Below are 55,998 nucleotides of genomic sequence, written 5' to 3'. Positions count from 1 at the left end.
TGGGGTCGTTCACCGCTTCGCCGCCACGCAGGTTGTTGATGGCGTTTTCCAGGGCCTTTTTGCTCACGCCCTGGCCCAGCAACAACTTGCCGAGCTTGCTGTTGTCGTCCATGGCGGCGAGCAACACCAATTCACTGGAGATGAACTGGTCACCTTTCTGCTGGGCCAGGCGGTCGGCCTGGTTGAGCAGGCGCGCCAGATCCTGGGACATATTCACGTCCCCGGTGGGATTCTGGATTTTCGGCAGTTGGTCGAGCTCTTTGCTCAACTCCTTGCGCAGGCTGTTGACGTCAAAGCCCACCTGCATCAGCAAGGGTTTGATAGAACCACCTTGCTGTTCCAGGAGTGCCTGCATCAAGTGCGCAGGCTCAATGGCCGGGTGGTCGAGGCCCACCGCCAAGGATTGAGAGTCGGACAATGCCAACTGTAATTTGCTGGTTAAACGATCAATACGCATTAGTCACCTTCCTTTTGAGCAGGCCGGAGCTATGAACAAACACATCCTGAATGAAGAAACCTGCCAGATACCCTTATAGATGGGGTGGATTCTGGGCGTTTCAAGCGGCAGACGGTTGATACAGGTCAGGACAGTCTAGCGTTCAAGCCAGATAAGGGAGGCGAATCGGCCCGTATGTGGGCTTCGGCGATAAGAAAAGAAACGCGGGTCGGTCACAGTGCACAAACCGCCCCCATACACAGCGCTAACACCGCGAGCGGCCAGACGTAGACGCGCCAGCTGGTAGATGTCGGCCATGTACTTACCAGGGTTGTGGCTGGGAACAAAGGCTTCAGCGGTGGCCGGCAGTTGCTGCATGAACACCTCACGCACTTCCGGGCCGACCTCAAAGGCTTGTGGGCCTATGGCAGGGCCGAGCCAGACCAGAACGTCTTCGGGTGCGCTATCCAGGCTTTCGAAAGCGGCCTCCAGCACGCCGGCCGCCAAACCACGCCAACCGGCATGGGCTGCGGCAACCCGGGTGCCCGCTCGATCACAGAACAGCGCAGGCAGGCAATCAGCGGTCATGGCTGTGCAGGCGATGCCAGCGGTGCTGGTCCAACTACCGTCAGCCTCGACAGTACGGCCCGGATCGGCCTCAACCACGCGAGTACCATGGACTTGACGCAACCAGGCAGGCTGGATATCGAAGGCCTCACTCAGGCGACGGCGATTCTCAAGGACGGCCTCGAGGCTGTCCTCGACATGATCACCCAGGTTGAGGCTGTCGAACGGCGCCAGGCTGACGCCGCCCGCACGGGTGGTGACGCAGGCTTTTACCCGAGCCGGCGCGGGCCAGTCAGGTATCAGCCAGTCACTCATCCGACAAACGCCTCGCGATCTTGCTTGAGCAGCGACAGCAGCCAGACCAGATCGTCTGGCAGTGGCGATTCCCAGCTCATGCGCTTACCGCTCGTCGGATGATCCAGTTCCAGGAAGCGTGCATGCAGTGCCTGGCGCGGGAACGTCTTGAGCGACTCAACCATGGTCTGGCTGGCCGCCGGCGGAATACGGAAGCGGCCACCGTAGGCCGGGTCGCCGACCAACGGGAAGTTGATGTGCGCCATGTGCACGCGAATCTGGTGGGTACGCCCGGTTTCCAGCTTGACCCGCACATGGGTGTGGGAACGGAAACGCTCCAGCACACGGTAGTGGCTGACGGCCTGCTTGCCACCTTCCATCACCGCCATACGCTGGCGCTGCTGGCCGTGACGACCAATGGGTGCGTTGATTTTGCCACCGGCCACAACGACGCCGATCACAATGCACTCATAGATGCGGCTGACGCTCCGGCTCTGCAATTGCGTAACCAGTTGCGTCTGCGCCTGAATGGTCTTGGCCACCACCATAAGGCCGGTGGTGTCCTTGTCCAGACGGTGAACAATGCCGCAGCGCGGCACATTGATGATGTCCGGCACGTGGTGCAACAGGGCATTGAGCAAGGTGCCATCAGCGTGCCCGGCGGCCGGGTGAACCACCAGGCCTGCGGGTTTGTTGATGACCAGGATGTCGTCGTCTTCATAGACGATATCCAGCTCGATGTCCTGAGCAACCCATTCTCCCTGGGCTTCCTGCTCGGCAGTCAGCTCAAGAATCGCACCGCCATGGACTATGTCTCGCGGGCGGATAACCGCTCCATCCACAGTCAGGCGGCCGTCTTTGATCCAGGCGGAAAGGCGCGAGCGCGAGTGCTCAGCGAATAATTGTGCGGCGACTTGATCGAGGCGTTGGCCGCCCAATTCGGACGGCACCTCTGCGCGAAGTTCAATTTTATCGGACATGCTCAGACTAGGCGTGGCGTAGCCTTTGGTTTCGGCTGCGCGCTTGTGGTTAAATACGGCGTCTTTTGCCCCGAGGCTTTCAACGGGGCGCTCATCATAACAGGACGGCCCCGCCCAAGACAGCGGCCGTCATAGGGACGCAAGCCGCCATGCAAGTGAAACACCTGCTGCTGATCGCCATCCTCGCCATGACTGCTGCTTGCTCGTCAACAAAGGACGTCGTCGACGAAAACCTGAGCGAAGTCGAGCTGTACCAGCAAGCTCAGACAGACTTGGACAATAATAGCTTCACCAGCGCCACAGCGAAGCTGAAGGCATTGGAGTCGCGTTACCCGTTCGGCCGCTATGCCGACCAGGCCCAGCTTGAGCTGATCTACGCCAACTACAAGAACGCCGAGCCGGAAGCTGCCAAGTCCGCTGCCGAGCGTTTCATCCGCCTGCACCCGCAGCACCCGAACGTGGACTACGCCTACTACATGAAGGGCCTGACCTCGTTCGACCAGGATGTTGGCCTGCTGGCGCGCTTCCTGCCGCTGGACATGACCAAGCGCGACCCGGGTGCTGCGCGCGACTCCTATAACGAGTTCGCCCAGCTGACCAGCCGCTACCCCAACAGCCGCTACGCGCCGGACGCCAAGCAGCGCATGATCTACTTGCGCAACCTGCTGGCTTCGTACGAGATCCACGTGGCCCACTACTACCTGACCCGTCAGGCTTATGTGGCCGCCGCCAACCGTGGCCGCTACGTGGTGGAAAACTTCCAGGAAACCCCGTCCGTGGGTGACGGCCTGGCCGTGATGACCGAGGCTTACCAGCGTCTGCACCTGGACACACTGGCGACGACCAGCCTGGAAACCCTGAAGCTCAACTACCCCGACCACCCTAGCCTGAAAGACGGCCAGTTCGTGCCTCAGGTTGCCGAAGCGGACAACCGTTCGTGGCTGAGCAAGTACACCCTGGGCCTGATCGAGTCCCGTCCACCACTGCCGCCGGGTGAAACTCGCGCCAACCAGGACGTGATCAAGATGTACCAGGACGCCAAGGACGCTATTCCTTCGGATCTCAAGCCGCACGACGAGAACGGTGACGTGATCGAAGAAGAAGAGCCGCAAGCCCTGGGCAACAACCAGGACCGCTCGTGGTTCAGCTACATGACCTTCGGTGTGTTCGACTGATTGTTCGACGCAACGCAAAAGGGAGCTCTGAAGGAGCTCCCTTTTTTATGAGCGAGTATTTATTGCCCTGTGCGCCCGTGACCACCTTGGCTAAACTGGCGCATTCCTTGTCGAGAAACTGCCCATCATGCTTCGTCTACTGTTCTGGATTGCCGTCATTGCTGCCGCGGTATGGTTCTGGCGCAAATTCAAAAAAAATGCCTCCCATCAGCAACGGCCTGCCGAACCGGATGCGGCCCTGATGGTGCGTTGCGCCCACTGTGGCGTGCACCTGCCGCAGGACCGCGCACTGAGTTCACGCCAGGAATGGTACTGCACCCAGGCGCATCTGGAACAAGGGCCAAAGTCTATTCAGCGTTGAGGCGACCTGCGGGGGCGTAAGGCGCTGGATCGATGATCGGAGCCCGCGCCAGCAGCAAGTCGGTGAACAACTGGCAAGATGCCGGTGCGAGTACCAGACCATTGCGGTAATGCCCGCAATTGAGCCACAACCCCTTGAAGCCAGGGACCTCACCGATAAACGGTATACCTTCGGGGGAGCCAGGCCGTAAACCGGCCCAATGCCCGACCACCTCGGCGTCCGCCAAGGCGGGAATCAGTTCCAGCGCAGACGCCTTGAGGCTTTCCAGCGCGGTGTCGGTTGGCGTCTTGTCGAATCCTTCATGCTCCAACGTGCTGCCGATCAGGATGTGCCCATCCCGCCGGGGAATCGCATAACGCCCCTTGGCCAGGACCATGCTGGATAAAAAGTCGGACGCGCATTTGTACAGGATCATTTGGCCTTTGACCGGCTCCACGGGTAGCCCCAAGCCCAGCGTACCCAACAATTGTCCGCTCCAGGCGCCGGCCGCGAGCACCACCTGATCCCCCAAAACCTGGCCCGTAGCGGTATTCACACCCACCACCCTGCCGTCGCCGAGCACAAAACCCGACACATCGCATTGCTCGCAAATCGTCACGTTCGGCAACGCCAGCAGGGCCGCCTTCAGTGATTTGACCAGGCGCGGGTTGCGTACGTTGGCCACATCGGCCATGTAGATCGCCTGAGAATAGCCACCCCCCAACACCGGCACCGCGTCATGGGCCGCAGATACGTCCACCTTGCTCAACGGTCTCCCTTCACGGGCAGCCCAGGCCAGTGCTTGCGCTTCGTCATCCAGGTCGAGCCAATACAACCCCGTGGTATGTACCTCTGGATCGACGCCGGTCGCTGCAAACAGCCGTTGCGCCAGTTGCGGGTAAAAATCCTGGGACCAATGGGCCAAGGCAGTGACCGCCTGGCTATAGCGCCACGGGTACAACGGCGAGACAATCCCACCGCCCGCCCAGGAAGACTCTTGCCCAAGCCCACCGCGCTCCAGCAGCGTGACCGCCTGGCCCTCACTGGCGAGGTTGTACGCCGTCAACAGCCCGATTACTCCGCCGCCGACAATCACCACTTGCTGTTGCTTAGCCATCATTTGATCCAGCCGATAAACAGGGAAAGGCGCGCCCGGCGCCCACGCTTCAAGTACGCTCATCCTTGCCCCCAGCAGACCTTGGGCGACATTTCAGGCCCTGCTCCCGGGTTGCCGCGCATACCGGTGCTGGTCAAGCTGAATGCTGCGCATGCGTCGTTCGCCATGACCGAGTCCGCAGCGGGAGTGGCGAGCAGGTCAAAATCCTGAGGGTTGAGGACGGCACTGATTCTATAATGATCATTGCCCGCGCTGACGTCGCCTGCATCAATAAAAGTGCCATTCCTCGTATAAGAACGCTCCAGGTGCTGGGCCTGTTCGCTCAACAACGCGACGATCTGCGCCCGATACACCTTCTTCACCTGGCTGAGGTACCCGGGATACGCAATCCCGGCCAGCAACGCGATGATCGCCACGACGATCAGTAACTCCATCAGGGTAAAACCCTGGCTCTCCTTGCCCATCCGATTGCTCCTTATTGAAGTTGCCGCCATAAGACCCGTCGAAACTTGACGCGGCCGCCCTCCTCCACCCGTGCATAGACCGTCTCCAGCACCGTGCGCGTTTGCCCCGCAAGCCCGACCGAGGTGACACGAAAAAGTGTGCCTACGGTTTGGGAGGGTAAATGAGCAAGCCCTGCACCTTCCCCAAGAGATTGAATGCCATAAAACCCATCCTTCAAGGCGAGCCAGGTGACCGCCGAGACCGGGTTCGTCCCGGCCGCCGTCAAGGAAGACGCCTCAGCAGGCGGCGCACAACGGATGATCGAGTGGCAGACAGGCATCGCCTGGCCAACCTTTTGCACGGTCGACTCCCCCAATCTCAGGCCGCTTTCGGCAGATTGAAGCGATTGATTGCGATGCCACAGGCTGCTCGCGACTTTTTGCTGGGAGACCGCAGCCTGTATTGATGACAGTCCCACCTGCGACAGCACCAACAGGAACACCAGACTGATCAGCAGCACCATCCCGGTCTGCCGTACATGAATGCCGCCATGCATGATCATTGCCCCTACCCCAGCCGATTTCGCAGTGCCGCCACGACACTATAGGTCTGGTCCTTCACCCGCCCAGCGGGGTCTTGAAGGGTCATGAGGATGCGCACGCTACGTATCAGCGACTCATCGGCGGGATGGCTGTCATAGCGCTCCACAACTGTTGATGCCGAGGTGGCTGCCATGCCGAAGCTGACGTCGAACGCCCTTACGTTATCCATCAATACCGCCCTGGCCGGCGCCGCCGGGGTACTGATCTTCAACTGGCCCGATTCGTAGGTGTAGGTAAGTTGGCGTATGCCAAAGCGAAGTTGGCCGGGCTCGGCGCCGGGTGGCGTGCCTGCATAAGCCCTGGCCGCCTCCTTGCAGTCGGACAACACTGTCCAGTCAGGCCTGCCGACGCCATCGCCGACATTCGCGGTCACCAGCGTCAGTGACTTCGCACTCCCTGCCGCTTCCCAGCTTATCGGCCGATCAAAGGCAACCGGAGCATTGTCGATAGCCGCCACGGCCAAACACCCCAGCATGCCCGCCTGGCGAATATCCTGGGTGATCTTGCTCAGCACAAAGCGCGCATCATCCTGCAGCACCATGGCGGCCTGCTGGCTGGCATGGGTCAATCGCGAGCTGATCAGTATCTGGCTTGCCCCCAGTATCATGACCAACCCGATGGCGAGCGCCAGCAACACTTCCACCAGGCTGAAACCTCGCCCAAGACGCTTCATTGCGACACTCCCTGTTCATTGCTGATGCGACTGGTCAGGGTGAAGGTTTCCCGCGCCCCAGGGCGATTTGCTGCCCGAGCATCCGCCCAACTGATGCTGATGGTGACCTCGTGCCCGTTCACCACCACTGATCCTTTGGCATCCTCGCCGGCAAAACCCATGATATTGGCTTCGAAATCGTGCAGGTCCAGGTCACGTACGCTGGCGGTGGCAATGCTGGGTGGCGCCAGCTCCGCCCGGCCCCATGTGTAATCGGCGCCAGCATTGCTGCGAATGCGGTCGAGCATGTCGTAGGCAATAAAACTGGCTTGGCTGGTCATCCTGGCGCTGTTGGTGTACTTGAGCGCGTTGAGTTGCAGCACCGCAGCGCCCATCAGGCCGATCGCCAAAATCAACAGCGCGACCAGCACCTCGACCAGTGTCATGCCGGATTGGCGCAAGTGAGCAACGCGCAGGAATCGGTTCTGGCAGGCAGGCATTTCCGTCGTCATCCATGTCGAAGGCCGGAGAAAAAAGCAGGCAAGGCCTGCTGTGCGACCCAAGACTAGCGTCGGTTTTCGAGCGGCGCTGCTCCCGGAACAAAGGGAAATACTTTGGACATAAAGGCCATCATCCAGCGCCAAGGACCAAGCGCTATACCTAGAAAACCCACTCGTGCCCATGGAGGGAACGCACATGAAACAAAAAGGATTCACCCTGATTGAAATGCTGCTGGGGCTGATCGTCACCAGTTTTCTCGCGCAACTGGCCGTACCCGGTTTCAAGGGCTTGCTTGAATCGCAACAACGACAAAACGCGGCCCAAGCACTCGCCTCCGGGCTGCGCTACGCACGCACCGAGGCCATCGCGCGCAACCGGGCGGTGGTCATTCATGCAAAGGACGAGGACTGGAGCCTGGGATGGCGCGTGATACTGGATGTGAGTGGGCGCGGCCACCTGGATGACGACAATCCAGTATTGCTGGAGCGCGAGGGCAATGGGCGCGTGTCGGTGGCCGGGAATGGCCCGGTTACGAGCCAGGTGCGCTTCAGCGGCCTGGGGGAGCCGGTGTTTGCCGGCGGGGGATTTCGTGCCGGCACCGTACATGTGTGTGACAAGGACCAGGCACAGAGCCTGTATCAGATCGTGCTGGCCCCCAGCGGGCGCATCAGCCTGCGCAGTGACAAGACCGAACAGGCATTATGCCGAGGCTATTCCAGCACCCTGGCCGTCAGAGCAGCGAGCGGACCCGCAGTTCCTTGGGCATGGAGAACGTGATGTTTTCTTCACGGCCCGCCAGCTCATCGGCGCCGGTGGCACCCCAGGCTTGCAACTGTTGGATCACACCGCGCACCAGTACTTCCGGAGCGGAGGCGCCCGCCGTGATGCCGATACGCTCGACACCGTCGAACCAGCTGCGCTGCATGTCTTCGGCGCCGTCGATCAGGTACGCCGGTGTGGCCATGCGCTCGGCCAGCTCGCGCAGGCGGTTGGAGTTGGAACTGTTAGGGCTGCCGACCACCAGCACTACATCGCATTCGTCCGCCAGTTGCTTGACCGCATCCTGGCGGTTTTGCGTGGCGTAGCAGATGTCATCCTTGCGGGGGCCGCCAATAGCAGGAAACCGCGTGCGCAGGGCGTCGATGACGCGGCTGGTATCGTCCATGGACAAGGTGGTCTGGGTGACGAAAGCCAGACGATCAGGGTTGTGTACCTGCAAGTTGGCAACGTCTTTTTCGTCTTCCACCAGGTAGATGGCGCCGCCGTTGCTGGCGTCGTACTGGCCCATGGTGCCTTCGACCTCCGGGTGACCGGCATGGCCGATCAGGATGCATTCGCGACCGTCGCGGCTATAACGGGCCACCTCGATGTGCACCTTGGTCACCAGCGGGCAGGTGGCATCGAACACTTTAAGGCCACGGCCAGCCGCTTCGGTACGCACGGCCTGGGACACGCCATGGGCACTGAAGATGACGATAACGTCGTCGGGTACCTGATCGAGTTCTTCGACAAAGATCGCACCGCGTGCGCGCAGGTCTTCGACCACGAACTTGTTATGCACGACTTCGTGGCGCACATAAATCGGCGGCCCGAAGACCTCCAGGGCGCGGTTGACGATTTCGATCGCCCGGTCCACGCCAGCGCAGAAGCCACGGGGGTTGGCGAGTTTGATTTGCATGCTGTGCCTCGTGCCTTGCAGGCCAAGAAATTGGATCAACTCAGCTCTATAGAATAAGCATCTGTGGGAGCGGGCTTGCCCGCGATGCAAACGACTCGATGTATCAGATACACCTAGGTGATGCTATCGCAGGCAAGCCAGCTCCCACACAAGCCAGCCCCACAGGAACCGGTTTCGTCAGTTAGAGCGCTTTAACGTCGATGATTTCAACATCAAACGTCAAGGTTTTACCGGCCAACGGATGGTTGAAATCGATGGTCACTTGCGCATCATCGAAGGCTTTAACCACACCGGGCAATTCGGTATTGGCCGCATCATTGAAGATCACCAGCAAACCTTCCGACAGGTCCATACCTTCGAACTGCGAACGCGGGATGATCTGCACGTTTTGCGGGTTGGGTTGGCCGAAAGCGTTTTCCGGCAGGATCTGCAGGTTGCGCTTGTCGCCCGCCTTGAACCCGAACAATGCCGCTTCAAAACCAGGCAGCAGGTTACCGTCGCCAACCTTGAAGGTCGCCGGGGCTTTGTCGAAGGTGCTGTCGACCGTGTCGCCATTTTCCAGGCGCAATGCGAAATGCAAAGTGACTTCCGTGTTCTGGCCGATGCGTTGCTCAGCCAATACCTGATCAGTCATTGACGGTTTCTCCGGTTTTCTTGCTCTTGAACATATCCAGCGCCAGCATGATTGCACCAACGGTGATGGCGCTGTCGGCAAAGTTGAACGCCGGGAAGTAGTGGCGGTTCTGCCAATGCACCAGGATGAAGTCGATCACATGGCCCAGGGCGATGCGGTCATACAGGTTACCCAGCGCGCCGCCCAACACCAGGGCCAGCGCGATAGCCAGCCAGGTGTCGTCGCGGCCCAGGCGCTTGAGCCACACCACCAGCACGGCACTGACCACCACGGCGATCAGCGCGAACAGCCAGCGCTGCCAGCCACCGCCATCAGCGAGGAAGCTGAAGGCGGCACCCGTGTTATAGGCCAGGGTCCAGCTGAAGTAATCCGGGATCACCACGATTTGCTGGAACATTTCCAGGGAGCCCTCGAAGTGAGCCTTGCTGACCTGGTCAATGACCAGCACCAGCAGGCTCAGTACGAGCCAGCCCAGACGTCCGAAACGACTGGCTGTATTAGGCATAGTGACGAACCTCGCCTTCACCGCTGATGTTGTCGACACAACGACCACAGATTTCCGGGTGCTCAGGGTTCACGCCGACATCTTCACGGCAGTGCCAGCAACGGGCGCATTTAGGGAAGGCCGACTTCACCACCTTGAGCTTCAGGCCCGGCACCTCGGTGACCACGGCATCTGCCGGGGCCTGGGCGAAAGGTGCCAGGCTCGCGGTGGAGGTGATCAGTACGAAGCGCAGTTCGTTGCTCAGCTTGGCCAGGTCGGCAGTCAGGCCGTCCTCGGCAAACAAGGTGACTTCGGCTTGCAGGTTGCCGCCCACGGCCTTGGCCGCACGCTGAACTTCCAGCTCCTTGTTCACCGCAACCTTGACGGCCATGACGCCTTCCCAGTACTCGCGGCCCAGTTCGAAGTCGGCCGGCAGTTCTGCCAGGCCTTCGTACCAGGTGTTGAGCATGACGGACTCGTTACGCTCGCCCGGCAGGTATTCCCACAGCTCGTCGGCAGTGAACGCCAGGATCGGCGCGATCCAGCGCACCAGCGCTTCGCTGATGTGGTACAGCGCGGTCTGCGCCGAACGGCGAGCCTTGCTGTTGGCGCCGGTGGTGTACTGGCGGTCCTTGATGATATCGAGGTAGAAACCGCCCAACTCCTGCACGCAGAAGTTGTGGATCTTGGAGTAGACGTTCCAGAAGCGGTATTCGCCGTAGTGTTCCTGCAACTCGCGCTGCAACAACAGGGTACGGTCCACGGCCCAACGGTCCAGCGCGAGCATGTCTTCGGCCGGCAGCAGGTCGGTGGCCGGGTTGAAACCGGTCAGGTTCGACAGCATGAAGCGCGCGGTATTGCGGATACGACGGTAGGCGTCGGCGCTGCGGGCCAGGATCTGGTCCGACACGGCGATTTCACCCGAATAATCGGTGGAAGCCACCCACAGACGCATGATGTCGGCGCCCAACGTATCGTTGATCTTTTTCGGCTCGATCACGTTCTTCAGCGATTTGGACATCTTGCGGCCCGTCTCGTCGACGGTGAAGCCGTGGGTCAGCAGCTCGCGGTACGGCGCGTGGTTGTCGATGGCGCAACCGGTCAGCAGCGACGAGTGGAACCAGCCACGGTGCTGGTCCGAACCTTCCAGGTACAGGTCGGCACGCGGGCCGGTCTCGTGGCCCATAGGGTGCGAACCGCGCAGCACGTGCCAGTGAGTGGTGCCCGAATCGAACCACACGTCGAGGGTGTCGCTGATCTTGTCGTACAGCGGCGCTTCATCGCCCAGCAACTCGGCGGCGTCCAGCTTGAACCAGGCTTCGATGCCTTCCTGTTCAACGCGCTGGGCCACGACTTCCATCAGCTCGACGGTGCGCGGGTGCAGCTCACCGCTTTCCTTATTCAGGAAAAACGGGATCGGCACGCCCCAGTTACGCTGGCGGGAGATGCACCAGTCAGGACGGTTGGCGATCATCGAGTGCAGGCGCGCCTGGCCCCAGGCCGGGACGAACTTGGTGTCTTCGATGGCTTTGAGCGAGCGTACACGCAGGGTGTCGCCGCTGGTCGGCTCTTTGTCCATGCCGATAAACCACTGCGCCGTAGCGCGGTAGATCAGCGGGGTCTTGTGACGCCAGCAATGCATGTAGCTGTGCTGGATGGTGGCGGTTTGCATCAACGCACCGACTTCACGCAGCTTTTCGATGATCGGCTGGTCAGCCTTGAAGATGAACTGGCCACCGAAGAACTCGAGCGAAGGCACGTAGACGCCATTGCTCTGCACCGGGTTGATGATGTCATCGTTGACCATGCCGTACTTCTTGCAGATCACGAAGTCGTCCACACCATAGGCAGGCGAGCAGTGGACAATGCCGGTACCCGAACCCAACTCGACGTAGTCAGCCAGGTACACCGGCGACAGACGGTCATAGAACGGGTGACGGAAGTTGATCAGCTCCAGCGCAGAACCAGTGGTGGTGGCGATCACCGAACCTTTTAGTTCGTAACGCGCCAGGCACGACTCGACCATTTCTTCGGCCAGCACCAGCAGGCGATCACCGACGTCCACCAGGGCGTAGGTGAATTCCGGGTGCACGTTCAGCGCCTGGTTGGCCGGGATGGTCCACGGGGTAGTGGTCCAGATCACGATGGCCGCTGGCTTGCTCAGGCTTGCCAGGCCAAAGGCCTCGGCCAGCTTGGCGTCGTCGGCGATCGGGAAGGCCACGTCGATGGTCGAGGACTTCTTGTCTTCGTACTCCACTTCCGCTTCGGCCAGGGCCGAACCGCAGTCGAAGCACCAGTTCACGGGCTTGAGGCCCTTGAACACGAAACCGCCCTTGACGATTTCAGCCAAGGCGCGGATTTCACCGGCCTCGTTCTTGAAGTTCATGGTCTTGTAGGGGTTGTCCCACTCGCCCAGCACGCCCAGGCGGATGAATTCGGACTTCTGGCCTTCGATCTGCTCAGTGGCGTAGGCACGGCACAGTTCGCGGGTCTTGTCCGCGCCCAGGTTCTTGCCGTAGGTCACTTCAACTTTATGCTCGATCGGCAGGCCATGGCAGTCCCAGCCCGGAACGTACGGCGCGTCAAAGCCCGACAGGGTTTTGGAGCGCAGGATCATGTCCTTGAGAATCTTGTTCAGCGCATGACCGATATGAATCGTGCCGTTGGCATAAGGAGGGCCGTCGTGCAGGACGAATTTCGGACGATCCTTGCCAATTTCGCGCAACTTTCCGTACAGGCCAATACTGTCCCAGCGCTGCAGGATCTGCGGTTCGCGCTGTGGCAGGCCGGCCTTCATTGGGAAGGCGGTGTCCGGAAGGTTTAGCGTGGCTTTATAGTCGGTCATTTAAGGCTCTTCGGTTAGCGATGGGCGCTAGGTGCGGCTAGTGCACGGGCGGCGGCGACATCCGCATTGATCGCCGTTTTCAACGCCTCCAGGGAGGCGAAACGCTGCTCTTCACGCAGCTTCTGGTGGAAAACCACCGTCAAACGCCGGTCGTATAAATCACCGGCAAAATCCAAAAGGTGAACTTCCAGGTGGGCCTTGCCATCACCTGCAACCGTGGGCCTGACGCCTATATTGGCGACTCCTGGCCACGATTGGCCGTCGATGTCGACGCTTACCAGGTAAACCCCGGTCAGCGGCACACGACGGCGCTTGAGTTGCACGTTGGCGGTTGGCGTGCCCAATTGGCGCGCCAGCTTCTGGCCGTGCAATACCCGTCCGGCAATGCGGAACGGGCGACCGAGCAAACGCTCGGCCAGGTCGAAGTCGGCGGCGGCCAGGGCGTTACGCACCTGGGTGCTGCTCACGCGCAGGCCGTCCAGTTCGACGGTTTGCGAGGCTTCGACAGTGAAACCCTGATTGACGCCGGCATGTTGCAGGAAATCGAAATCCCCGACCCGGTCACAACCGAAATGGAAGTCGTCGCCGACCTCCAGGTGCTGTACACCCAAGCCGTCCACCAGGATGCGGTCGACGAACTCGGCGGCGCTGAGGCTGCGCAAACGCTGGTTGAATGCCAGGCAGAGGACACGGTCCACGCCCTCCTCCGCCAACAGTTGCAGCTTGTCCCGCAAGCGCGCCAAGCGGGCCGGCGCGGTTTCGGGGGTAAAGAACTCCCGCGGTTGTGGCTCAAAAATCACCACGCAGCTGGGCACGCCCAACTCGACCGCACGCTCGCGCAGCCGAGCCAGGATAGCCTGGTGGCCACGGTGAACACCGTCAAAGTTGCCAATAGTGGCGACGCAGCCCCGATGCTCGGGGCGCAGGTTGTGGAGACCTCGAACCAGCTGCATAACGCGCTTCTTGCTCATAAAGTGGTCGATTATAACCACACCCAGCCCCGGACGACAGGCAACTGCGCAGGCCAAATGGGTCGAATCGATAAAACAACCGTTTTATCGCGGCAAAGTCTCTATCCCAACGACTTGCGATTGAAATCACGCAGGCGGAAACCCTGCAACAGCAACATCCCGAAGTACACCGCCACGCCCGCGACCACCAATACACCCAGGCGCATGAAGCGCTCCAGCATATTACCTTGGTCCCAGGCCGGCATGAGGTGCATCAGGGCAAAGAGCACAACCGACATCGCGGCGACCGCCACCAGCAGCTTGAGCGCAAACACGCCCCAGCCGGGCTGTGGTTGGTACATCTGCTGTTTACGCAATTGGTAAAACAGCAGGCCTGCGTTTATACATGCCCCCGCGCTGATCGCCAAAGCCAGGCCGGCGTGGGCCAGCGGGCCGATAAACACCAGGTTGAGCAGTTGCGTAACCACCAGGGTGAAAATCGCGATTTTCACCGGGGTACGGATGTTTTGCTGAGCGTAGAAGCCGGGCGCCAGCACTTTGATCACGATAATGCCGAGCAGACCGACGGAGTAGGCGACCAGCGCATGCTGGGTCATCAAGGCGTCATGGGCGTCGAACTGCCCGTATTGAAACAGCGAGACCGTCAACGGTTCGGCGAGGATGCCCAGGGCCAGGGCGCACGGCAACACCAGCAGAAAGCATAGGCGCAGGCCCCAATCGAGTATGCGTGAGTATTCCTGGCGATCCTTGCTGGCGTAGGTACGCGCCAGGGTCGGCAGCAGGATGGTGCCCAACGCCACGCCCAGCACACCGGATGGCAATTCCATCAGGCGGTCGGCGTAGTACATCCACGACACCGAGCCGGATACCAGCAACGAGGCGAACGCGGTGTTGATGATCAGGGAAATCTGACTGACCGACACCCCGAGGATCGCCGGCAGCATGTTGCGCATCACGCGCCAGACGCCGGAATCCTTGAGGTTCAAGCGCGGCAGTACAAGCATGCCGATTTTTTTCAGGTGCGGCAGCTGGTACAGCAACTGTGCCAGGCCGCCGGCCAGGACCGCCCAGCCCAGGGCCATGACGGGCGGATCGAAATACGGCGTAAGGAACAACGCAAAAATAATCATGCTGACGTTCAGCAAGGTCGGCACAAAGGCCGGTACCGAGAAACGATTCCAGGTATTGAGGATCGCCCCGGCGAGCGAAGACAGGGAAATCAGCAATATATAAGGAAAGGTCACCCGCAGCAGATCAGTGGTCAGCGCGAACTTTTCCGGCGTATTGGCAAAACCGGGCGCCGTGGCCCAGATCACCCAGGGCGCGGCGAGCATCCCGACGATGGTTACCAGCATCAGCACCAGCGTCAGCAAACCTGAGACGTAGGCGATAAACGTACGGGTCGCCTCCTCGCCATGCTGGGTCTTGTACTCGGCCAGAATCGGCACGAACGCCTGGGAAAACGCGCCTTCGGCAAAGATCCGCCGCAACAGGTTGGGCAGTTTAAAGGCAATAAAGAACGCATCCGTGGCCATGCTGGCGCCAAAGATGCGGGCCAGCAGGGTGTCACGCACGAACCCCAACACCCTGGAAATCATCGTGATAGAGCTGACGGCAGCCAACGATTTGAGCAGATTCATTGAAAGAGTTTGCGCCTATAGATAAAGAGCAGGCGAACTACGCGCCCACTTATGCGATACTGCGCGCCTGCAACAGCACAGAGCCAAAGCTCGCGAGTTTACAGGTCAAGCGCCGGAAATAAATCACCCGCCTCTTCAGATCGACCACTCAGCAGTTCGCATCAGCCGCCCTTGACAACCCGTCAAGTCATCGGCATGATTCGCGGCCTATTTTGTTTGCTATTTCCTAAAAAGTCTTTCGAGGAGCTCGACGGTGGCCAACACACCTTCCGCCAAAAAACGTGCAAAACAGGCTGAGAAGCGTCGCAGCCACAACGCCAGCCTGCGTTCCATGGTTCGCACCTACATCAAGAATGTAGTCAAAGCCATCGACACCAAAGACGCTGAAAAAGCTCAAGCAGCTTACGTTCTGGCTGTGCCTGTTATCGACCGTATGGCCGATAAAGGCATCATCCACAAGAACAAGGCCGCTCGCCATAAGAGCCGCCTGAATGGCCACATCAAGGCTCTGAGCGTTCCTGCTGCAGCCTAAGTGGTAACAACTGCCACGTAGCCCAGGTTGCGTAACAGTTAAGAAATGCCCCGTACCGAAAGGTCCGGGGCATTTTTGTTTGCCCCCTGAAAACTGTAGGAGCGAGCTTGCTCGCGAAGATCGTTAACGATGACGCGGGAAGCCTGGCGCCCGAGGGGTTCTCAGGTTTTTCGCGAGCAAGCTCGCTCCTACAGAAAGTTGACCGGGAATATTCTCAAGGCAAAAAAACGCCCCGAACCAGTCGGGGCGTTTTTGATACCGATTGATCAAACCACAATCAATGGTGATGACCGCCTTCACCGTGGACGTGGCCGTGAGCCACTTCTTCCTGGGAAGCGTCGCGGATGGCCACGATCTTCACTTGGAAGTTCAGGCGCTGGCCAGCCAGAGGGTGGTTGCCGTCAACGGTAACGTCGTCGCCGTCCAGGTCGCGGATGGTGACGATCTGCATTTGGCCGTCCGGCGCGGAAGCGTGGAACTGCATGCCCACTTCCAGCTCATCAACACCTTCGAACATGCTGCGGCTCAAGGTGCTGACCAGTTCGGCGGAGTATTCGCCGTAGGCATCTTCAGGTTCTACGGCGACGGTCAGTTCGTCACCGACGTTCTTGCCTTCCAGAGCCTTTTCCAGGCCCGGGATGATGTTACCTGCGCCTTGCAGGTAAACCAGCGGCGCGCCGCCGGCGGAGCTGTCGATGACCTCACCAGCGTCGTTGGTCAGGGTATAGTCGATGGAGACAGCCTTGTTAGCGGCGATCGTCATGGGGCGAGACCTTTTGCAAAAGAATGAAGAACGGACAAGTCTAAACAAGGATTTGCCCGAAAGCGAACGGAACCCGGACGGACGGGGCCGATCAACGGTCACGATCACAGGTTTTCATCAGGACGACGATGGCCACTGGGTGGCCGAGCTGTCCTGCGGCCACACCCAGCACCTGCGCCACCAACCGCCCTGGCAGTCGCGCCCCTGGGTGCTCGACCCCGCGCAACGCCTTGAAAAAATAGGCCAGGCCTTTGCGTGCGGCTGGTGTGCGCAAGGGCACGAATAACGATAACCTTGGCGCCTGATTCGCGGTAGGCACTCACCCATAGAGCGCCACCCAAGCCATGCACCTCCAGAGAATTCGCATGCAGACTTTTTTTATCGCGCCCACCGATTTTGGTGTGGGTCTGACCTCCATCAGCCTTGGGCTGGTGCGCACCCTGGAACGGGCCGGCCTGAAAGTCGGTTTTTTCAAACCCATCGCCCAGCCACACCCTGGCGATACCGGGCCGGAACGCTCCACCGAGCTGGTGGCGCGCACCCACGGCCTGAAACCGCCGCAGCCCCTGGGCCTGGCTCACGTGGAGCGCATGCTCGGCGACGGCCAGCTCGATGAGCTGCTCGAAGAGATCATCACCCTTTACCAACAGGCAGCCGTAGGCAAAGACGTGCTGATCGTCGAAGGCATGGTGCCGACCCGCAGCGCCAGCTACGCGGCACGGGTCAACCTGCACCTGGCCAAGAGCCTGGACGCCGAAGTGATCCTGGTCTCGGCGCCGGAAAATGAAGTGCTCACCGAGCTTTCCGGCCGTGTGGAATTGCAGGCCCAACTGTTTGGCGGTCCCAAAGACCCGAAAGTGCTGGGCGTAATCCTCAACAAGGTACGCACCGACGAAAGCATGGAAGCCTTCTCGGCGCGCCTCAAAGAGCATTCGCCGCTGTTGCGCAGCGGCGATTTCCGGCTGCTCGGCTGCATCCCCTACCAACCCGAGCTGAATGCCCCGCGCACCCGCGACGTGGCCGACCTGATGGGCGCGCAGATCCTCAACGCCGGCGACTACGAAAGCCGGCGCATGACCAAGATCATCATTTGCGCACGCACCATGCGTAACACTGTCGAGCTGCTCAAACCCGGCGTGTTGGTGGTGACCCCGGGAGATCGCGATGACATCATCCTCGCCGTCAGCCTGGCCGCCATCAATGGCGTGCCGCTGGCCGGGCTGCTGCTGACCAGCGACACCCTGCCCGACCCACGCATCATGGATCTGTGCCGGGGCGCCTTCCAGGCCGGGTTGCCGGTGTTGTCGGTGAGCACCGGCTCCTATGACACCGCCAACCAGCTCAATAGCCTCAACAAGGAAATCCCTATCGATGACCGCGAGCGTGCGGAAATCATCACCGACTTCGTCGCCAGCCACCTCGATGCGCGCTGGCTGCACCAGCGTTGCGGCACGCCGCGGGAGATGCGCCTGTCGCCGGCGGTGTTCCGTTACCAGTTGATCCAACGCGCCCAGGCCGCCAACAAACGCATCGTGTTGCCCGAAGGCAGCGAGCCGCTGACCGTACAGGCCGCCGCAATCTGCCAGGCCCGCGGCATTGCCCGTTGCGTGCTGCTGGCCAAGCCTGCGGATGTGGAGGCAGTCGCCCGCGCCCAGGGTATCGACCTGCCCGAAGGCCTGGAGATTCTCGACCCCGACCTGATTCGCCAACGCTACGTGGAGCCGATGGTCGCCTTGCGCAAGAGCAAAAGCCTCAACGCGCCCATGGCCGAGCAACAACTGGAAGACACCGTGGTGATCGCCACCATGATGCTCGCTCTCGACGAAGTGGATGGCCTGGTCTCCGGCGTTATTCACTCCACCGCCAATACCATTCGCCCTGCCCTGCAACTGATCAAGACCGCGCCGGGCTGCACCTTGGTGTCGTCGGTGTTCTTTATGCTGTTCCCCGAGCAGGTACTGGTGTACGGCGACTGCGTGATGAACCCGCACCCAAGCGCTGCGGAACTGGCGGAAATCGCCCTGCAAAGCGCCGACTCGGCGGCCGCGTTCGGCATCACGCCACGGGTGGCGATGATCAGCTATTCCAGCGGTGACTCGGCCAGCGGCGAGGAGGTGGAAAAAGTCCGCGAAGCCACCCTGCTCGCCCACGAACAACAAAGCTCGCTGCTGATCGACGGCCCGTTGCAATACGACGCTGCCGCCAACGAAAACGTCGCCCGACAACTGGCGCCCAACAGCCAGGTGGCAGGCAAGGCCACCGTCTTTGTATTCCCGGACCTGAACACCGGCAACACCACCCACAAAGCCGTACAACGCAGCGCCGATTGCGTGAGCCTGGGGCCGATGCTCCAGGGCCTGCGCAAACCGGTCAATGACCTGCCACGAGGCGCCCAGGTGGACGACATCGTGTACACCATCGCCCTGACGGCGATCCAAGCCGCCAACCGACCCATGGATATCTAAATGCTGGATTTTCTACCTGCCGCCGTGCGCGGGGTGATCGCTTCGCTGTTGCTGGCGCTGAACACGATCCTGCTGTGTTCGTTCCTGTTTATCGTGGCGCTGTTCAAGGCGCTGCCGTTCGCCACGCGCCTGAGCGAATGGCTGATGAACCACACCCATGAAGCCTGGGTCACCAACAACAAGGGTTGGATGAACCTGGTGCGCCGTACGCGCTGGCACCTGACTGGCCTTGAGGGCCTGGACTACCAGCACTCGTACCTGGTGACCAGCAACCATCAGAGCTGGGTCGACATCATGGTGTTGCAGTACGTGCTCAATCGGCGCATTCGCCCCCTGAAGTTCTTCCTCAAGCAAGAGCTGATCTGGGTACCGGTGATTGGTCTGGCGTGGTGGGCGCTGGGCTTCCCCTTCATGAAGCGCTACAGCAAGGCTTATTTGGAGAAGCACCCGGAGAAGAAAGGCAAAGACCTGGAAACCACGCGCAAGACCTGTGCGAAGTTTCGCGACAATCCCGTGGGGATTTTCAACTTTGCCGAAGGCACACGCTTTACGCCGGGCAAGCATGCGCAGCAGCAGTCACCGTTTCGCTACCTGCTTAAACCCAAGGCGGGCGGCATTGCGTTTGTGTTGGATGCCATGGGCGAGCAGCTCAAGTCACTGATCAATGTGACCATCCACTACCCCGCCGGGCGCCCAGGTTATTGGGATTTGCTGTGCGGTAACGTGAAGGACGTGGTGGTGCACTTTGAAGAGGTGCAGATACCGGCCGAATTCATCGGCAAGAATTATGAGCAGGATGGGGAATATCGACTGGCGTTCCAGGGCTGGATCAACCAGTTGTGGCAAGACAAGGATGCATTGTTGGAACAGCTGCACAAAGACTTTCCGGCCAGCCGCTGATCAACATGTGGATGCAATTTAATGTGGGGGCTGGCTTGCCTGCGATAGCGGTGGATCAGCTAAGGATCAATAAACTGACAGGCCGCCATCGCAGGCAAGCCAGCTCCCACATTGACCGAGTCCACATTTGAGAATATGTAAAAAGCCCGCCACCGGGTAACCGGTGGCGGGCTTTTTTGTGCGGCAATAAAGCTTAGATCGCGCCGCGCTGACGCAACAGTTCCAGCACTTGCTTGACGCTGTCTTCCAGCGACAACGCCTGGGTGTCGATCACAAGGTCGGCATTCAGCGGCACGTCATACGGGAAGGATTCGCCAGGGATGTTATCCCCACCGGCCGCGTACAAACCTTGCGGGTCACGCTCGGCGCACACCAACGGCGATGCCTGCACGTAGACGGTCAGCAGTCGGTCCGCACCAATCAGCGCCTTGGCCTGTTCACGGCCTTCGGCATCCGGCGCAACGAAGGCTGCCAGAGTCAACAGGCCGGCTTCATTGAACTGACGCGCCACATGAGCGGCACGACGCCAGTTCTCGGTACGCCCGGCACGGTCCTGCGGCAACCCTTTGTTCAGGTCGTGACGCAGGTTCTGGCCATCCAGTACGAACACCGCACGGCCCATGTCGAACAGCTTGCGCTCGACCGCATAGGCCAGAGTGCTCTTGCCAGCGCCCGACAAGCCGCTGAACAACACCGTGGCCGGCTGCTGGCCGAAACGCAGGGCGCGCTCTTCGGTGGCGACATGCGCCAGGCTGCCGTGCTGCGCAGCGCCGCCATGACCCACCGGTGGCGCGATGATCATGCCTGCGGCGACCGTGCCGTTGGTCAAGCGATCGATCACGATGAACGCGCCGGTGGTGCGGTTGCTGTCGTAACCGTCCAGGGCGATGGCGGCGTCCAGGCTGACCTTGACCCGACCAATTTCGTTGAGCTGCAGCGAACTCGCCGGGCCTTCGGCCAGGGTGTTTACGTCCACGCGGTGCACGATGCTGGTGATGGAACCCGGCACGTAGCTGGTGGCGCGTTTGATGTCGTATTTCTTGCCCGGCAGCATCGGTTCTTCAGCCATCCACACCAGCATGGCGTCGAAGGCGTCGGTCACTTGCGGCACGTTGTCGGCATGCACCAACAGGTCGCCACGAGAGATGTCGATCTCATCTTCCATGGTCAAGGTCACGGCCTGGCCTGGGCCTGCGTGTTCCAGCTCACCTTCAAAGGTGACGATGGATTTGACGCGGCTGCTCTTGCCCGACGGCAATACCACCACTTCGTCGCCCTTGTGCACGATGCCGCTCGCCAGGGTGCCGGCAAACCCACGGAAGTTCAGGTTCGGGCGGTTGACGTATTGCACCGGGAAACGCAGGTCGGTGTAGTTGCGGTCGTTGGCGATCTCGACAGTCTCCAAGATCTCCATCAGGGACTGGCCGGTGTACCAGGGCGAACGCTCGCTCTTGTTCACCACGTTGTCGCCCTTGAGCGCCGACATCGGCACGAAGGCCAGGGTGCTCGGCTTGAATGCGATACCTTCGGCGAACTTCAGGTAATCGGCCTTGATCGACTCGAATACGCTTTGGTCAAAGCCGTTGATGTCCATCTTGTTGATGGCCACCACGATGTGTTTGATGCCCAGCAACGAGGCGATGTAGCTGTGACGACGGGTCTGGGTCTGCACGCCGTAGCGGGCGTCGATCAGGATGATCGCCAGGTCACAGGTGGACGCACCGGTGGCCATGTTGCGGGTGTACTGCTCATGGCCGGGGGTGTCGGCGATGATGAATTTGCGCTTGGCGGTGGAGAAATAGCGGTAGGCAACATCGATGGTGATGCCCTGCTCACGCTCGGCCTGCAGGCCATCGACCAGCAACGCCAGGTCGATATCGTCACCGGTGGTGCCGGACTTCTTCGAGTCGCGGGTAATGGCTTCCAGGTGATCTTCGTAGATCATCTTGGAGTCGTGCAGCAGGCGCCCGATCAGGGTGCTCTTGCCGTCATCGACGTTGCCGCAGGTCAGGAAGCGCAACATCTCTTTGCGCTCGTGCTGGCCCAGGTAGGCGAGGATGTCCTCGCTGATCAAATCAGATTGATGCGACATGACAGCCCCTTAGAAATAGCCTTGACGTTTTTTATCTTCCATCGAGCCTGCACCATCGTGGTCGATGACACGGCCCTGGCGCTCGGAAGTTCGCGTCAGGAGCATTTCCTGAATGATGTCCGTCAGCGTCTCGGCTTCGGACTCCACCGCACCCGTCAACGGGTAGCAGCCAAGGGTGCGGAAACGTACTTTCTTTTTGACGATACGGGCTTTGTCTTCGTCGGACAGGTGCTCGAGGATGCGGTCGTCGTCGATCATGATCAACGTGCCGTTCTTCTCGATCACCTCGCGCTCGGCGGCGAAGTACAGCGGCACGATCGGGATGCCTTCCAGGTAGATGTACTGCCAGATGTCAAGCTCGGTCCAGTTGGACAGCGGGAACACGCGGATCGACTCGCCCTTGTTGACGTTGCCGTTGTAGACGTTCCACAGCTCCGGGCGTTGGTTCTTCGGGTCCCAACGGTGCTTGCTGTCGCGGAACGAGTACACGCGCTCTTTGGCACGGGATTTCTCTTCATCGCGACGGGCACCGCCGAATGCTGCGTCGAAACCATGCTTGTCCAGCGCCTGCTTGAGGCCCTCGGTCTTCATGATATCGGTGTGCTTGGCACTGCCGTGGGTGAACGGGTTGATGTTCTGCGCCACGCCATCGGGGTTGATGTGGGTGATGAGGTCCAGCCCCAATTCCTCGACCATCTTGTCGCGGAACTTGTACATCTCCTGGAATTTCCAGCGAGTGTCGACGTGCATCACCGGAAATGGCAGTTTGCCTGGGAAGAAGGCCTTGCGTGCCAGGTGCAGCATCACGGCGGAGTCTTTACCGATCGAGTAGAGCATCACCGGGTTATCGAACTCGGCGGCGACCTCGCGGATGATGTGGATGCTTTCCGCCTCCAGCTGTTTCAGATGCGTCAGTTTGTCGACCATGGTTACTCACGGAAAAACGATCTTATGGACGGCCAGCGGGCCGTGTTCGAGCGAGGCATGCTAGCACAGCAACTTCTTCTATTTAGGGAGCCAGCTAGACCGAAACGGTATATGAATATGCCGCCGAGTTTGGCGCCCAACTCGCTCAATGTGGGATCTGGCTTGCCTGCGATACAGGCGCCGTGCTCCTTCAGGCTGACCGAGGTGATGCCATCGCAGGCAAGCCAGCGTCCACGGTGTTCATGCTGTGCTTTAGATCGGATTGGGGCAGTCGATGAACAGATGCTCCAGGGCAAAGCGCCGCGCCAGATAGTCGCCTAGCGCCTGCACGCCATAGCGTTCGGTGGCGTGATGGCCGGCGGCGATGAAGCTGATGTCGTTTTCCCGGGCGCTGTGGAAGGTCTGTTCGGACGCTTCACCGCTCAGGTACAAATCGACACCCGCGGCAATCGCCTGGTCGATGTAGCCCTGGCCGCCACCGGTACACCAGCCGACGCGGCGAATCATCTCGCTGCCTTCGATCAGCAGCGGTTCGCGGCCCATCACTTCCTGCACGCGGCGGGCGAAGTCGCGGGGTGACAAGGGCTCGGCCAGGGAGCCGACCAGGCCGACGATTTTTGGGTTGCCGGGGTCCAGCGGGCCTTCGACGGTGATGTCCAGGTGGCGAGCCAGTTGCACGTTGTTGCCGACATCGGCGTGCAGGTCCAGGGGTAAGTGGTAGGCCAGCAGGCTGATGTCATGCTTGAGCAGGGTTTTGAGGCGGCGCTGCTTCATGCCGGTGATGCATGGGTTTTCGCCCTTCCAGAAGTAACCGTGGTGCACCAGCACTAGGTCGGCCTTGGCTTCGACGGCGGCGTCCAGCAGGGCTTGGCTGGCGGTCACGCCGCTGACGATGCGCATCACTTGGGGCCGGCCCTCGACCTGCAGGCCATTGGGGCAGTAATCGGCAATTTTGGCGCTGCCGAGGTAGCGGTCGGCTTCCTCGACGAGGGTAGTAAGGGGCACGGCCATAAAAGACTCCTAAATATCCCGTTCGCAGGCGTCACAGCCTCGTATAATGCGCGACATTATGGGCGCTCTCCCGCCCCCTGCAACCTGTCAGGACTTACTTGATGCTCAAGGCACTGCGTTTTTTTGGATGGCCATTGTTGGCTGGCGTGCTGATCGCGATGCTGATTATCCAGCGTTATCCCCAGTGGGTGGGCCTGCCCACACTGGATGTGAACCTGCAACAGGCGCCGCAGACCAACACAGTGGTGCAGGGTCCAGTGACCTATGCCGATGCCGTGGTCATCGCCGCTCCGGCTGTGGTCAACCTGTACACCACCAAGGTCATCAACAAACCTGCGCATCCGTTGTTTGAAGACCCGCAATTTCGCCGCTATTTCGGTGACAACGGCCCCAAGCAGCGCCGCATGGAATCCAGCCTCGGCTCCGGCGTAATCATGAGCCCCGAAGGCTACATCCTCACCAACAACCACGTGACCACGGGCGCCGACCAGATCGTGGTGGCCCTGCGTGACGGCCGCGAAACCCTGGCCCGTGTGGTGGGCAGCGACCCGGAAACGGATCTGGCGGTACTCAAGATTGATCTGAAGAACCTGCCGGCCATCACCCTCGGCCGCTCCGACGGTTTGCGCGTGGGCGATGTGGCGCTGGCCATCGGCAACCCGTTCGGAGTGGGGCAAACGGTGACCATGGGCATCATCAGCGCCACCGGGCGTAACCAGTTGGGCCTTAACAGCTACGAAGATTTCATCCAGACCGACGCGGCGATCAACCCCGGCAACTCGGGCGGTGCGCTGGTGGACGCCAATGGCAACCTGACTGGCATCAACACCGCGATTTTTTCCAAGTCTGGCGGTTCACAGGGCATTGGTTTTGCCATCCCGGTAAAGCTGGCGATGGAAGTGATGAAGTCGATCATTGAGCACGGCCAGGTGATTCGCGGCTGGCTGGGCATTGAAGTACAGCCTTTGACCAAGGAACTGGCCGAGTCATTTGGCCTGACCGGGCGTCCAGGCATCGTGGTAGCGGGGATCTTCCGCGACGGCCCGGCGCAGAAAGCCGGCCTGCAACTGGGCGATGTGATCCTCAGCATCGACGGCGCGCCGGCGGGTGATGGCCGCAAGTCCATGAACCAGGTGGCGCGGATCAAGCCGACCGACAAGGTGGCGATCCTGGTGATGCGCAACGGCAAAGAGATCAAACTGTCGGCGGAAATCGGCCTGCGCCCACCACCGGCGACCGCGCCAGTCAAAGAAGAGCAATAACCGTCGCGACCCAAGCGCCCGTTCGCGGGCGCTTGTAAGGCCATATTTCTTAGCGATTCATTCTCATTAGGCATGTTATATTGTTTCAATATCGCTATTGGAACGCTCTATCATGTCGTCTCGAAAGTTTGTGCCCTTGGCCGGCCTGGCCCTGGGTTTGCTGCTCGACCCTGCCTACGCCGAAGAAAACACCCTGGAACTGGACACCATCAGCGTCACTTCCGACGCCTATGAATCCGCTACCGGTCCGGTCGACGGCTACCGTGCCACCCGCTCTGCCAGTGCGACCAAGACCGACACGGCCTTGCGCGACATCCCGCAGTCGATCAGCGTGATTCCGGCCACGGTACTCAAAGACCTGGGCAGTACCAGCGTTGAACGCGCCCTGGAATTCGCAGGCGGTGTGTCCAAGCAAAACAACTTCGGCGGCCTGACCCTCTACGAATACAGCGTGCGCGGCTTCACCACATCCGAGTTCTACCAGGATGGTTTCAGCGCCAACCGTGGTTACCCCAGCACCCCGGACGCGGCGAATATCGAGCGCATTGAAGTGCTCAAAGGCCCCGCCGCCAGCCTTTATGGGCGTGGCGATCCCGGCGGCACGGTGAATATCGTCACCAAGAAACCTCAGCCCGAGGCCTTCACCACGCTGCAAACCAGCGCAGGCAGTTGGGACCGCTACCGCACGGCGCTGGATGTGAATACGCCGCTGGACAGCGAGGGGCGCGTGCTGACGCGAGTGAACCTGGCCGTTGAAGACAACCACAGCTTTCGCGATCACGTCGACGCCAAGCGTGTGTTCGTCGCGCCCTCCTTCAGCTGGCAACTGGACCCGGACACCACGCTGCTGGTGGAAAGCGAATTCGTGCGCCACAGCTCCACCTTCGACCGGGGCATCGTCGCCAACACCGGCATGTCCCATTCCACCTTCCTCGGCGAGCCCAACGACGGCAATATCCGCAACCACAACAACCGCATTCAGGCGTCGTTGGAACACCACCTCAACGACGCCTGGAAACTGCGCCTGGCCAGCCATTACAAGCAAGGCAGCCTGTGGGGCGATGCTTCGGAAAGCCGAGCGTTGAACGCAGACGGCCACAGCGTCAATCGCCGCTACCGTGAACGCTCCACCGGTTGGCATGACAGCATCACCCAGCTGGAACTGCGCGGGGTGTTCGATATCGGCAGTTGGCAACATGAGCTGTTGATCGGCACCGAATACGAGGATTACCGCAAGAAAGAGCGTGTGACGACGATCGCTGGCGACTATCCCATCGACATCTACAAACCGGTGTACGGCCAGCCCAAACCCAACGGCATACGCTCCGGCACTGACTTCTTCGAACAAACCAAAAGCCACGCACTGAACCTGCAAGACCAGATCATCTTCACCGACCGCCTGCGCGGCATGATCGGTGCGCGCTTCGAACACTTCGAACAAAGCACCGACGACTTCACCCGCAACCACGCCAAGGGCCGCCAAACCCACGACGCCTTCACTCAGCGCGCCGGCCTGCTCTACCAGCTCACGCCAGAAGTCGGCGTGTTTGCCAACGCCTCCACGTCGTTCAAGCCCAATAGCGGCCTGGATGCCGGTGGCAAGTCCTTCAAGCCCGAAGAAGGCGTGGGTTATGAGGTGGGGGTCAAGAGCGAGCTGTTTGACGACCGCCTCAGCGCCACCCTGGCGGCCTTTCATATCGAAAAGGAAAACGTGCTGACCCTGGACCCGACGACCAACCTCAACCGCGCCATGGGCAAGGCCCGCAGCCAGGGCTTCGACCTGCAAGTAACCGGGCAAGTGACCGACGCAGTCCGCGTGATCGGCGCCTTGGCCTACATCGACGCTGAAGTGACCAAGGGCGACAAAATCATCCCCACGGGCAGCCGCATTCTCGGCGTGGCCAAGCGCAGCGGCAGTGTGTTGGGTGTGTATGAATTCCAGGACGGCGCATTGCGTGGCTCAGACCTGGGCGCAGCGTTCACCTATGTAGGTGACCGCTCAGGCGAAGCCGGCACAGGCTTCGAACTGCCCGCCTACCACACCGTGGATTTGCTGGCCCATTACAAGGCCACGCAGAACGTGACGGTGGGGCTGAACCTCAACAACCTGTTCAATGAAAGGTACTACGAGCGGTCCTACAGCAACTATTGGGTCAACCCCGGCGAGCCGCGCAACTTCACGGTTAGCCTGACCCTTAATCTGTAGATACAGTCAAAATGTGTGGCTTGCCTGCGATGACCATAGGTAATCACGATGCGAAGCGAGCCGCTCTTGATCTTGATCTGCTTGTGATCTTGATCTCAGGCGCCCCGTTAGACTGGGCCGGCATTCCGGCTCTTTTCCAAAGTGACCCGCTGTAAAAGCGGAACCCTAAGCAGCCGTTACCGCAGGAATGGATATGTACACAATCCAACTGTGTTGACTGCCATGCCGCCTTCGCGAGCAAGCCCGCTCCCACAGTTGGTCCGCGGGGGGTCAAGTAGGGAAGCGTCGCGGTTAGGCCGCCATCGCAGGCAAGCCAGCTCCCACAATTGGATCACCGCAGGGCTCGATTACAAGGCAACCGGCGCCCGTTCGCACAGGGTATTAAGCGCCGCCGCCCACTGCGGCTCGTCATTCAGGCAAGGCACCAACACCAACTCCTCGCCCCCCGCTTCACGAAATTGCTCGCGACCGCGATCGCCAATTTCCTCCAACGTCTCAATACAGTCGGCGACGAACGCCGGGCACATCACCAGCAGCTTCTTCACCCCTTGCTGGGCCAATGCCTCAAGGCGCGCCTCGGTGTAGGGTTCGATCCACTTGGCCCGGCCCAGGCGGGACTGGAACGCCACCGACCATTTGCCCTCCGGCAAACCCAGCCGCTCGGCCACATCCCGCGCCACGCTGAAGCACTGCGCGCGGTAACAGGTGGCAAGCACTTCAGGGGATGCGTTCTTGCAGCAGTCGGCGTCCTTGAAGCAGTGCTGGCCGGTAGGGTCGAGCTTGGTCAGGTGACGCTCAGGCAAACCATGGAAACTGAGCAGCAAGTGATCGTAATCCTGCTCCACATAAGCGCGCACACTCGCCGCCAGCGCATCGAGGTACTCAGGCTGATCGTAGAACGGTTGCAGGATCGAAAACTGCACATTCAGTTGCTTGTCGCGCACCACTCGCTTGGCTTCCTCTATCACCGTGGTGACGGTGCTGTCGGCAAATTGAGGGTACAACGGCGCCAGTGTGATTTTTTGAATACCCTGGGCGGCCAGGCGCGTCAGGACCGTTTCCAGGGACGGTTCGCCGTAACGCATCGCCAGTTCCACCGGGCCCTGGGTCCACTGCGCGGTCATCTGCTGTTGCAGGCGGCGGCTCAGCACCACCAGCGGCGAACCTTCGTCCCACCAGATCGACGCATAGGCATGGGCCGATTGCTCGGGGCGCTTGATCAGGATCAGCGACACCAGCAAGCGCCGCACCGGCCACGGCAAGTCGATCACATAAGGGTCCATCAGGAACTGATTGAGGTAGCTGCGCACATCGGCCACTGAAGTGGACTTTGGCGAACCCAGGTTGACCAGTAACAACGCGTGATCGGTCATGCAACATCCTATCTTTAGAGGCGGCTGGACAAGTCGTCCAGAGCCGCACGCAACTCAGTGAACTGGAAAGTGAAACCTTCGGCCTGCAGCCGTTCAGGCAAAGCCTTTTGCCCGCCCAGCAACAAGCCGGACAACTCACCCAGGCCAACCTTCAACGCAAATGCCGGCATCGGCATGAACGCCGGGCGGTGCAGCACCTGGCCCAAGGTCTTGGCAAATTCGCGGTTGCGCACCGGGTGTGGCGCGCAGGCATTATAAGGACCGTTGGCGTCTTGCTTGTGCAGAAGAAAATCAATCAGGGCGATTTGATCCTTGATATGCACCCAGGGCATCCACTGCCGTCCATTGCCAACCGGCCCGCCCAGCGCCAGTTTGAACGGCAGCAGCAGGCGCGACAAAAAGCCGCCCTCGGCAGACAGCACCAACCCCGTACGCACCAGCACCACGCGAATGCCCAAGGCTTCGGCACGCTGGGCGGTTTCCTCCCAGGCGATACACAACTGGCTGGGGAAGTCATCCAGCACCGGGCCGCTGGCTTCGGTCAGTTCGCGCTCGCCGCCGTCGCCGTACCAACCCACCGCAGAACCGGAGATCAGCACCGCCGGTTTTTGCTCCAGGCTTTCCATCCAGGCCAGCAAGGTTTCGGTGAGGTGAATGCGACTGTTCCACAGCACTGCCTTGCGCTTGTGGGTCCAAGGCCGGTCGGCGATAGGCGCGCCTGCCAGGTTGACCACCGCGTCCACCGCGCCAATCACCTCTTGTAGACGAGCCACCCCGAGCACCTGCGCACCACACACCTGGGCGACCGTTTCCGGTTGCCGGCTCCACACCGTCAGGCGATGGCCTTGCGCGAGCCAGTGCTTGCAGAGTTGGCGACCGATCAAGCCGGTACCGCCGGTCAGCAAAATATGCATGGGACTCTCCTCATGTAACGTTCGCCGCCGCTCACTGGTCTATTTTATAAGCAGGGATCAATTTGATAATTGAGCGTGACGGGGGTTCAAGCCTTAGCTTAACCATAGGTCACGCCACACAATCAGGCACGCCAAAACTTATACCAAAAAACAATATTGTACAGCTATTGGTGTCGGCGTAGTCTGTACCCAACGGTAAAACGAGGCCTCCCATGACTGTTCCCATCGCGATCATTGGTACCGGCATCGCCGGTCTCTCCGCCGCCCGAGCGTTACAAGACGCCGGGCACGCAGTACAACTCTTCGATAAAAGCCGCGGCAGCGGTGGCCGCATGTCCAGTAAGCGCAGCGACGCCGGCGCGCTGGACATGGGCGCGCAATATTTCACCGCCCGCGACCGGCGCTTCGTCAACGAAGTGCAGCGCTGGCAAACCAACGGCTGGGCCGAGCAGTGGAAGCCCCAGCTGTATAACTTCAAGTCCGGGCAATTGACGCCCTCCCCCGATGAGCAGATCCGCTGGGTGGGCACACCGCGCATGAGCGCCATCACCCGCGCCCTGCTCGACGACTTGCCGGTGGAGTTCGGTTGCCGCATCACCGAAGTCTTCCAGGGCACGCAGCACTGGAACCTGCTCGACGCGGACGGCGGCAATCACGGCCCTTTCAGTCACGTGATCATTGCCACGCCGGCGCCCCAAGCCACCGCCCTGCTGGCCGCCGCGCCCAAGCTGGCGAGCGCCGCCGCCGGAGTGAAAATGGACCCGACCTGGGCCATCGCCCTGGCGTTCGACAAGCCCCTGGATACGCCGATGGAAGGCTGCTTCGTGCAAGACAGCCCCCTCGACTGGCTGGCGCGCAACCGCAGCAAGCCTGGGCGCGACACCACCCTCGACACCTGGGTGCTGCACGCCACCAGCGCCTGGAGCAAGGCCCACCTGGACCTGCCCAAGGAAGCGGTGATCGAACACCTGCACGGCGCCTTTGCCGAATTGCTGCACAGCGCCATGCCCGCGCCGTCGTTCAGCCTGGCGCATCGCTGGCTCTACGCACGCCCCTCCAGCAGCCATGAGTTCGGTGTGCTGGCCGACGCCGACCTGGGCTTGTTCGTTTGCGGCGACTGGTGCCTGTCCGGTCGGGTGGAAGGTGCCTGGTTGAGTGGCCAGGAAGCGGCGCGACGCTTGATCGAGCACCTGCAATGAACCGCATCAACCCCGCCAAACTGCTGCTGTCAAAATGGACGGCAGCTTATCCTCGCCACAAGGAAAAACACTTCCTGGTCACCGAGTTGTTCCGTGACGACGAGGGCACGGTGCTGGACATCGAACTGCAGGCCATCCTGACTCGGCGCGCCGAACGCCTGCCCTGGCAGACCCTGAAAAACGCTGAAGACTGGAAAATCGGCTGGAAATAAAGCGGCGGCACAAACCTGTACAAATTATTTGACTTGTACAACATCGAGCCTATGATGAGATTTAGTTGTACAAGATTTTTAGCTTGTACAGGATTCTTGCAGAGGTTTGCTTATGTCCAGCCATGTGAAACCGAAGATCGCCATCAGCGCCTGCCTTCTGGGTGAGAACGTGCGCTTCAATGGCGGTCATAAACAGTCCCTGCTATGCAGCCAGACCCTCAGTGACTACTTCGATTTTGTCCCGTTGTGCCCTGAAGTTGCCATCGGCCTGGGCATTCCTCGGCAAGCGATCCGCCTGGTCGGCGATCCCAACCAACCGCAGGCTGTGGGCAGCGTAAACCCTGCGCTCAATGTCACTCAGCCACTGGACGATTACGGCCAGCAAATGGCCCGGGAACATACCGACCTGTGCGGCTACATTTTCATGCAAAAGTCACCGTCTTGCGGGCTGGAGCGGGTCAAGGTGTACCGCGACAACGGCACGCCCGTCGACGGTGGCGGGCGCGGTATTTACGCCCAGGCGTTTTGTGCCCGCCACCCCAACCTGCCGGTGGAAGAGGACGGTCGCCTGAACGACCCGGTGCTTCGAGAAAACTTCCTCACCCGCGTATTCGTGTACGCCAGTTGGCAGCAACTGTTGGCCGACGGCCTTACCCGTCACCGCTTGCTGACGTTTCACTCGCGCTACAAGTACCTGCTGATGGCCCACAGCCCGGCGCATTACAAAAGCCTGGGCCACTTGCTCGGCAGCATGGGCAAGGGCATTGACCTGCAAGCTTTGGCCGACGGCTATTTCAGCGAACTGATGGCGGGCCTGAAAAAATGCGCGACTCGCGGTACCCATACCAATGTGCTGCAACACATCAGTGGCTACCTCAAGCAGGCCATCAGCGCCGATGACAAACAGGAAATGCAGACCGTCATCGGCCAATACCGCCACGGCATCGTGCCACTGGTGGTGCCGCTGACCCTGCTCAAGCACCACTTTCGCCAACATCCGGACCGCTACATCGCGCAGCAGGCCTACCTGCAACCGCACCCGGAAAACCTCAGCCTGCGTAATGCGATCTAACCCATGAAACCTGCCCTGCTCGACGAACCCGGCGAAGACATCGCTCTGGCCCTGGAAAACGGCTGGCTGCCGATCCGCGAGGTGGCGCGCCAGACCGGCGTGAATGCGGTGACGCTGCGCGCGTGGGAGCGCCGCTACGGCCTCATCGTGCCCCAGCGCACGCCCAAAGGGCATCGGTTGTTCAGCGCCGAACACGTACAACGCATCCAGGCCATCCTCACCTGGCTCAATCGCGGCGTGCCGGTCAGCCAGGTCAAAGGGCTGATCGACTCCGCCCAAGGTAGCCCGGAGCCGATGGAAAACGAGTGGCAGAGCCTGCGCCAGCATTTGGTGAGTGCCATCAGTGAACTGGCCGAGCGCCGGGTCGATGACGCCTTCAACCAGGCCATGGCGCTCTACCCGCCACGCACCTTGTGCGAGCAACTGATGCTGCCGCTGCTCAACGAGCTGGAACAACGCTGGCAGGGCCAGTTCGGCGCGCAGATGGAGCGGGTGTTCTTCCTGTCCTGGCTGCGCAGCAAGTTTGGCGCACGGATCTATCACAACAATCGTCAACTCCACGGCGCGCCGCTGTTGCTGGTCAATCATTCCGACCTGCCCCTGGAACCCCACCTGTGGCTCAGCGCCTGGCTGGCCAGCAGTGCCGATTGCCCGGTGGAAGTGTTCGATTGGCCGCTGCCGGTGGGCGAACTCGCCCTGGCGGTGGAACACCTGCAACCGCGTGCGGTGCTGCTGTATTCGAGCAAGGCGTTGCAGGTGCCGGCACTCAGCAAACTGCTGGGCGGCATCCGTTGCCCAACCGTGATTGCCGGACCAACGGTGTGCATCCACCACGCCGAGTTGGGCGTATTAACCCAGGACATCCCTGAGTTGTCCGTGGCCGAGGACCTGTTGTCGGCCCATCAATTATTGATCCAGCGTGGAATTGTCTGAATGCATCTGATCTGGTTGCGCACCGACTTGCGCCTGCACGACAACACTGCCCTGGCGGCCGCGAGCCAGCGCGGCCCCGTCGCGGCTGTTTACCTGATCACGCCCGAGCAATGGCAGGCGCATGATGACGCGCCGTGCAAAGTCGATTTCTGGCTGCGCAACTTGCAGCACCTGAGCCAGGCACTGGACAACCTCAACACCCCCCTGTTAATCCGCCACGCCGCGACCTGGGACCAGGCGCCGACGGTACTGAGCCAACTGTGCCGCGAGCTGTCGGTGGAGTCGGTACACGTCAACGAGGAATACGGCATTCACGAGAGCCGCCGCGACAGCGCCGTGGCCCAGGCCCTGGAAGCTGACGGCGTGACCTTCCACAGCTACCTGGACCAACTGTTTTTCCAGCCGGGTAGTGTGCTGACCAAGACCGGCACCTACTTCCAGGTGTTCAGCCAGTTCCGCAAGGTCTGCTACAGCCGCCTGCACAGCGCCCTGCCCCGCGTGGTGCCGACGCCAAAGGCCCAGGCCGAGCCTGGCGTGAAAAGCGACCCTGTGCCGACGGCAGTCGAAGGGTTCCAGACACCCAGCGAAACCTTGCGTGCCCTCTGGCCCGCTGGCGAAGACGAGGCGCGCCGTCGCCTCGATGCCTTCGCTGATCAGCAGATCAGCTATTACAAGGACGAACGCGACTTCCCGGCCAAGCCCGGCACCAGTCAGCTTTCTGCCTACCTGGCCGCCGGTGTGGTTTCGCCGCGCCAGTGCTTGCACGCCGCGCTGCAAACCAACCAGGGCGAGTTCGAAAGCGGCGACATCGGCGCCATCACCTGGATCAACGAGCTGCTGTGGCGCGAGTTCTACAAGCACATCCTGGTCGGCTACCCACGGGTTTCCCGCCACCGCGCGTTTCGCCCGGAAACCGAAGCGCTGGCCTGGCGCAAGGCGCCCGAAGACCTGGCCGCCTGGCAACAGGCGCGCACCGGCTTGCCGATCATCGACGCGGCCATGCGCCAATTGCTGGAAACCGGCTGGATGCACAATCGCCTGCGCATGGTGGTGGCGATGTTCCTGACCAAAAACCTGCTGATCGACTGGCGCGAAGGCGAGCGCTTCTTCATGCGCCACCTGATCGACGGTGATCTGGCGGCCAACAACGGCGGCTGGCAGTGGAGTTCGTCCACCGGCACCGACTCGGCGCCGTATTTCCGGATATTCAGCCCGCTGAGCCAATCGGAAAAATTCGACGGCGACGGCGTATTCATCAAACGCTGGCTCCCGGAACTGGCCGCGCTGAATAAAAAACAAGTGCACAACCCCGAAGCGGCTGGCGGCCTGTTCGGCGTGGCGGATTACCCGCGTGCCATCGTCGATTTGAAACAGTCTCGCGAGCGCGCCTTGGCCGCATTTCGCCGGCTGCCTTCGCGTCAGGAGATGGCCGAACATGAGTGACTTCCTGCGCCAGTTCGCCCCCACCTTCGCCACGCTGGACAAGCACAACCTGCACCTGCTCGGCCGCCTGTACAGCGAGGACGTCGCCTTCGCCGACCCCCTGCATGAAGTTCAGGGCCTGCCAGCGTTGCAGCGTTACTTTGCCGACTTGTACAGCAACGTCAGCGAGCTGAACTTTGACTTCCACGGCTTCGATACCGTGGCCGAAGGCGAGGGCTACCTGCGCTGGACTATGCGTTTTCGTCACCCACGCCTGGCCGGCGGCCAGGTGATCGAGGTGCCAGGCTGTTCCCATTTGATGTGGCACGACAAGGTTTACCGCCATCGCGACTACTTCGATGCCGGCGCCCTGCTCTATGAACATGTCCCCCTACTGGGTCGCGTTATTCGTTGGCTGAAAAGGAGAATGGGATGAGCCTTACACCGCCCCGTCGTTATTGGCTGACCGGCGCCAGCAGTGGTATCGGTGCGGCGCTGGCCGTGGAGTTGCTCAACAGCGGCGCCCACGTGGCCCTCAGTTCCCGCACCCAAGGCCCGCTGGATGCCCTCGCCGTTCGATATCCAGGCCAGGTGCTGGTGGTGGCCGGCGACCTGACCAACAGCCAGACCGTGCGCGAGATCGGTGAGCGTATCAGCGAGGTCTGGGGTTCGCTGGACACGGTGATCCTCAACGCCGGCACTTGTGAATACGTCGACGCCCGGCAATTTGACGCCTCGATCATCGAGCACGTGGTGCGTACCAACCTGCTGGCGAGCAGTTATTGCATCGAGGCCGCGCTGCCGCTGTTGCGCGCCGGGCGTACCCCGCATCTGGTGGGCGTGGCCAGTGCCGTGACCTACCTGCCCATGCCTCGCGCCGAAGCCTACGGCGCGTCCAAGGCCGGCCTGCGTTACTTGTTCGAATCCCTGCGTATCGGCCTGTCGCCAGAAAACATCGATGTCACGGTGATCAGCCCAGGCTTCGTCGACACGCCGCTGACCGAGCGCAATGATTTCCCGATGCCCCTGAGCTGGCCGGCCGACAAAGCCGCGAAACACATCTCCGCCAAGCTGGAAAAACGCCCGCTGGAAATCGCCTTTCCGGCCCTGTTCATTGCCACCTTGTGGCCGCTGTCGAAGCTGCCCAACCGCGCGCAACTGATCATCGGCAAACGCATGCTGCGCAGCCCGCCACCGAAGAAGGACGACCTGTGAAGATCGCCATTATCGGCAGCGGCATCGCCGGGCTGACCAGCGCCTACCTGCTCAGCCGTCGCCACGACATTACGCTGTTCGAGGCCAGTGACTGCATTGGCGGGCATACCCACACGGCCAAGGTGACGGTCGACAGCAAAAGCTATGCGGTGGACACGGGCTTCATTGTGTTCAACGACTGGACCTACCCCAACTTCATCCGTCTGCTGGAGCAGATCGGGGTCAGGTTCAAACCCACCGAGATGAGCTTTTCGGTGTGTGACCAAAGCACTGGCTTTGAGTACAACGGCAACAACCTCAACAGCCTGTTTGCCCAGCGCCGCAACATCCTGTCGCCGGGGTTCTGGGGCATGTTGCGCGATATCCTGCGCTTCAATCGCCAGGCGCCCCTGGACTTGCAAGAGCAGCGCATCAGCGCCGACATGACCCTGGGCGATTACCTCACCGCTGGCGGCTATGGCCCCAGGTTTATCCGGCATTACATCGTGCCGATGGGCGCGGCCATCTGGTCGATATCCCTGGCCGATATGCTCAAGTTTCCGCTGCAGTTTTTTGTGCGTTTCTTCAAGAACCACGGCTTGCTCTCGGTGAGCAACCGCCCGCAATGGTGTGTGATCGAAGGCGGCTCCAGCTGTTATATCGAGCCGCTGACCCGCAGCTTTCGCGAACAGATACGGCTCAACTGCCCTGTGCATAAGGTGCAACGCAGCGACGAGGGTGTGGTTATCCACAGCCCGGCCGGCAGCGAAACCTTCGACCGCGTGGTGTTCGCCTGCCACAGCGATCAGGCCCTGGCCTTGCTCGATGACCCCAGCCAGGCCGAACAGCAGATCCTCGGTGCCCTGCCCTACGCCGACAACGACGTGGTGCTGCACACCGACACACGCCTGCTGCCCGACCGCAAACTGGCCTGGGCCAGCTGGAACTATCGGCTGACGGGCAACGTGCAACAACAGGCCGCCGTCACCTATGACATGAACATCCTGCAAGGCATCGACAGCGCCACTACCTTTTGCGTCAGCCTCAACCAGACGCCGATGATCAACCCGCTAAAGATCCTGGCGCGCTACACCTACGCCCATCCGCAATACAGCCTGGCCGCAGTCGCCGCACAGGCACGCTGGGAAGAATTGAACGGCGTGCGCAATACCTTCTACTGCGGGGCCTACTGGGCCAACGGCTTTCACGAAGACGGCGTGGTCAGCGCTCTGCGCGTGGCCCAGGCGTTTGGGGAAACCCTGTGAACAGCGCCCTGTACAGCGGCTGGATCGCCCATCGGCGGTTTACGCCCAAGGCCCACGCCTTTCGCTACCGCATCGGCCTGCTGTACCTGGACCTCAGCGAAGAGGACGAAGTACTGGGGCTCTCGCCGCTGGCTGGCACGAGTCGCCTGGCGCCTTTCGGTTTCCGCCAGCAGGATTACCTGCGTGAATTCACGCGCCACGGCATGAGCCTGAGCGATGCCGTGCGCCAGGAAGTCGGCAAGGCCCTGGGGCAAACACCCCAGGGCGCTATCTGCCTGCTGACCCAGGCCCGCAGTTGGGGCCTGGCTTTTAACCCGGTGAGTTTCTTCTACTGCTTCGAGGCTGACGGGCGACTGGCCGCGATCCTGTGTGAAGTGACCAACACCCCATGGCGCGAGCGCTATCACTACGTGCTGCCTGCCCAGGCACTGGGCGCCGATGAGCACCAGCATTTCGCCGTGGCCAAGGCCTTCCATGTGTCGCCGTTTTTGCCTCGCGAGCTGGAATACCGCATGAGTTTCAGCCCGCCCGCAGCCAGGCTCGGCGTGCATATGGCCGATTGGCAGGGCACGCAAAAAGTCTTCGACGCCACCTTGAGCCTGGAAAAACAGGCACTGAGCCGCGCCAGCCTGCATCGCTATCTGTGGCGCTTCCCCTGGATGACCGCCAAGACCGGCCTTGCGATCTACTGGCAAGCCTTGCGCCTGCTGCTCAAACGCACACCGATTTTTTCCCACCAGGCCGCCGATGGCGCCTCTCGCACCGCAGTCGGGTATACCAAGGATCGCCACCATGAAATCCCCTAGCTTATCGGTCAAGGCTAACCGCCTGAACGTCAACGGCATGACCGCTGCGCTGTTGCGCAAAGGCGTGTTGCGCCAGCTCAGCCAATTGCGCCACGGCCAGTTGGTGATCATCGAGGATGGCGAACGGCAAGTCTTCGGCGCACGGGAAGCGCACCTGCTGGGCGAGATCCAGATTCTCGACGCGGCGGTATGGGGGCTGGTAGCGGCCAATGGCTCGATCGGCGCTGGCGAAGCGTTTATCCATGGTTACTGGACCAGCCCCGACCTCACCGCCGTCGTGCGGGTGATGGTCAGCAATCTGGAGGTGCTCGACGCCATGGAAGGCGGGCTGGCACGCCTGGCCCGGCCGTTCACTCAGGGCCTGCACTGGCTCAACCGCAACACACGCAAAGGCTCGCAAAAAAACATCGCCGCCCATTACGACCTGGGCAACGACCTGTTCGAAGAATTTCTCGACCCCACCATGATGTACTCGGCGGCGCAGTTCCTGACGCCTGATGACACCCTGGAGCAGGCACAGCTGAACAAGCTGGCGCGGATTTGCCAGAAACTGGCGCTCAAGCCCAGCGACCATCTGCTGGAAATCGGTACCGGCTGGGGCAGCATGGCGTTGTATGCGGCGCAGCATTATGGTTGCCGGGTCACCACCACGACCTTGTCCAAGGAGCAGTTCGCCTACACCGCCCAGCGTATCGAGGCGCTGGGCCTGCAAGATCAAGTGACCGTGCTACTGAGCGATTACCGCGACCTCACCGGTGAGTACGACAAGCTGGTGTCGATCGAAATGATTGAAGCGGTGGGCCATCGGTTCCTGCCCACCTATTTCAAACAATGTGCCCAGTTGCTCAAGCCCGACGGCCTGATGCTGCTGCAAGCCATCACCATACGTGAACAGCGCTTTGAACAGGCCAAGCGCAGCGTCGACTTTATCCAGCGCTACATCTTCCCCGGCGGCGCGCTGCCCTGTGTGCAAAACATGCTGCAGATCGTCAGCCGCGACACCGACATGAACCTGCTGCACATGGAAGACTTCGGCCTGCACTACGCTCGCACCCTGCGCCTGTGGCATGAAAACTTTCGCCGCGCCCACGGCCGTCTTGCGGAACTCGGTTATGACGAATACTTCCTGCGCCTGTGGGAGTTTTACCTGTGCTACTGCGAAGGCGGCTTTATGGAGCGCACCATCGGCACCGCGCAGTTGCTGCTGGCCAAACCGGCGGCCATCAATCCGCCGCTGCTCGGGCGTTTCAGTGCTTAAATCCCTGGCCAATGCCGTGCTGTTTCAGTGCGGCTGGTTTGCCTGCGTACTCGGCGGCGATAGCCGTTGGTTGCTGATCGGCGTCGCGGCACTGGGCGCACACTTGCTGTGGATAAGTGCTTGGGCAAGAGAGGGGCAAGTGATTCTGGCCGTGACGGTGCTGGGAACGCTGGTCGATACAGCACTGCGCGGGCTCGGCGTGTTTGAGTTCAATACGCCGGGACCACTGATTCCGCTGTGGCTGATACTGTTATGGGCCTTGCTGGCCACCACCTTGCGCCATTGCCTGGCCTGGAGCGCACGGCCCTGGTGGCTGGCCAGCCTGCTAGGCGCGGTGGGCGGGCCGTTGTCTTATTACGCCGGCAGCCAATTGGCAGGCGTGAGTTTTGCGTACGGCACCACCCCGACACTGATCGGCCTGGCGCTGTTATGGGCCATGCTCTTTCCGCTGTTGCACGGGGTTGCACAGAGGCTGGAATACTGACGCCCGTCCGAGCATTCATACGCGTCTAGCGCACTTGCCTTACACTGCGCGCCTATGACCAACATCCCTCACATTCAAATCACCGAACCCGTCACCTGCACGACGTGCGCGGCCTGTTGCTGCCAGCTGGAAGTCATGCTGATCACCGACACCGGCGTGCCGCAACGCTTTATCGATACCGACGATTGGGGAGGTGAGGTGATGCTGCGCCTGGACGACGGCTGGTGCGCAGCGCTGGACCGCGACACGATGATGTGCACGATCTATGAGCTTCGGCCGTTGATTTGCCGGGAGTTCGAGATGGGGGCGCCGGAATGCCTTGAAGAGCGCGAAGGTATTACCACGGCCTATCGCTGACCCCGAACTTCGTGACGATCACGGGCTTGTGTGGGAGCGGGCTTGCTCGCGAATGCGGTGGGTCAGTCTAAGTATGTGCTAGCTGATACACCGCTTTCGCGAGCAAGCCCGCTCCCACAGGGGGGCCAAGTGTTCTTGAGATTAGAGCGGCATGGTGTAGTGCAGCGAGTAGCTCTCTACCCCATCGTTATTGCTGCTGATGCCGGCATTGGAATAATGCGTGGCACGAATGCCCACTTCATGCCCGCCGTTGAACCGCAGGCCGAAACCCAGGCGGTCTTCGAACTGGAATGACTGGCCGATGTTGTTGTCTTCCAGCCGAGTGCGGGAGAACAACGCCACGCCGATACCGGCTTCGATGTAGGGCTTGACCGACTCGCCGGCAAACTCATACACAAATACCGGCGAGAACGACAGGCTGCTGGCGCCTGCACGGTCGTCCCCTTCCCAATAGGTATAGGCGCCGCTCCAGTAGCCGGTCAGTCGGCCGACATTGCTCTGCATCCAGCTTTTGTCCCAATCGGAGGTCAGGCCCAGGCGGTAGGTCAGCGTCGAATCGCTGGTGCTCCCCAAGCCGAACTCCAGGCCGGCGGCCTGGGCTGAAACAGAGTGTCCCAACATAGCGGCCGCAATCGCAGCCAAACAGAACAAGCGCTTCATGTGAAACGTCCTTTGCAAACGGAATAATTGGGTTATGTACAGGCTAACGGGCTATAGAAGCCGACGCATAGCCAGAAGTTCAGCTTTTTTCAGTGTTATTTCACGAAATTTTCACGAGCCAAAGCTTCGCACAACTCCAGGATGTTTCCAAAGTGTCGGTAGGATATTTCTTAGGTGACACAGATCGCCGCTGGTCCAGAACTGTGTAGCTTCAGGTTCGCCAGCGGCCAGCAGGTCGCGCTCACCCAGCAAGCGCTTGAGCTGGCGCGCCACAGCGGCGCCGGTATCAATGAGGATGATGCTGGGGGGCAGCATCTGCGCCAGGAGTGGCTTGAGGAAGGGGTAATGAGTGCAACCCAGGATGATGGTGTCGCAACCGGCGCTGAGCAGCGGCTCTACATAGCCTTGCAGCAGGGCGCGCAAGGCCGGGCTGTTGAGGTCGCCGGCTTCAATCAGCTCCACCAGGCCTGGGCACGGCTGGGTAATCACTCGCACATCGGTGGCGAAGCGGTCGAGCAAGGCGGCGAACTTGGCGCTTTGCAGGGTACCGGTGGTGGCGAGCACACCCACCACGCCACTGCGCGTGGCTGCGGCCGCAGGTTTCACCGCAGGCTCCATACCGACCAATGGCCAGTCAGGGTAATCCTGGCGTAAGTCGGCCACGGCGGCGACAGTCGCCGTATTACAGGCAATCACAAAGGCCTTGGCGCCCCGCTCGCGGAAAAACTCAGCGACCGAGCGAGAACGCTCAAGAATGAACGCCGGCGTTTTCTCGCCATAAGGAATGTGCCCGCAGTCAGCCACGTACAACAGTGACTCGTGGGGCAACAACTGCTGGATTTCTTCCAGCACCGTGAGGCCGCCGATGCCGGAATCGAACACACCAATAGGCGCGCCCTTAACCATGCTTTGCCCCGCAGACGCTGCAGCCTGGGTCACGCTTGACGCGCAACTCGCGAAAACGCGTGGTCAGCGCATCGATCAACAACAGGCGCCCCACCAACGGCTCACCAAAACCGGCCAGCAGCTTCAAGGCTTCCAGCGCTTGCAGGCTGCCCACCACCCCCACCAACGGCCCGACAACGCCGGCTTCGCTGCAGGTCAGTTCAGTGTCGCTGCCGTGCCCGTACAAACAGTGGTAACAGGGGCTGTCGGCGCGACGGGGGTCGAATACCGACAACTGCCCCTCAAGGCGAATGGCCGCGCCACTGACCAGCGGTTTGCCGGCGGCGACGCAGGCCGCGTTGACCGCCTCGCGGGTAGAGAAGTTGTCGCTGCAATCGAGCACCAGGTCCACTGCGTTGACCGCAGCGGCCAGCGAGTCGGCATCCAGCGCAGCACGATAGGCGACCAGGGTGACTTCAGGGTTGATCGCCCTCAGGCGCCCCATGGCCGAATCGACCTTGGTCTGCCCCACGCTGTCGGTGTCATGGATGATCTGGCGTTGCAGGTTGGTCAAATCGACTGTATCGAAATCCGCCAAGTGCAATTCGCCCACCCCGGCAGCGGCCAGGTAAAGCGCCACCGGAGCGCCCAGGCCACCCAGGCCGACGATCAACGCGCGACTCTGCTTCAGGCGCAATTGGCCGTCGATGTCGACAGGCTGCAACAGAATCTGCCGGCTATAGCGCAACAGCTCCTGGTCGGTCAGCACGGGCGGCGCCCCAAGGTGATGCGCTCGTGACCGCCGAGATCGATGCGGCTGTGTACGCCGTCAAAGCCCTGGTTCAGCAACAAATCGCGCACGGCCTGGGCCTGGTCGTAACCGTGCTCGAGCAACAGCCAGCCTCCGTCGTTCAGGTGGTCAGGAGACTCTTGGGTGATCAGGCGCAAGTCGTCCAGACCATCGTGCCCCGCCACCAGCGCACTGGCCGGTTCGAAGCGCACATCGCCGGCCGCCAGGTGCGGGTCATTGTCGGCAATGTAGGGCGGGTTGCTGATGATCAGGTCGAAGCGGTGGCCTTGCAGGGCGCTGAACCAATGGCTGTTGAGCACCGTAGCGTTATTGAGGTGCAGACGTTGACGATTGCGCTCGGCCAGGGCCACGGCCTCCAGCACGCGGTCGACCGCCGTGACCTGCCAGGCCGGCCGTTCGCTGGCCAGGGCCAAGGCGATGGCACCGCTGCCGGTGCCCAGGTCCAGGATCTGGGCGGGCGTGGCGGGCAGCAATTCCAGGGCAGCTTCCACCAGCAATTCAGTTTCCGGGCGCGGGATCAGGGTGTGCGGCGCTACTTCCAGGTCGAGTTTCCAGAAGCCTTGCTGGCCGAGGATATAGGCCACCGGCTCGCCGCTGCGGCGGCGCTGCAGGTAGCCGGCAAAGGTCAGGGCATCTTCGCTGCTGACGATCTTTTCCGGCCAGGTATGCAGGTAGCTGCGCGATTTGCCCAGGGCAGCGGCCAGCAGCAACTCCACGTCCAGGCGCGCCGTTGGCGAGTCGGGCAGGTCAGCGGCGCGCAGCAGGCTGGCAATGATGGTCATTCAGTCACCTATCGCCGCCAGTTGGTCGGCCTGATATTCGGCGAGCAACGGCTCGATCACCGCATCCACGCCACCGGCGAGAATTTCGTCGAGGGAGTACAGGGTGAGGTTGACCCGATGGTCGGTAACCCGGCCTTGGGCAAAGTTGTAGGTGCGGATACGCTCGGAGCGGTCGCCGGAGCCCACCAGCAGCTTGCGTTCGCTGGCAATTGCGTTGGCCGCGGCGCTGGTCTGCTGGTCGTTCAACTTGGCCGACAACCAGGACATGGCCCGTGCACGGTTCTTGTGCTGGGAACGTTCTTCCTGGCACTCCACCACAATGCCCGACGGCAAGTGCGTGATACGGATCGCCGAGTCGGTCTTGTTAACGTGCTGGCCACCCGCGCCGGATGAGCGGTAGGTGTCGACGCGCAGGTCCGCCGGGTTGATCTCGATGGCTTCCTGTTCATCCGGCTCAGGCAACACCGCGACGGTGCATGCCGAGGTGTGGATACGCCCCTGGGATTCGGTCGCTGGCACCCGCTGTACGCGGTGCGCACCGGACTCGAACTTCAGCTTGCCATAGACGTTGTCGCCTTCAACCCGGGCGATGACTTCTTTATAGCCGCCGTGCTCGCCCTCGTTCTCGGAGAGGATCTCCACCCGCCAGCCACGACGCTCGGCATAACGCGAATACATGCGGAACAGGTCGCCGGAGAAAATCGCCGCCTCGTCGCCACCGGTGCCGGCGCGGATTTCGAGGAACACGTTGCGTCCGTCGTTAGGGTCCTTGGGCAGCAACATGCGTTGCAAATCACCCTCAAGCTCGGCGAGTTTTTCCTTGGCTTCGCGGACTTCTTCCACGGCCATTTCACGCATGTCCGGGTCGCTGTCCTTGAGCAGGGCCTGGGCACCTTCGAGGTCGGCCTGGACTTTCAGCAGGTTTTTATAGGTGGCCACAATGGGCTCAACTTCGGCGTATTCCTTGGAATAGGCACGGAATTTGGTCTGATCGGAAATGACCTCGCCATCGCCGAGCAAGGCGGTCAGTTCTTCGAAACGGTCCTGGAGCACGTCCAGTTTATTGAGCAGTGACGCTTTCATTGCGGTTTTTTATCCGAAGAGCTGTCTGACGCGCCCTCACCGAGGGCAAAGAGTTCCTGGGCCATGGCCAGCGCATCGAGGCGGCCTTCGGCGGTAAGCTTTTTCAACTGGACGCTAGGCGCGTGAAGCAGTTTGTTGGTCAGGCCACGGGCCAATTGCATCAGCACCTCTTCGGCGCCACTGCCATTGGCCAGCATGCGCTGGGCCTTGAGCAACTCTTCATCACGCAGGCGTTCACCCTGCTGACGATACGCCTTGAGCACATCCACTGCCGCCAGTTCACGCAGGCGCACCATGAAATCTTCGGCACCGGTGCTGACCATTTCCTCGGCGGCCTGGGCGGCACCCTGCCGGCTCTTGAGGTTTTCAGCGACCACTTCATGCAGATCATCAACGCTATAGAGGTAAACGTCGTCCAACTCGCCGACTTCGGGCTCGATATCCCGGGGAACGGCGATATCCACCATGAAGATCGGCTTGTGCTTGCGCAGCTTCAACGCGCTCTCGACCGCGCCCTTGCCCAGAATCGGCAATTGGCTGGCGGTGGAACTGATGACGATATCACTGCGTACCAGTTCAGCGGGAATGTCCGACAGCAGCACCGCATGCGCACCGAACTGCTCGGCCAAAATGCTGGCGCGCTCCAGGGTGCGGTTGGCGACCACGATGCGCTTCACGCCAAGATCGTGCAGGTGACGGGCTACCAGGGTGATGGTTTCACCAGCGCCGATCAGCAGGGCCTGGCTGCGCTGCAAGTCGCTGAAAATCTGCTTGGCCAGGCTCACAGCGGCAAAAGCCACGGACACCGGGTTTTCACCGATGGCCGTATCGGTACGCACTTGCTTGGCGGAATTGAAGGTGGCCTGGAACAGGCGGCCCAGCAATGGGCCGACGGTGCCGGCCTCACGCGCCACGGCGTAGGCGGACTTCATCTGGCCGAGAATCTGCGGTTCACCCAACACCAGCGAGTCGAGACCGGCCGCCACGCGCATCATGTGACGAACTGCCGCATCCTCTTCATGCACATAAGCGCTGGCGCGCAGGTCATCGAGGCTCAAATGGTGATAATCGGCCAGCCAGCGCAGCACCACATCCGCCGAGAGATGTTCCTGCTCTATATAGAGCTCGCTGCGATTGCAGGTTGAAAGAATCGCAGCTTCGCGGCTGTCGGTAAGCCGGCAGAGCTGCTGCAGGGCCTCAACCAACTGCTCTGGCGTAAACGCCACGCGCTCGCGCACGTCTACGGAGGCAGTCTTGTGGTTAATACCGAGTGCGAGGAAGGCCATTCAATATCGCTGATGATGTCGGGAAGCCGACAATTGTCCTACTTCGAAAGATCCAGAACAACCACCGTCGTCTATTGTCCCTATATCTTATGCCTATCAATGCACTTTTGTAGGAGCGAGCTTGCTCGCGAAAAACCTGAGAGCGCCGCTGAGCGCCAGGCGTCCCGCATTATCGTTGACGATTTTCGCGAGCAAGCTCGCTCCTACAAAGGAAAGGCAAAAGGCAGCAATAGTCGTATTCCGAGTGCCCCGGTTATGTTTGGCCGAAGGCTTGTGTCATGATGATCCGACCGCAGGTTAGTCGTCCTCTTCCTATATGAATAGATCTTCCGCGTTGCTCCTCGCTTTTGTCTTCCTCAGCGGCTGCCAGGCCATGGCACCCGTGTCGCCGGACGCTACGTCGCCGGTGGAAGACAGCACTCCCGCCCCTGAAAAACCCAAGGTTTATTCCTCGTTCAGTGAAGAAACGATCTACAGCCTGCTGACCGCTGAACTGGCCGGCCAGCGCAATCGCTTCGATATTGCGCTGGATAATTACGTGACCCAGGCCATCAACACCCAGGACCCGGGGATTTCCGAGCGAGCGTTTCGCATCGCCGAATACCTGGGCGCCGACCAGGCAGCGCTGGACACCTCGCTGATCTGGGCCAAAAACGCCCCGGATGATCTGGAAGCCCAACGCGCCGCAGCCGTGCAATTGGCGCGTGCCGGGCGCTATGACGACTCCATGGTCTATATGGAGAAGGTTCTGCAGGGCAAGGGCGACACACATTTTGACTTTCTTGCGCTATCGGCCGCCGACACCGACCAGGACACGCGCAACGGCCTGATGAAGAGTTTCGATCGCCTGCTGCAAAAGCATCCGAAGAACAGCCAGTTGATTTTCGGCAAGGCCCTGCTGCTGCAACAGGACGATGAAGCCGACGCCGCGCTCAACCTCTTGGAACAGAACCCGCCGGAAGAAGGCGAAATCGCGCCGATCCTGTTGCGTGCACGCCTGCTGCAAAGCCTTAACCGCGGCAAGGAAGCGATTCCGCTGCTGGAAAAAAGCATCAAGAAATACCCCGGCGACAAGCGCCTGCTCCTGACGTATGCACGCATGCTGGTTGAGCAGGACCGGATGGAAGACGCCAAAGTGCAGTTCGCCAACCTGGTCCAGCAATACCCGGACGACGACGAACTGCGTTATTCCCTGGCATTGGTGTGCCTGGAAGCCAAGGCCTGGGACGAGGCCAAGGGCTACCTGCAAGAGCTGATCGAACGTGACAGCCACGTGGATTCGGCGCACTTGAACCTGGGCCGCATCGCTGAAGAGCGCAACGACCCGCAGGCGGCCCTGCTTGAATACGCCCAAGTCGGCCCCGGCAATGATTATCTGCCAGCGCAGTTGCGCCAAGCCGACATCCTGATGAGCAACGGCCGCACCGACGAAGCGGAAAAACGCCTGGCCGCGGCCCGCGATGCCGAGCCGGACTATGCGATCCAGCTGTACCTGATCCAGGCCGAGACCTTATCGGCCAACAAGCAGGGCGAACGCGCCTGGAAGTTATTGCAACAGGCGTTGCTGCAATACCCCGACGATTTGAACCTGCTGTACACCCGCGCCATGCAGGCGGAAAAACGCAATGACCTGGCGCAGTTGGAGAAAGACCTGCGCCTGATCATCAAGCGTGACCCGGACAACGCCATGGCCCTTAACGCCCTGGGCTACACCTTGTCCGATCGCACCACGCGCTACGCCGAAGCCAAGGTGCTGATCGAACAGGCCCACGCGCTCAACCCGGAAGACCCGGCCGTACTCGACAGCCTGGGCTGGGTGAATTACCGCCTGGGCAACCTCGACGAGGCCGAGCGCTTGCTGCGCCAGGCGCTGGAGCGTTTCCCGGACCAGGAAGTTGCCGCACACCTGGGCGAAGTGCTCTGGGCCAATGGCAAGCAGCGCGAAGCCCGACAAATCTGGGAAAAGTTCCTCAAGGAACAACCCGACAGCCCTATCCTGCGCAGCACCATCAAGCGCCTGACCGGATCCGAGACCCTTTAAGCTTATGTTCTTGCGCCACATTATCGTTTTCAGTTTCATCGCCCTGCTCGCCGGTTGCGCGGGCATCGGCAGCCGTGAATCCGTTGAAGGCCAGGGCAACCCGGCACAATGGAAACAACACAAGGACCAGCTCAGCAGCATCGATGGCTGGCAGATCGAGGGCAAGGTCGGGGTGCGTGCGCCGAAAGACTCCGGCAGCGGCACCCTGTTCTGGCTGCAACGCCAGGACTACTACGACATTCGCCTCTCGGGCCCCCTGGGTCGTGGCGCAGCCCGCCTGACTGGCAGGCCAGGGCAAGTAAGCCTGGAAGTGGCCAATCAGGGCCGCTACGAGGCAACCTCTCCGGAAGAACTGCTGGAGCAGCAGATTGGCTGGAAGCTGCCCGTCTCTCATCTGGTCTGGTGGGTCCGCGGCCTGCCGGCACCTGACAGCAAGAGCCGGCTGAGCCTCAATGGCGACAGCCGCCTCGCCACCCTGGAGCAGGATGGCTGGCAGGTCGAATATTTGAGCTACGTGGAGCAAAGCGGCTATTGGCTTCCCGAACGTATCAAGCTGCATGGCACCGACCTTGATGTCACGCTGGTGATCAAGGACTGGCAACCGCGCAAACTGGGGCAATAACGTGTCCGCACAAAAATTGACCCTGCCCTCCCCGGCCAAGCTCAACCTGATGCTGCACATCCTTGGCCGTCGTGAAGATGGCTACCACGAGTTGCAGACGCTGTTTCAGTTTCTCGACTACGGCGATGAGCTGACCTTTGCCGTGCGTGAGGATGGCGTAATCCAACTGCACACCGAATTCGACGGCGTGCCCCACGACAGCAATCTGATTGTGCGGGCAGCCAAAAAACTTCAGGCACAATCCGGCTGCCCACTTGGCATTGATATCTGGATCGACAAAATCCTGCCCATGGGCGGGGGTATCGGTGGCGGCAGCTCCAATGCCGCGACCACTTTGTTGGGCCTAAATCACTTATGGCAACTGGGCTGGGACCACGATCGCCTTGCTGCGCTGGGCCTCACGCTGGGCGCCGACGTCCCGGTTTTCGTGCGGGGGCACGCCGCATTTGCTGAAGGCGTTGGGGAGAAACTCACCCCTGTAGAGCCCGAAGAACCTTGGTATGTCGTGCTGGTGCCGCAAGTATCTGTAAGTACAGCAGAAATTTTTTCAGATCCGTTGTTGACACGTAACTCTTCTCCCATTAAAGTGCGCCCCGTTCCCAAGGGAAACAGTCGAAATGACTGCTTACCGGTTGTAGCAAGGCGTTATCCAGAGGTACGTAACGCTTTGAATTTGTTAGGTAAATTTACCGAAGCAAAATTAACCGGCACTGGAAGTTGTGTGTTTGGGGGCTTCCCAAGCAAAGCTGAAGCTGATAAAGTCTCGGCCCTTCTTACAGAGACCCTTACAGGGTTTGTAGCAAAAGGAAGCAACGTTTCGATGTTGCATCGCAAGCTGCAAAGTCTGCTCTAAAAGGAACCGAGTGTTAGGCACTCGTTGCAACAGATACAGGGGCGTCGCCAAGCGGTAAGGCAGCAGGTTTTGATCCTGCCATGCGTTGGTTCGAATCCAGCCGCCCCTGCCATTTTCTAATACTCATCCAGGTTACCCTCAGCCTCTAGGTACTGCGCGTGTCCAAGATGATGGTCTTTACGGGGAATGCCAACCCCGATCTGGCTCGACGTGTCGTACGTCAGCTGCATATCCCTCTCGGTGACATCTCTGTCGGTAAATTTTCCGACGGCGAAATTACAGCCGAGATCAATGAAAATGTCCGCGGTAAAGACGTCTTCATTATTCAGCCGACCTGCGCTCCGACCAACGATAACCTGATGGAACTCGTCGTGATGGCTGATGCCTTCCGCCGCTCCTCAGCGACTCGAATCACAGCTGTAATCCCTTACTTTGGTTATGCCCGTCAGGATCGCCGTCCGCGCTCCGCACGTGTAGCTATCAGCGCGAAAGTCGTTGCTGACATGCTGACCGTGGTAGGTATCGACCGTGTGCTCACGGTTGACCTGCACGCTGACCAAATCCAGGGGTTCTTCGATATTCCGGTAGATAACATCTACGGCTCCCCCGTCCTGGTGGATGACATCGAAGACCAGCGCTTTGAAAACCTGATGATCGTGTCCCCGGACATTGGTGGCGTCGTGCGTGCACGGGCTGTTGCCAAATCCCTGGGCGTGGACCTCGGGATCATCGACAAACGCCGTGAGAAAGCCAATCACTCTGAAGTGATGCATATCATCGGTGATGTCGAAGGGCGCACCTGTATTCTGGTTGATGACATGGTCGACACCGCCGGCACCCTGTGCCACGCGGCGAAAGCCTTGAAAGAGCACGGTGCAGCAAAAGTCTTCGCCTATTGCACACACCCTGTGCTGTCGGGCCGAGCGATCGAAAACATCGAGAACTCCGTGCTGGATGAACTGGTGGTGACCAACACCATCCCGTTGTCCGCCGCAGCTCAAGCCTGTGCACGTATCCGCCAACTGGATATTGCACCGGTCGTTGCCGAAGCGGTTCGCCGCATCAGCAATGAAGAATCGATCAGCGCGATGTTCCGTTAAGGGTCAAACCAACGGATCACCTCACTGACGAAAAGCGCCCCGCCCCAGCATTCCGCTGGGGCGGGGCTTTTTTGCCCATATCGAGTTCGGCGCTGGTCGCAAACGCCCCTCGATGATGGCTATTTTGGAGATACAACATGAACGAATTTACTCTGAACGCCCAAGCGCGTACTGACCTGGGGAAAGGTGCGAGCCGCCGCCTGCGTCACGCCGCCAACATCCCAGCCGTTGTCTACGGTGGTAACAAGCCTGCTGAATCCGTGACCATCCTGGCCAAGGAAATCGCCAAGCTGTTCGAAAACGAAGCTGCCTACAGCCACGTTATCGAGCTGAACGTCGACGGCGCCAAGCAGAACGTCATCGTTAAAGCGATGCAGCGTCACCCTTCCAAGCAGTTCATCATGCACGCTGACTTCGTTCGCGTTGTAGCTGGCCAGAAACTGACCGCCATCGTGCCTGTGCATTTTGTCGGTGAAGAAGCTCCGGTCAAGAAAGGCGGCGAGATCTCGCACGTCCTGAACGAAATCGAAGTGACCTGCCTGCCGAAAGACCTGCCTGAATTCATCGAAGTCGACCTGTCGGCTCTGGAAATCGGCGCCATCGTTCACCTGTCCGACCTCAAGGCCCCTAAAGGCGTTGAGTTTGTCGCACTGGCTCACGGTGATGACAAAGCTGTTGCCAACGTTCACGCTCCACGCGTTGCTCCAGAAGAAGCTGAAGAAGGCGCTGCAGAGTAATTCACTCTGTATTGCCGGAGCTTGAGGAAACATCGCGGACCGAAACGTAGCGAGAAAGCGGGCGATAACGCGGCGTTTACTCTTGAGTAAATGATGTAGTGTCGTCCACTTTCGCCGCACCTGGGTACGGCGATGTTATCCACAACTCCAAAGGAAGGGCTCCTGTCGTGACTGCCATTAAACTGATCGTTGGCCTGGGAAATCCAGGCGCCGAATACGAACAGACCCGGCATAACGCGGGGGCCCTTTTTGTTGAGCGCATCGCCCACGCCCAAGGCGTCAACCTGGTGGCCGATCGCAAATATTTTGGCCTGACCGGGCGCTTCTCGCACCAGGGTCAGGATGTTCGTCTACTGATTCCCACCACCTATATGAACCGCAGCGGCCAGGCTGTCGCGGCGCTTGCGGGCTTCTTCCGGATCAAACCCGAAGAAATCCTGGTGGCCCATGACGAACTGGACCTGCCACCCGGCGTAGCCAAGCTCAAGCTCGGCGGCGGGCATGGTGGGCACAATGGCCTGCGTGACATCATCGCGCAGTTGGGCAATCAGAATAATTTTTACCGTCTGCGGCTCGGCATTGGCCACCCAGGCGTTGCCAGTATGGTTTCAAATTTCGTCCTGGGTCGTGCGCCACGCGCCGAACAGGAAAAACTCGATGCCAGCATCGATTTTGCCCTCGGCGTGCTGCCGGATATCTTCGCCGGTGAATGGAACCGTGCGATGAAAAACCTGCACAGCCAGAAGGCCTGACTCTTATCCGAGGGGAAACACCATGGGATTCAATTGCGGCATCGTCGGCCTGCCCAACGTCGGCAAGTCCACCCTGTTCAACGCCCTGACCAAGTCCGGTATTGCGGCGGAGAACTTCCCCTTCTGCACCATCGAACCCAACAGCGGCATCGTGCCGATGCCGGACCCGCGTCTTGACGCACTGGCGGCCATCGTCAATCCCAAGCGCATCCTGCCGACCACCATGGAGTTCGTCGACATCGCGGGCCTCGTCGCCGGCGCCTCGAAAGGTGAAGGCCTGGGCAACAAGTTCCTGGCCAACATCCGCGAAACCGATGCTATCGCCCATGTGGTCCGCTGCTTTGAAGACGAGAACGTGATTCACGTCTCCAACAGCGTCGACCCCAAGCGCGACATCGAGATCATCGACCTGGAACTGATCTTCGCCGACCTCGACAGCTGCGAAAAGCAACTGCAGAAAGTCGCGCGTAACGCCAAGGGCGGCGACAAGGATGCAGTGGTCCAGAAGGGCCTGCTGGAGCAGCTGATCGCGCACTTCACCGAAGGCAAGCCTGCGCGCAGCCTGATGAAGAACATGGGGGCCGATGAGAAGGCCGTGATCAAGGGCTTCCACCTGCTGACCACCAAGCCTGTGATGTACATCGCCAACGTTGCCGAAGACGGCTTCGAGAACAACCCACTGCTCGACGTGGTCAAGGCTATTGCCGACGAAGAAGGCGCCATCGTTGTTCCGGTGTGCAACAAGATCGAAGCGGAAATCGCCGAGCTTGATGACGGCGGAGAAAAGGACATGTTCCTCGAGGCCCTGGGCCTGGAAGAGCCTGGCTTGAACCGCGTGATCCGCGCAGGCTACGAAATGCTCAACCTGCAGACCTACTTCACCGCCGGTGTCGAAGAAGTCCGCGCCTGGACCGTCAAGGTCGGTGCTACCGCGCCACAGGCTGCTGGCGTGATCCACACCGACTTTGAGAAAGGCTTTATCCGAGCTGAGGTGATCGCTTACAACGACTTCATCCAGTTCAAGGGTGAAGCCGGTGCCAAGGAAGCCGGTAAATGGCGCCTGGAAGGCAAGGACTACATTGTTAAAGATGGCGATGTGATGCACTTCCGCTTTAACGTGTAAGCACCACCGCAGTATTGACTGCGAACAAAAAGCCGATGCATTGCATCGGCTTTTTTGTGGCCGGCATTTAAGCTTACAAATAAAAACACATATCCAAATACTCAAATATCTCAGAATCCTCCTACTTACCTTTTTCGACGCATTAACCAAACTAAAGCCGAGCACATTAAAAATTTAAACTTACAGTTATTTTCCTACATTATTCCGGCACATAACTACCTCTTCGCCGGGTGAAAACTTTTATATTCTGCGTTCTACTGAGTTGGCGCTTGCACACCGTCCTTCCACAGTGAAGTACTAGCGAACAGGGAGTACACATCGATGTCGGCCTACGTCCAGAAGGATAATACAACAGACGTTTCACTCATCGATGGTCAGGAAATTGAAACCACACTTAACAACACCGCCGCGCTTAACGTTGACATCCTGCTGTTGGGAGAAACGGGTACCGGCAAAGATACGCTTGCACAACGGATTCATCGCTTATCGGGTCGACGAGGTAATTTTGTCGCCGTGAACTGTGCGGCCATCCCTGAAAGCCTGGCGGAAAGCCAACTGTTCGGTGTCAACAGCGGCGCCTACACCGGGGCAGTGCAATCAAGGGCTGGATTTGTCGAAGCCGCCCACTTGGGTACTCTGTACCTTGATGAGATCGACAGCATGCCCTTGAGCCTGCAAGCCAAGCTACTGCGTGTGCTGGAGTGCCGCGGGGTGGAGCGCCTGGGTTCGACTCGGTTCATTTCCGTGGACATGCGCGTCATTGCATCGGCCCAGCAATCCCTGCAAATCATGGTCGACCAGGGCGCCTTCAGGCGTGATCTCTACTTTCGGCTGAATGTCGTGAACATCGAACTGCCCGCCCTGCGCGATCGGCGCGAGCGCATCATCCCGTTGTTTCTGCAGATGATTCAGGAAGAAGCAGACCAGTTCAATTGCACACCTCCATCGCCTTCTGACGGCCTGTTGCATGAACTGCTCTGCCACCCCTGGCTGGGTAATGTTCGCGAGCTACGCTCGGCGGCGAAACGGTTCGTCCTGGGCCTCCCGCCGCTCTCAGCGCCCGCCTGCCGTCAGCCACCCCCTCAGACGGACCTGAAGGCACGCCTTCAACAAATTGAAAAAGCGTTGATTGAAGAGTCGATGTACCGTCACCACCACTGTGTGGATACCGTAGCCATTGAGCTGGGGGTTGCGAAGCGCACGCTGTATTACAAAATGAAACAATTGAACATATCATTGGCATAAGCTTGATGACGCCCGGTTCAAAAATCTTATAGTCAAAACATCAATGATACGAGCCAGCACATGAAGAGCCGATAGTTTCTCAAATATTGAGGATCATATTTCGTTACACCTCCGCTCAAAACTTTTGGAACGCATCCGTTTTATAGGCCACACAATTATAGCTGCAAAATATGTCAACAGCGTCATATCTATGATGATGTTACGGGCAGCGAATACAATTCTTAATTCACAAAGGACCCTTATATGTCAACTATTACCTCAGGCTCGATCTATTCACGAGCGTTGGAAAACACGTCTAACCCATTCACTAAATTTAACGGAGGCACAGGAGAAGGATTTGCTGGAGGTGGCGAAGATGGCGCCGAAGGCATCTTCGAAAAGATGAAGGCTGATGCCATAAAAAACGGCTGGAGAAGCGCTGAAGTGAAAAACATTCAAGGGTTGATCCGGTCGGGGTCCGGTCAATAATTATCGGGTGATCGATTACCTTTCAGGCTCTCTAGTCCGAAAGGTAATCATCCCCCCTCCCGACAGGCCAGTGTGTACGCCTGTAAAGCTGCGCCCACTTTGATCGAGTAAACCGCCATGCGAATAGCAAACGACCCTTTCTCACAGAAAGGCAGCAGTACGGAACATACCCGTGCAGCCCAGGAACAGTCGCCAGACGGTATGGATGCCAGTTTTTTCACATCGATGCTTGAACGCCCCACCAACGCGACTTCTGCCAAGCCTGAAGTCTCGCTCCTTTTGACAGAGGCCTCAAAGCACCTCAGTCACTCAAGAGATGGCTTCGCAAAAATAATCCGCTCAACCAAAAAAGGTATAGATGTTGAGGCCATCAGTACTTACCCACGAGAGTTATATAGCGCACAACTCACATCACAACTCATGGTGAAATGTCTGGCCAAGACAACACAGTGCATCGACAAGATCAGTAACATGCAGTCCTGAGCATGAATAACTCTCTGCGTGTCGTTTTAGTTTTGATCATGGCTTTTATACTGAGCGGATGCGGTGACCGAGTGGAACTTCATCGCCAATTGTCCGAGCAAGAAGCCAATGAGGTCGTCGCCGAATTGGCTGATAAACATATTCGTGCGCAAAAGACCCCGGCCAAAGATGGCGTCGTCGTAACGGTCAATACAAACGACATCGGGCGCGCCGTACGTACCTTGGAAGCGGCAGGCCTTCCTCGACTTGCCCGGACCACCATGGGGGATACATTTCGCAAGGAAGGGGTCATTTCCACCCCCCTGGAAGAGCGTGCCCGCTACATCTATGCCTTATCCCAAGAGCTTGAAACCACCTTGTCCAAGATCGATGGCGTTATTGTCGCACGCGTGCATGTGGTGTTGCCCGAGCGCATTGCGCCAGGAGAGCCGGTCCAACCTGCATCTGCCTCCGTGTTTATCAAGCATGATCCACGCCTGGATCCCGACAACATCCGTGCGCGGGTCCGCAGAATGGTGGCAAGCAGTATTCCCGGGATGACCACAGCGGTGGATAACCCGCAAAAACTCACTGTGGTGTTTGTACCTGCCTCCACTTATCAGGAACAGCAACGCCTGGTGTATTTCGGCCCCTTCCTGGTGCCTGGCGACGATCTCGGCTTCTGGCGAACCAGCATAATGATTGTGCTGCTCGCTCTGGTTTCGGCCGTGGCCGCCATGATCTTCCTCCAAGCGCGGCGCAAGCGTCACTCCCAGGAGCCGGCCATTAAAGGCGACTCAGCGGGGTCAACGCATGGCACCTAGACCCGACCCTCTCATGCGTGAACAACTGGCCTGGGCTCAGTGGTGGGCTTTTCCCTGGAAGCAGGCCCACGAAGACTGGCGAGGTGAGGAGTATCGTGCGATTGAAAGGCTTTTTTACAACGGCCGGTCAGTGCCCGACAACCTGACGGGTTTTAAAGCCTGCTTGCCTGCTGCGCCTCACGCTACCGTGCTTCGGTTGGCCCTGGCCACGACGGATCAACTGAACCTGGGGCTGGCATTGGTCACGCACATATTCA

The 55,998-nt window shown here is 60.1% G+C and carries 58 protein-coding genes and 1 tRNA gene (2 of these 59 only partly in view); 33 read left to right on the top strand and 26 right to left on the bottom strand.

Going from position 1 to position 55,998, the window contains the following annotated elements; genetic code table 11:
• The 3 genes from clpB to rluD all read right to left on the bottom strand — a co-directional run.
• Nucleotides 1–457: the 5' portion of an ATP-dependent chaperone ClpB gene (gene clpB, locus BMH52_RS22005; protein WP_014716867.1), read on the bottom strand. 2,108 nt of this gene lie to the left of the window's left edge; the window shows 457 of its 2,565 coding nt (coding positions 1–457); its start codon is at nt 455–457; its stop codon lies off the left edge, out of view.
• 135 nt (nt 458–592) lie between these two features.
• On the bottom strand, nt 593–1,318 hold the full coding sequence (pgeF, locus tag BMH52_RS22000; protein WP_038448837.1) for a peptidoglycan editing factor PgeF: 726 nt from the start codon (nt 1,316–1,318) through the stop codon (nt 593–595).
• A complete protein-coding gene (gene rluD, locus BMH52_RS21995; protein WP_003188422.1) occupies nt 1,315–2,277 on the bottom strand; it encodes a 23S rRNA pseudouridine(1911/1915/1917) synthase RluD in 963 nt (320 codons plus the stop codon). The genes pgeF and rluD overlap by 4 nt, the downstream gene beginning before the upstream one ends.
• Before the next feature lie 149 nt (nt 2,278–2,426).
• Between rluD and BMH52_RS21990 the strand changes: the two genes are divergently transcribed.
• Together BMH52_RS21990 and BMH52_RS21985 are read left to right on the top strand one after the other, a co-directional pair.
• On the top strand, nt 2,427–3,452 hold the full coding sequence (locus tag BMH52_RS21990; RefSeq protein WP_003188421.1) for an outer membrane protein assembly factor BamD: 1,026 nt from the start codon (nt 2,427–2,429) through the stop codon (nt 3,450–3,452).
• A 127-nt stretch (nt 3,453–3,579) separates the two neighbouring features.
• Nucleotides 3,580–3,813, top strand: a complete 234-nt coding sequence (locus tag BMH52_RS21985; protein ID WP_014716865.1) for a PP0621 family protein — start codon at nt 3,580–3,582, stop codon at nt 3,811–3,813.
• Here BMH52_RS21985 and thiO read toward each other — a convergent pair.
• The 5 genes from thiO to pilV are packed head-to-tail and all read right to left on the bottom strand — an operon-like array spanning nt 3,800 to nt 7,107.
• Entirely contained in the window at nt 3,800–4,909 is a 1,110-nt protein-coding gene (gene thiO, locus BMH52_RS21980; protein ID WP_014716864.1) for a glycine oxidase ThiO, read from the bottom strand. The two genes, BMH52_RS21985 and thiO, sit on opposite strands and share 14 nt — an antisense overlap.
• A gap of 59 nt (nt 4,910–4,968) precedes the next feature.
• Nucleotides 4,969–5,373 (bottom strand): type IV pilin protein, encoded by a 405-nt coding sequence (locus tag BMH52_RS21975; RefSeq protein WP_073845043.1) that lies wholly within the window; start codon nt 5,371–5,373, stop codon nt 4,969–4,971.
• An 11-nt stretch (nt 5,374–5,384) separates the two neighbouring features.
• Nucleotides 5,385–5,915: a PilX N-terminal domain-containing pilus assembly protein gene (locus tag BMH52_RS21970; protein WP_020302965.1), complete on the bottom strand. Its 531-nt coding sequence runs from the start codon at nt 5,913–5,915 to the stop codon at nt 5,385–5,387.
• Between the two features lie 5 nt (nt 5,916–5,920).
• A complete protein-coding gene (locus BMH52_RS21965; RefSeq protein ID WP_014716862.1) occupies nt 5,921–6,628 on the bottom strand; it encodes a PilW family protein in 708 nt (235 codons plus the stop codon).
• Nucleotides 6,625–7,107, bottom strand: a complete 483-nt coding sequence (gene pilV, locus BMH52_RS21960) for a type IV pilus modification protein PilV (protein WP_058410765.1) — start codon at nt 7,105–7,107, stop codon at nt 6,625–6,627. The genes BMH52_RS21965 and pilV overlap by 4 nt, the downstream gene beginning before the upstream one ends.
• A gap of 196 nt (nt 7,108–7,303) precedes the next feature.
• Between pilV and BMH52_RS21955 the strand changes: the two genes are divergently transcribed.
• On the top strand, nt 7,304–7,885 hold the full coding sequence (locus tag BMH52_RS21955) for a GspH/FimT family pseudopilin (protein WP_019817501.1): 582 nt from the start codon (nt 7,304–7,306) through the stop codon (nt 7,883–7,885).
• On the opposite strand, the gene ispH is transcribed toward BMH52_RS21955, so the two are convergent.
• The 6 genes from ispH to murJ all read right to left on the bottom strand — a co-directional run bounded on the left by ispH (nt 7,839) and on the right by murJ (nt 15,360).
• Complete coding sequence (gene ispH / locus BMH52_RS21950) at nt 7,839–8,786, bottom strand: 4-hydroxy-3-methylbut-2-enyl diphosphate reductase (protein ID WP_003188409.1); 948 nt, start codon at nt 8,784–8,786, stop codon at nt 7,839–7,841. The genes BMH52_RS21955 and ispH overlap by 47 nt on opposite strands.
• A 181-nt stretch (nt 8,787–8,967) precedes the next feature.
• Nucleotides 8,968–9,405 carry a peptidylprolyl isomerase gene (locus tag BMH52_RS21945; protein ID WP_169855857.1) on the bottom strand — a complete coding sequence of 146 codons (438 nt, stop codon included), beginning with the start codon at nt 9,403–9,405 and terminating at the stop codon, nt 8,968–8,970.
• 7 nt (nt 9,406–9,412) lie between these two features.
• Complete coding sequence (lspA, locus tag BMH52_RS21940; protein ID WP_014716859.1) at nt 9,413–9,925, bottom strand: signal peptidase II; 513 nt, start codon at nt 9,923–9,925, stop codon at nt 9,413–9,415.
• Nucleotides 9,918–12,749, bottom strand: a complete 2,832-nt coding sequence (ileS, locus tag BMH52_RS21935; protein ID WP_073845041.1) for an isoleucine--tRNA ligase — start codon at nt 12,747–12,749, stop codon at nt 9,918–9,920. Before ileS ends, lspA begins: the two co-directional genes overlap by 8 nt.
• A gap of 14 nt (nt 12,750–12,763) precedes the next feature.
• Nucleotides 12,764–13,702: a bifunctional riboflavin kinase/FAD synthetase gene (gene ribF, locus BMH52_RS21930; RefSeq protein ID WP_073845039.1), complete on the bottom strand. Its 939-nt coding sequence runs from the start codon at nt 13,700–13,702 to the stop codon at nt 12,764–12,766.
• Nucleotides 13,703–13,821: 119 nt separating this feature from the next.
• Nucleotides 13,822–15,360: a murein biosynthesis integral membrane protein MurJ gene (murJ, locus tag BMH52_RS21925; RefSeq protein ID WP_014716857.1), complete on the bottom strand. Its 1,539-nt coding sequence runs from the start codon at nt 15,358–15,360 to the stop codon at nt 13,822–13,824.
• A 253-nt stretch (nt 15,361–15,613) separates the two neighbouring features.
• Here murJ and rpsT point away from each other — a divergent pair, with 253 nt between their 5' ends.
• Nucleotides 15,614–15,892 (top strand): 30S ribosomal protein S20, encoded by a 279-nt coding sequence (gene rpsT, locus BMH52_RS21915; protein WP_003188401.1) that lies wholly within the window; start codon nt 15,614–15,616, stop codon nt 15,890–15,892.
• A gap of 277 nt (nt 15,893–16,169) precedes the next feature.
• Here rpsT and BMH52_RS21910 read toward each other — a convergent pair whose 3' ends face one another.
• Nucleotides 16,170–16,655, bottom strand: coding sequence for a peptidylprolyl isomerase (locus tag BMH52_RS21910; protein ID WP_003188398.1), 486 nt, complete (start codon nt 16,653–16,655; stop codon nt 16,170–16,172).
• On the opposite strand from BMH52_RS21910, the gene BMH52_RS21905 reads away from it, so the two are divergent.
• From BMH52_RS21905 to BMH52_RS21895, 3 genes are all read left to right on the top strand, one after another.
• The gene (locus BMH52_RS21905) at nt 16,654–16,941 is read left to right on the top strand and encodes a DUF3565 domain-containing protein (protein ID WP_072434156.1); all 288 of its coding nucleotides are present in this window, start codon (nt 16,654–16,656) and stop codon (nt 16,939–16,941) included. The two genes, BMH52_RS21910 and BMH52_RS21905, sit on opposite strands and share 2 nt — an antisense overlap.
• Before the next feature lie 79 nt (nt 16,942–17,020).
• Nucleotides 17,021–19,120 (top strand): phosphate acetyltransferase, encoded by a 2,100-nt coding sequence (pta, locus tag BMH52_RS21900; protein ID WP_003188396.1) that lies wholly within the window; start codon nt 17,021–17,023, stop codon nt 19,118–19,120.
• Entirely contained in the window at nt 19,121–20,020 is a 900-nt protein-coding gene (locus BMH52_RS21895) for an acyltransferase (protein WP_073845037.1), read from the top strand.
• A gap of 193 nt (nt 20,021–20,213) precedes the next feature.
• Here BMH52_RS21895 and cysN read toward each other — a convergent pair whose 3' ends face one another.
• From cysN to BMH52_RS21880, 3 genes are all read right to left on the bottom strand, one after another.
• A complete protein-coding gene (gene cysN / locus BMH52_RS21890; RefSeq protein WP_003188392.1) occupies nt 20,214–22,112 on the bottom strand; it encodes a sulfate adenylyltransferase subunit CysN in 1,899 nt (632 codons plus the stop codon).
• 9 nt (nt 22,113–22,121) lie between these two features.
• On the bottom strand, nt 22,122–23,039 hold the full coding sequence (cysD, locus tag BMH52_RS21885) for a sulfate adenylyltransferase subunit CysD (protein WP_016971196.1): 918 nt from the start codon (nt 23,037–23,039) through the stop codon (nt 22,122–22,124).
• 252 nt (nt 23,040–23,291) lie between these two features.
• Nucleotides 23,292–24,050, bottom strand: a complete 759-nt coding sequence (locus BMH52_RS21880; RefSeq protein ID WP_014716853.1) for a Nif3-like dinuclear metal center hexameric protein — start codon at nt 24,048–24,050, stop codon at nt 23,292–23,294.
• A gap of 101 nt (nt 24,051–24,151) precedes the next feature.
• On the opposite strand from BMH52_RS21880, the gene algW reads away from it, so the two are divergent.
• Nucleotides 24,152–25,312, top strand: a complete 1,161-nt coding sequence (gene algW / locus BMH52_RS21875) for a Do family serine endopeptidase AlgW (protein WP_003188388.1) — start codon at nt 24,152–24,154, stop codon at nt 25,310–25,312.
• A 112-nt stretch (nt 25,313–25,424) separates the two neighbouring features.
• Nucleotides 25,425–27,518 (top strand): TonB-dependent siderophore receptor, encoded by a 2,094-nt coding sequence (locus tag BMH52_RS21870; RefSeq protein ID WP_073845035.1) that lies wholly within the window; start codon nt 25,425–25,427, stop codon nt 27,516–27,518.
• A gap of 347 nt (nt 27,519–27,865) precedes the next feature.
• Here the strand turns inward: BMH52_RS21870 and hemH are convergent, their stop codons facing one another.
• Nucleotides 27,866–28,891: a ferrochelatase gene (hemH, locus tag BMH52_RS21865; RefSeq protein ID WP_014716851.1), complete on the bottom strand. Its 1,026-nt coding sequence runs from the start codon at nt 28,889–28,891 to the stop codon at nt 27,866–27,868.
• A 14-nt stretch (nt 28,892–28,905) separates the two neighbouring features.
• Nucleotides 28,906–29,805 (bottom strand): TIGR01777 family oxidoreductase, encoded by a 900-nt coding sequence (locus tag BMH52_RS21860; RefSeq protein ID WP_072434154.1) that lies wholly within the window; start codon nt 29,803–29,805, stop codon nt 28,906–28,908.
• Nucleotides 29,806–30,017: 212 nt separating this feature from the next.
• On the opposite strand from BMH52_RS21860, the gene BMH52_RS21855 reads away from it, so the two are divergent.
• The 12 genes from BMH52_RS21855 (at nt 30,018) to BMH52_RS21800 (ending at nt 40,007) form a co-directional block, all read left to right on the top strand.
• Nucleotides 30,018–31,004 (top strand): NAD(P)/FAD-dependent oxidoreductase, encoded by a 987-nt coding sequence (locus tag BMH52_RS21855; protein ID WP_072434153.1) that lies wholly within the window; start codon nt 30,018–30,020, stop codon nt 31,002–31,004.
• A complete protein-coding gene (locus tag BMH52_RS21850; protein WP_073845032.1) occupies nt 31,001–31,216 on the top strand; it encodes a TIGR02450 family Trp-rich protein in 216 nt (71 codons plus the stop codon). The genes BMH52_RS21855 and BMH52_RS21850 overlap by 4 nt, the downstream gene beginning before the upstream one ends.
• A gap of 112 nt (nt 31,217–31,328) precedes the next feature.
• Complete coding sequence (locus tag BMH52_RS21845; protein ID WP_014716847.1) at nt 31,329–32,288, top strand: DUF523 and DUF1722 domain-containing protein; 960 nt, start codon at nt 31,329–31,331, stop codon at nt 32,286–32,288.
• Nucleotides 32,289–32,291: 3 nt separating this feature from the next.
• Nucleotides 32,292–33,221, top strand: a complete 930-nt coding sequence (locus BMH52_RS21840) for a MerR family transcriptional regulator (RefSeq protein WP_032903986.1) — start codon at nt 32,292–32,294, stop codon at nt 33,219–33,221.
• The gene (phrB, locus tag BMH52_RS21835; RefSeq protein WP_073845030.1) at nt 33,222–34,664 is read left to right on the top strand and encodes a deoxyribodipyrimidine photo-lyase; all 1,443 of its coding nucleotides are present in this window, start codon (nt 33,222–33,224) and stop codon (nt 34,662–34,664) included.
• A complete protein-coding gene (locus BMH52_RS21830; protein WP_014716844.1) occupies nt 34,657–35,079 on the top strand; it encodes a nuclear transport factor 2 family protein in 423 nt (140 codons plus the stop codon). Before phrB ends, BMH52_RS21830 begins: the two co-directional genes overlap by 8 nt.
• A complete protein-coding gene (locus BMH52_RS21825; protein ID WP_073845028.1) occupies nt 35,076–35,858 on the top strand; it encodes an SDR family oxidoreductase in 783 nt (260 codons plus the stop codon). Before BMH52_RS21830 ends, BMH52_RS21825 begins: the two co-directional genes overlap by 4 nt.
• Nucleotides 35,855–37,102 carry an NAD(P)/FAD-dependent oxidoreductase gene (locus BMH52_RS21820; protein ID WP_073845026.1) on the top strand — a complete coding sequence of 416 codons (1,248 nt, stop codon included), beginning with the start codon at nt 35,855–35,857 and terminating at the stop codon, nt 37,100–37,102. The genes BMH52_RS21825 and BMH52_RS21820 overlap by 4 nt, the downstream gene beginning before the upstream one ends.
• Nucleotides 37,099–37,908 (top strand): DUF1365 domain-containing protein, encoded by an 810-nt coding sequence (locus BMH52_RS21815; protein ID WP_073845024.1) that lies wholly within the window; start codon nt 37,099–37,101, stop codon nt 37,906–37,908. The genes BMH52_RS21820 and BMH52_RS21815 overlap by 4 nt, the downstream gene beginning before the upstream one ends.
• Nucleotides 37,895–39,166: a cyclopropane-fatty-acyl-phospholipid synthase family protein gene (locus BMH52_RS21810; RefSeq protein WP_020302482.1), complete on the top strand. Its 1,272-nt coding sequence runs from the start codon at nt 37,895–37,897 to the stop codon at nt 39,164–39,166. The genes BMH52_RS21815 and BMH52_RS21810 overlap by 14 nt, the downstream gene beginning before the upstream one ends.
• Nucleotides 39,159–39,650 carry a DUF2878 domain-containing protein gene (locus BMH52_RS21805; RefSeq protein ID WP_014716839.1) on the top strand — a complete coding sequence of 164 codons (492 nt, stop codon included), beginning with the start codon at nt 39,159–39,161 and terminating at the stop codon, nt 39,648–39,650. Before BMH52_RS21810 ends, BMH52_RS21805 begins: the two co-directional genes overlap by 8 nt.
• Nucleotides 39,651–39,704: 54 nt before the next feature.
• Nucleotides 39,705–40,007, top strand: coding sequence for a YkgJ family cysteine cluster protein (locus BMH52_RS21800; RefSeq protein WP_073845022.1), 303 nt, complete (start codon nt 39,705–39,707; stop codon nt 40,005–40,007).
• Between the two features lie 141 nt (nt 40,008–40,148).
• Here the strand turns inward: BMH52_RS21800 and BMH52_RS21795 are convergent, their stop codons facing one another.
• The 6 genes from BMH52_RS21795 to hemA all read right to left on the bottom strand — a co-directional run bounded on the left by BMH52_RS21795 (nt 40,149) and on the right by hemA (nt 45,514).
• Complete coding sequence (locus BMH52_RS21795; protein ID WP_014716838.1) at nt 40,149–40,667, bottom strand: acyloxyacyl hydrolase; 519 nt, start codon at nt 40,665–40,667, stop codon at nt 40,149–40,151.
• Between the two features lie 111 nt (nt 40,668–40,778).
• A complete protein-coding gene (gene murI, locus BMH52_RS21790; RefSeq protein ID WP_014716837.1) occupies nt 40,779–41,573 on the bottom strand; it encodes a glutamate racemase in 795 nt (264 codons plus the stop codon).
• A complete protein-coding gene (locus BMH52_RS21785) occupies nt 41,566–42,321 on the bottom strand; it encodes a molybdopterin-synthase adenylyltransferase MoeB (protein WP_014716836.1) in 756 nt (251 codons plus the stop codon). The genes murI and BMH52_RS21785 overlap by 8 nt, the downstream gene beginning before the upstream one ends.
• On the bottom strand, nt 42,315–43,145 hold the full coding sequence (prmC, locus tag BMH52_RS21780) for a peptide chain release factor N(5)-glutamine methyltransferase (RefSeq protein ID WP_069868928.1): 831 nt from the start codon (nt 43,143–43,145) through the stop codon (nt 42,315–42,317). The genes BMH52_RS21785 and prmC overlap by 7 nt, the downstream gene beginning before the upstream one ends.
• Nucleotides 43,146–44,228 (bottom strand): peptide chain release factor 1, encoded by a 1,083-nt coding sequence (gene prfA, locus BMH52_RS21775; protein WP_003188358.1) that lies wholly within the window; start codon nt 44,226–44,228, stop codon nt 43,146–43,148.
• Entirely contained in the window at nt 44,225–45,514 is a 1,290-nt protein-coding gene (gene hemA / locus BMH52_RS21770) for a glutamyl-tRNA reductase (RefSeq protein ID WP_003188356.1), read from the bottom strand. The genes prfA and hemA overlap by 4 nt, the downstream gene beginning before the upstream one ends.
• Before the next feature lie 316 nt (nt 45,515–45,830).
• Between hemA and BMH52_RS21765 the strand changes: the two genes are divergently transcribed.
• The 12 genes from BMH52_RS21765 to BMH52_RS21705 form a co-directional block, all read left to right on the top strand.
• Complete coding sequence (locus BMH52_RS21765; protein ID WP_014716833.1) at nt 45,831–47,555, top strand: tetratricopeptide repeat protein; 1,725 nt, start codon at nt 45,831–45,833, stop codon at nt 47,553–47,555.
• Nucleotides 47,556–47,559: 4 nt separating this feature from the next.
• Nucleotides 47,560–48,177: a lipoprotein insertase outer membrane protein LolB gene (gene lolB / locus BMH52_RS21760; protein ID WP_003188354.1), complete on the top strand. Its 618-nt coding sequence runs from the start codon at nt 47,560–47,562 to the stop codon at nt 48,175–48,177.
• A gap of 49 nt (nt 48,178–48,226) precedes the next feature.
• Nucleotides 48,227–49,030, top strand: coding sequence for a 4-(cytidine 5'-diphospho)-2-C-methyl-D-erythritol kinase (gene ispE / locus BMH52_RS21755; RefSeq protein WP_178114207.1), 804 nt, complete (start codon nt 48,227–48,229; stop codon nt 49,028–49,030).
• A 37-nt stretch (nt 49,031–49,067) separates the two neighbouring features.
• Nucleotides 49,068–49,142, top strand: a tRNA-Gln gene (locus tag BMH52_RS21750).
• Between the two features lie 46 nt (nt 49,143–49,188).
• Entirely contained in the window at nt 49,189–50,130 is a 942-nt protein-coding gene (locus tag BMH52_RS21745) for a ribose-phosphate pyrophosphokinase (RefSeq protein ID WP_003171603.1), read from the top strand.
• A gap of 137 nt (nt 50,131–50,267) precedes the next feature.
• Nucleotides 50,268–50,867, top strand: a complete 600-nt coding sequence (locus BMH52_RS21740; RefSeq protein WP_003188351.1) for a 50S ribosomal protein L25/general stress protein Ctc — start codon at nt 50,268–50,270, stop codon at nt 50,865–50,867.
• A gap of 167 nt (nt 50,868–51,034) precedes the next feature.
• Nucleotides 51,035–51,619, top strand: coding sequence for an aminoacyl-tRNA hydrolase (gene pth, locus BMH52_RS21735; protein ID WP_010213318.1), 585 nt, complete (start codon nt 51,035–51,037; stop codon nt 51,617–51,619).
• A gap of 22 nt (nt 51,620–51,641) precedes the next feature.
• Nucleotides 51,642–52,742: a redox-regulated ATPase YchF gene (gene ychF, locus BMH52_RS21730; RefSeq protein ID WP_073845020.1), complete on the top strand. Its 1,101-nt coding sequence runs from the start codon at nt 51,642–51,644 to the stop codon at nt 52,740–52,742.
• 321 nt (nt 52,743–53,063) lie between these two features.
• Nucleotides 53,064–53,987 carry a sigma 54-interacting transcriptional regulator gene (locus BMH52_RS21725; RefSeq protein ID WP_072434142.1) on the top strand — a complete coding sequence of 308 codons (924 nt, stop codon included), beginning with the start codon at nt 53,064–53,066 and terminating at the stop codon, nt 53,985–53,987.
• Between the two features lie 243 nt (nt 53,988–54,230).
• Nucleotides 54,231–54,455 (top strand): type III secretion protein, encoded by a 225-nt coding sequence (locus BMH52_RS21720; RefSeq protein WP_073845018.1) that lies wholly within the window; start codon nt 54,231–54,233, stop codon nt 54,453–54,455.
• Nucleotides 54,456–54,940: 485 nt separating this feature from the next.
• A complete protein-coding gene (sctJ, locus tag BMH52_RS21710; protein WP_014716826.1) occupies nt 54,941–55,741 on the top strand; it encodes a type III secretion system inner membrane ring lipoprotein SctJ in 801 nt (266 codons plus the stop codon).
• A 13-nt stretch (nt 55,742–55,754) separates the two neighbouring features.
• Nucleotides 55,755–55,998, top strand: the 5' portion of a protein-coding gene (locus BMH52_RS21705) for a type III secretion protein (RefSeq protein WP_224796991.1). Its footprint extends 338 nt past the window's final position; only the first 244 of its 582 coding nucleotides appear in the window; it begins with the start codon at nt 55,755–55,757; its stop codon lies beyond the right edge, outside the window.

Source organism: Pseudomonas sp. BTN1 (assembly GCF_001907715.1).
Taxonomy (GTDB): domain Bacteria; phylum Pseudomonadota; class Gammaproteobacteria; order Pseudomonadales; family Pseudomonadaceae; genus Aquipseudomonas; species Aquipseudomonas paracarnis.
Note: the sequence above shows the minus strand (reverse complement) of the source record. Positions and strands in the feature narration are given on the sequence as shown.

Coding starts and splice junctions, on each gene's coding strand:
- pgeF (WP_038448837.1), bottom strand. CDS start 1,318: ATGAGTGACTGGCTGATACCTGACTGGCCCGCGCCGGCTCGGGTAAAA.
- rluD (WP_003188422.1), bottom strand. CDS start 2,277: ATGTCCGATAAAATTGAACTTCGCGCAGAGGTGCCGTCCGAATTGGGC.
- BMH52_RS21990 (WP_003188421.1), top strand. CDS start 2,427: ATGCAAGTGAAACACCTGCTGCTGATCGCCATCCTCGCCATGACTGCT.
- BMH52_RS21985 (WP_014716865.1), top strand. CDS start 3,580: ATGCTTCGTCTACTGTTCTGGATTGCCGTCATTGCTGCCGCGGTATGG.
- thiO (WP_014716864.1), bottom strand. CDS start 4,909: ATGGCTAAGCAACAGCAAGTGGTGATTGTCGGCGGCGGAGTAATCGGG.
- BMH52_RS21975 (WP_073845043.1), bottom strand. CDS start 5,373: ATGGGCAAGGAGAGCCAGGGTTTTACCCTGATGGAGTTACTGATCGTC.
- BMH52_RS21970 (WP_020302965.1), bottom strand. CDS start 5,915: ATGATCATGCATGGCGGCATTCATGTACGGCAGACCGGGATGGTGCTG.
- BMH52_RS21965 (WP_014716862.1), bottom strand. CDS start 6,628: ATGAAGCGTCTTGGGCGAGGTTTCAGCCTGGTGGAAGTGTTGCTGGCG.
- pilV (WP_058410765.1), bottom strand. CDS start 7,107: ATGCCTGCCTGCCAGAACCGATTCCTGCGCGTTGCTCACTTGCGCCAA.
- BMH52_RS21955 (WP_019817501.1), top strand. CDS start 7,304: ATGAAACAAAAAGGATTCACCCTGATTGAAATGCTGCTGGGGCTGATC.
- ispH (WP_003188409.1), bottom strand. CDS start 8,786: ATGCAAATCAAACTCGCCAACCCCCGTGGCTTCTGCGCTGGCGTGGAC.
- lspA (WP_014716859.1), bottom strand. CDS start 9,925: ATGCCTAATACAGCCAGTCGTTTCGGACGTCTGGGCTGGCTCGTACTG.
- ileS (WP_073845041.1), bottom strand. CDS start 12,749: ATGACCGACTATAAAGCCACGCTAAACCTTCCGGACACCGCCTTCCCA.
- ribF (WP_073845039.1), bottom strand. CDS start 13,702: ATGCAGCTGGTTCGAGGTCTCCACAACCTGCGCCCCGAGCATCGGGGC.
- murJ (WP_014716857.1), bottom strand. CDS start 15,360: ATGAATCTGCTCAAATCGTTGGCTGCCGTCAGCTCTATCACGATGATT.
- BMH52_RS21905 (WP_072434156.1), top strand. CDS start 16,654: ATGGGGCGAGACCTTTTGCAAAAGAATGAAGAACGGACAAGTCTAAAC.
- BMH52_RS21910 (WP_003188398.1), bottom strand. CDS start 16,655: ATGACGATCGCCGCTAACAAGGCTGTCTCCATCGACTATACCCTGACC.
- pta (WP_003188396.1), top strand. CDS start 17,021: ATGCAGACTTTTTTTATCGCGCCCACCGATTTTGGTGTGGGTCTGACC.
- BMH52_RS21895 (WP_073845037.1), top strand. CDS start 19,121: ATGCTGGATTTTCTACCTGCCGCCGTGCGCGGGGTGATCGCTTCGCTG.
- cysN (WP_003188392.1), bottom strand. CDS start 22,112: ATGTCGCATCAATCTGATTTGATCAGCGAGGACATCCTCGCCTACCTG.
- cysD (WP_016971196.1), bottom strand. CDS start 23,039: ATGGTCGACAAACTGACGCATCTGAAACAGCTGGAGGCGGAAAGCATC.
- BMH52_RS21880 (WP_014716853.1), bottom strand. CDS start 24,050: ATGGCCGTGCCCCTTACTACCCTCGTCGAGGAAGCCGACCGCTACCTC.
- algW (WP_003188388.1), top strand. CDS start 24,152: ATGCTCAAGGCACTGCGTTTTTTTGGATGGCCATTGTTGGCTGGCGTG.
- BMH52_RS21870 (WP_073845035.1), top strand. CDS start 25,425: ATGTCGTCTCGAAAGTTTGTGCCCTTGGCCGGCCTGGCCCTGGGTTTG.
- hemH (WP_014716851.1), bottom strand. CDS start 28,891: ATGACCGATCACGCGTTGTTACTGGTCAACCTGGGTTCGCCAAAGTCC.
- BMH52_RS21860 (WP_072434154.1), bottom strand. CDS start 29,805: ATGCATATTTTGCTGACCGGCGGTACCGGCTTGATCGGTCGCCAACTC.
- BMH52_RS21855 (WP_072434153.1), top strand. CDS start 30,018: ATGACTGTTCCCATCGCGATCATTGGTACCGGCATCGCCGGTCTCTCC.
- BMH52_RS21850 (WP_073845032.1), top strand. CDS start 31,001: ATGAACCGCATCAACCCCGCCAAACTGCTGCTGTCAAAATGGACGGCA.
- BMH52_RS21845 (WP_014716847.1), top strand. CDS start 31,329: ATGTCCAGCCATGTGAAACCGAAGATCGCCATCAGCGCCTGCCTTCTG.
- BMH52_RS21840 (WP_032903986.1), top strand. CDS start 32,292: ATGAAACCTGCCCTGCTCGACGAACCCGGCGAAGACATCGCTCTGGCC.
- phrB (WP_073845030.1), top strand. CDS start 33,222: ATGCATCTGATCTGGTTGCGCACCGACTTGCGCCTGCACGACAACACT.
- BMH52_RS21830 (WP_014716844.1), top strand. CDS start 34,657: ATGAGTGACTTCCTGCGCCAGTTCGCCCCCACCTTCGCCACGCTGGAC.
- BMH52_RS21825 (WP_073845028.1), top strand. CDS start 35,076: ATGAGCCTTACACCGCCCCGTCGTTATTGGCTGACCGGCGCCAGCAGT.
- BMH52_RS21810 (WP_020302482.1), top strand. CDS start 37,895: ATGAAATCCCCTAGCTTATCGGTCAAGGCTAACCGCCTGAACGTCAAC.
- BMH52_RS21800 (WP_073845022.1), top strand. CDS start 39,705: ATGACCAACATCCCTCACATTCAAATCACCGAACCCGTCACCTGCACG.
- BMH52_RS21795 (WP_014716838.1), bottom strand. CDS start 40,667: ATGAAGCGCTTGTTCTGTTTGGCTGCGATTGCGGCCGCTATGTTGGGA.
- murI (WP_014716837.1), bottom strand. CDS start 41,573: ATGGTTAAGGGCGCGCCTATTGGTGTGTTCGATTCCGGCATCGGCGGC.
- prmC (WP_069868928.1), bottom strand. CDS start 43,145: ATGACCATCATTGCCAGCCTGCTGCGCGCCGCTGACCTGCCCGACTCG.
- prfA (WP_003188358.1), bottom strand. CDS start 44,228: ATGAAAGCGTCACTGCTCAATAAACTGGACGTGCTCCAGGACCGTTTC.
- hemA (WP_003188356.1), bottom strand. CDS start 45,514: ATGGCCTTCCTCGCACTCGGTATTAACCACAAGACTGCCTCCGTAGAC.
- BMH52_RS21765 (WP_014716833.1), top strand. CDS start 45,831: ATGAATAGATCTTCCGCGTTGCTCCTCGCTTTTGTCTTCCTCAGCGGC.
- lolB (WP_003188354.1), top strand. CDS start 47,560: ATGTTCTTGCGCCACATTATCGTTTTCAGTTTCATCGCCCTGCTCGCC.
- ispE (WP_178114207.1), top strand. CDS start 48,227: ATGCTGCACATCCTTGGCCGTCGTGAAGATGGCTACCACGAGTTGCAG.
- BMH52_RS21740 (WP_003188351.1), top strand. CDS start 50,268: ATGAACGAATTTACTCTGAACGCCCAAGCGCGTACTGACCTGGGGAAA.
- ychF (WP_073845020.1), top strand. CDS start 51,642: ATGGGATTCAATTGCGGCATCGTCGGCCTGCCCAACGTCGGCAAGTCC.
- BMH52_RS21725 (WP_072434142.1), top strand. CDS start 53,064: ATGTCGGCCTACGTCCAGAAGGATAATACAACAGACGTTTCACTCATC.
- BMH52_RS21720 (WP_073845018.1), top strand. CDS start 54,231: ATGTCAACTATTACCTCAGGCTCGATCTATTCACGAGCGTTGGAAAAC.
- sctJ (WP_014716826.1), top strand. CDS start 54,941: ATGAATAACTCTCTGCGTGTCGTTTTAGTTTTGATCATGGCTTTTATA.